General features: G+C 68.3%; 57 protein-coding genes, 3 tRNA genes and 1 pseudogene (1 of these 61 cut by a window edge). 33 read left to right on the plus strand and 28 right to left on the minus strand.

Annotated elements, in window-relative coordinates:
* Positions 1-14: 14 nt before the first annotated feature.
* Positions 15-638 (plus strand): hypothetical protein, encoded by a 624-nt coding sequence (locus tag QE374_RS08995; protein WP_309734115.1) that lies wholly within the window; start codon positions 15-17, stop codon positions 636-638.
* On the opposite strand, the gene QE374_RS09000 is transcribed toward QE374_RS08995, so the two are convergent.
* The 3 genes from QE374_RS09000 to QE374_RS09010 all read right to left on the minus strand — a co-directional run bounded on the left by QE374_RS09000 (position 639) and on the right by QE374_RS09010 (position 4,115).
* Complete coding sequence (locus QE374_RS09000) at positions 639-1,028, minus strand: DUF779 domain-containing protein (RefSeq protein ID WP_309734116.1); 390 nt, start codon at positions 1,026-1,028, stop codon at positions 639-641.
* A gap of 112 nt (positions 1,029-1,140) precedes the next feature.
* Entirely contained in the window at positions 1,141-2,688 is a 1,548-nt protein-coding gene (locus QE374_RS09005; RefSeq protein WP_309734118.1) for an aldehyde dehydrogenase family protein, read from the minus strand.
* A gap of 101 nt (positions 2,689-2,789) precedes the next feature.
* Positions 2,790-4,115 (minus strand): transcriptional regulator, encoded by a 1,326-nt coding sequence (locus tag QE374_RS09010; RefSeq protein WP_309734119.1) that lies wholly within the window; start codon positions 4,113-4,115, stop codon positions 2,790-2,792.
* A gap of 149 nt (positions 4,116-4,264) precedes the next feature.
* Between QE374_RS09010 and QE374_RS09015 the strand changes: the two genes are divergently transcribed.
* From QE374_RS09015 to QE374_RS09025, 3 genes are read left to right on the plus strand one after another with little or no spacing between them, the layout of a single operon-like run.
* Positions 4,265-4,624, plus strand: a complete 360-nt coding sequence (locus QE374_RS09015) for a PadR family transcriptional regulator (protein WP_309734120.1) — start codon at positions 4,265-4,267, stop codon at positions 4,622-4,624.
* Entirely contained in the window at positions 4,621-5,721 is a 1,101-nt protein-coding gene (locus QE374_RS09020; RefSeq protein WP_309734122.1) for a hypothetical protein, read from the plus strand. Before QE374_RS09015 ends, QE374_RS09020 begins: the two co-directional genes overlap by 4 nt.
* Positions 5,718-5,870, plus strand: a complete 153-nt coding sequence (locus QE374_RS09025) for a hypothetical protein (protein ID WP_309734124.1) — start codon at positions 5,718-5,720, stop codon at positions 5,868-5,870. The genes QE374_RS09020 and QE374_RS09025 overlap by 4 nt, the downstream gene beginning before the upstream one ends.
* Positions 5,871-6,029: 159 nt before the next feature.
* On the opposite strand, the gene QE374_RS09030 is transcribed toward QE374_RS09025, so the two are convergent.
* Positions 6,030-6,365, minus strand: coding sequence for a helix-turn-helix domain-containing protein (locus QE374_RS09030; RefSeq protein ID WP_309734125.1), 336 nt, complete (start codon positions 6,363-6,365; stop codon positions 6,030-6,032).
* A gap of 74 nt (positions 6,366-6,439) precedes the next feature.
* On the opposite strand from QE374_RS09030, the gene QE374_RS09035 reads away from it, so the two are divergent.
* The gene (locus QE374_RS09035; protein WP_309734127.1) at positions 6,440-7,093 is read left to right on the plus strand and encodes an NAD(P)H-dependent oxidoreductase; all 654 of its coding nucleotides are present in this window, start codon (positions 6,440-6,442) and stop codon (positions 7,091-7,093) included.
* Between the two features lie 119 nt (positions 7,094-7,212).
* Here the strand turns inward: QE374_RS09035 and QE374_RS09040 are convergent, their stop codons facing one another.
* Positions 7,213-8,640, minus strand: coding sequence for a CCA tRNA nucleotidyltransferase (locus QE374_RS09040; protein ID WP_309734130.1), 1,428 nt, complete (start codon positions 8,638-8,640; stop codon positions 7,213-7,215).
* A 9-nt stretch (positions 8,641-8,649) separates the two neighbouring features.
* A complete protein-coding gene (locus QE374_RS09045; protein WP_309734132.1) occupies positions 8,650-10,143 on the minus strand; it encodes a methyltransferase in 1,494 nt (497 codons plus the stop codon).
* 104 nt (positions 10,144-10,247) lie between these two features.
* On the opposite strand from QE374_RS09045, the gene QE374_RS09050 reads away from it, so the two are divergent.
* From QE374_RS09050 to trxA, 4 genes are all read left to right on the plus strand, one after another.
* Complete coding sequence (locus QE374_RS09050; protein WP_309734133.1) at positions 10,248-12,314, plus strand: DUF6049 family protein; 2,067 nt, start codon at positions 10,248-10,250, stop codon at positions 12,312-12,314.
* Positions 12,311-13,912, plus strand: coding sequence for a murein biosynthesis integral membrane protein MurJ (gene murJ, locus QE374_RS09055; protein WP_309734136.1), 1,602 nt, complete (start codon positions 12,311-12,313; stop codon positions 13,910-13,912). Before QE374_RS09050 ends, murJ begins: the two co-directional genes overlap by 4 nt.
* A 70-nt stretch (positions 13,913-13,982) precedes the next feature.
* Positions 13,983-14,960: a thioredoxin-disulfide reductase gene (trxB, locus tag QE374_RS09060; RefSeq protein ID WP_309734138.1), complete on the plus strand. Its 978-nt coding sequence runs from the start codon at positions 13,983-13,985 to the stop codon at positions 14,958-14,960.
* Positions 14,961-15,020: 60 nt separating this feature from the next.
* Positions 15,021-15,344: a thioredoxin gene (gene trxA / locus QE374_RS09065; RefSeq protein WP_137418515.1), complete on the plus strand. Its 324-nt coding sequence runs from the start codon at positions 15,021-15,023 to the stop codon at positions 15,342-15,344.
* A 61-nt stretch (positions 15,345-15,405) separates the two neighbouring features.
* Here the strand turns inward: trxA and QE374_RS09070 are convergent, their stop codons facing one another.
* The 9 genes and pseudogenes from QE374_RS09070 to rpmH form a co-directional block, all read right to left on the minus strand.
* Complete coding sequence (locus QE374_RS09070; protein WP_309734142.1) at positions 15,406-15,747, minus strand: tryptophan synthase subunit alpha; 342 nt, start codon at positions 15,745-15,747, stop codon at positions 15,406-15,408.
* A 155-nt stretch (positions 15,748-15,902) separates the two neighbouring features.
* Positions 15,903-16,865 carry a ParB/RepB/Spo0J family partition protein gene (locus tag QE374_RS09075; protein ID WP_309734145.1) on the minus strand — a complete coding sequence of 321 codons (963 nt, stop codon included), beginning with the start codon at positions 16,863-16,865 and terminating at the stop codon, positions 15,903-15,905.
* Positions 16,865-17,794: pseudogene (locus QE374_RS09080) on the minus strand (ParA family protein); the annotation flags it as partial. The gene QE374_RS09075 and the pseudogene QE374_RS09080, both read right to left, overlap by 1 nt.
* A gap of 101 nt (positions 17,795-17,895) precedes the next feature.
* Complete coding sequence (gene rsmG / locus QE374_RS09085; RefSeq protein WP_309734146.1) at positions 17,896-18,528, minus strand: 16S rRNA (guanine(527)-N(7))-methyltransferase RsmG; 633 nt, start codon at positions 18,526-18,528, stop codon at positions 17,896-17,898.
* Positions 18,529-18,548: 20 nt separating this feature from the next.
* Positions 18,549-19,043 carry a R3H domain-containing nucleic acid-binding protein gene (locus tag QE374_RS09090; protein WP_309734148.1) on the minus strand — a complete coding sequence of 165 codons (495 nt, stop codon included), beginning with the start codon at positions 19,041-19,043 and terminating at the stop codon, positions 18,549-18,551.
* A gap of 11 nt (positions 19,044-19,054) precedes the next feature.
* Entirely contained in the window at positions 19,055-20,152 is a 1,098-nt protein-coding gene (yidC, locus tag QE374_RS09095; RefSeq protein ID WP_307321385.1) for a membrane protein insertase YidC, read from the minus strand.
* Positions 20,153-20,157: 5 nt separating this feature from the next.
* On the minus strand, positions 20,158-20,493 hold the full coding sequence (gene yidD, locus QE374_RS09100; RefSeq protein WP_309736657.1) for a membrane protein insertion efficiency factor YidD: 336 nt from the start codon (positions 20,491-20,493) through the stop codon (positions 20,158-20,160).
* A 17-nt stretch (positions 20,494-20,510) separates the two neighbouring features.
* A complete protein-coding gene (gene rnpA / locus QE374_RS09105) occupies positions 20,511-20,783 on the minus strand; it encodes a ribonuclease P protein component (protein WP_309736659.1) in 273 nt (90 codons plus the stop codon).
* Between the two features lie 71 nt (positions 20,784-20,854).
* Positions 20,855-20,992, minus strand: coding sequence for a 50S ribosomal protein L34 (gene rpmH / locus QE374_RS09110; RefSeq protein WP_022879826.1), 138 nt, complete (start codon positions 20,990-20,992; stop codon positions 20,855-20,857).
* A 291-nt stretch (positions 20,993-21,283) separates the two neighbouring features.
* Between rpmH and dnaA the strand changes: the two genes are divergently transcribed.
* The 10 genes from dnaA to QE374_RS09160 all read left to right on the plus strand — a co-directional run bounded on the left by dnaA (position 21,284) and on the right by QE374_RS09160 (position 32,499).
* Positions 21,284-22,696, plus strand: coding sequence for a chromosomal replication initiator protein DnaA (dnaA, locus tag QE374_RS09115; protein WP_309734165.1), 1,413 nt, complete (start codon positions 21,284-21,286; stop codon positions 22,694-22,696).
* A 438-nt stretch (positions 22,697-23,134) separates the two neighbouring features.
* Positions 23,135-24,283 carry a DNA polymerase III subunit beta gene (gene dnaN / locus QE374_RS09120; RefSeq protein WP_137418505.1) on the plus strand — a complete coding sequence of 383 codons (1,149 nt, stop codon included), beginning with the start codon at positions 23,135-23,137 and terminating at the stop codon, positions 24,281-24,283.
* A gap of 31 nt (positions 24,284-24,314) precedes the next feature.
* Positions 24,315-25,469, plus strand: a complete 1,155-nt coding sequence (recF, locus tag QE374_RS09125) for a DNA replication/repair protein RecF (RefSeq protein ID WP_309734167.1) — start codon at positions 24,315-24,317, stop codon at positions 25,467-25,469.
* Positions 25,462-25,953 carry a DciA family protein gene (locus QE374_RS09130; protein ID WP_309734169.1) on the plus strand — a complete coding sequence of 164 codons (492 nt, stop codon included), beginning with the start codon at positions 25,462-25,464 and terminating at the stop codon, positions 25,951-25,953. The genes recF and QE374_RS09130 overlap by 8 nt, the downstream gene beginning before the upstream one ends.
* Before the next feature lie 121 nt (positions 25,954-26,074).
* Positions 26,075-28,108: a DNA topoisomerase (ATP-hydrolyzing) subunit B gene (gyrB, locus tag QE374_RS09135; RefSeq protein WP_309734171.1), complete on the plus strand. Its 2,034-nt coding sequence runs from the start codon at positions 26,075-26,077 to the stop codon at positions 28,106-28,108.
* Positions 28,109-28,176: 68 nt separating this feature from the next.
* Positions 28,177-30,735: a DNA gyrase subunit A gene (gene gyrA / locus QE374_RS09140; protein ID WP_309734173.1), complete on the plus strand. Its 2,559-nt coding sequence runs from the start codon at positions 28,177-28,179 to the stop codon at positions 30,733-30,735.
* Complete coding sequence (locus QE374_RS09145) at positions 30,732-31,136, plus strand: DUF3566 domain-containing protein (RefSeq protein ID WP_137418500.1); 405 nt, start codon at positions 30,732-30,734, stop codon at positions 31,134-31,136. The genes gyrA and QE374_RS09145 overlap by 4 nt, the downstream gene beginning before the upstream one ends.
* Positions 31,137-31,202: 66 nt before the next feature.
* A tRNA-Ile gene (locus QE374_RS09150) sits at positions 31,203-31,279 on the plus strand.
* A gap of 10 nt (positions 31,280-31,289) precedes the next feature.
* Positions 31,290-31,362 (plus strand) — tRNA-Ala (locus QE374_RS09155).
* A 93-nt stretch (positions 31,363-31,455) separates the two neighbouring features.
* Positions 31,456-32,499 carry an acyltransferase family protein gene (locus tag QE374_RS09160; RefSeq protein WP_309734177.1) on the plus strand — a complete coding sequence of 348 codons (1,044 nt, stop codon included), beginning with the start codon at positions 31,456-31,458 and terminating at the stop codon, positions 32,497-32,499.
* A 66-nt stretch (positions 32,500-32,565) separates the two neighbouring features.
* Here QE374_RS09160 and QE374_RS09165 read toward each other — a convergent pair whose 3' ends face one another.
* The 3 genes from QE374_RS09165 to QE374_RS09175 are packed head-to-tail and all read right to left on the minus strand — an operon-like array spanning position 32,566 to position 34,573.
* Positions 32,566-33,879 carry a hypothetical protein gene (locus QE374_RS09165; protein ID WP_309734179.1) on the minus strand — a complete coding sequence of 438 codons (1,314 nt, stop codon included), beginning with the start codon at positions 33,877-33,879 and terminating at the stop codon, positions 32,566-32,568.
* Positions 33,876-34,199: a type VII secretion target gene (locus tag QE374_RS09170; RefSeq protein WP_307321414.1), complete on the minus strand. Its 324-nt coding sequence runs from the start codon at positions 34,197-34,199 to the stop codon at positions 33,876-33,878. The genes QE374_RS09165 and QE374_RS09170 overlap by 4 nt, the downstream gene beginning before the upstream one ends.
* A gap of 20 nt (positions 34,200-34,219) precedes the next feature.
* A complete protein-coding gene (locus tag QE374_RS09175; protein ID WP_309734182.1) occupies positions 34,220-34,573 on the minus strand; it encodes a hypothetical protein in 354 nt (117 codons plus the stop codon).
* 66 nt (positions 34,574-34,639) lie between these two features.
* On the opposite strand from QE374_RS09175, the gene QE374_RS09180 reads away from it, so the two are divergent.
* Complete coding sequence (locus tag QE374_RS09180) at positions 34,640-35,080, plus strand: NUDIX hydrolase (protein ID WP_309734184.1); 441 nt, start codon at positions 34,640-34,642, stop codon at positions 35,078-35,080.
* 43 nt (positions 35,081-35,123) lie between these two features.
* Positions 35,124-36,290, plus strand: a complete 1,167-nt coding sequence (locus QE374_RS09185; protein WP_309734186.1) for a PIG-L family deacetylase — start codon at positions 35,124-35,126, stop codon at positions 36,288-36,290.
* A gap of 16 nt (positions 36,291-36,306) precedes the next feature.
* On the opposite strand, the gene QE374_RS09190 is transcribed toward QE374_RS09185, so the two are convergent.
* Both QE374_RS09190 and QE374_RS09195 read right to left on the minus strand, forming a co-directional pair.
* A complete protein-coding gene (locus QE374_RS09190) occupies positions 36,307-36,756 on the minus strand; it encodes an aminoacyl-tRNA deacylase (RefSeq protein ID WP_396653348.1) in 450 nt (149 codons plus the stop codon).
* Positions 36,757-36,776: 20 nt separating this feature from the next.
* Entirely contained in the window at positions 36,777-37,358 is a 582-nt protein-coding gene (locus QE374_RS09195) for a DNA helicase (RefSeq protein ID WP_309734190.1), read from the minus strand.
* A gap of 99 nt (positions 37,359-37,457) precedes the next feature.
* Between QE374_RS09195 and QE374_RS09200 the strand changes: the two genes are divergently transcribed.
* Together QE374_RS09200 and QE374_RS09205 are read left to right on the plus strand one after the other, a co-directional pair.
* Positions 37,458-38,015, plus strand: coding sequence for a peptidylprolyl isomerase (locus QE374_RS09200; RefSeq protein ID WP_137418493.1), 558 nt, complete (start codon positions 37,458-37,460; stop codon positions 38,013-38,015).
* A 13-nt stretch (positions 38,016-38,028) separates the two neighbouring features.
* Positions 38,029-38,901, plus strand: a complete 873-nt coding sequence (locus QE374_RS09205; RefSeq protein WP_309734193.1) for a rhomboid family intramembrane serine protease — start codon at positions 38,029-38,031, stop codon at positions 38,899-38,901.
* A 74-nt stretch (positions 38,902-38,975) separates the two neighbouring features.
* Here the strand turns inward: QE374_RS09205 and QE374_RS09210 are convergent, their stop codons facing one another.
* The gene (locus QE374_RS09210) at positions 38,976-39,212 is read right to left on the minus strand and encodes a cell division protein CrgA (protein WP_137418491.1); all 237 of its coding nucleotides are present in this window, start codon (positions 39,210-39,212) and stop codon (positions 38,976-38,978) included.
* Between the two features lie 143 nt (positions 39,213-39,355).
* On the opposite strand from QE374_RS09210, the gene QE374_RS09215 reads away from it, so the two are divergent.
* The 3 genes from QE374_RS09215 to QE374_RS09225 are packed head-to-tail and all read left to right on the plus strand — an operon-like array spanning position 39,356 to position 40,874.
* Complete coding sequence (locus tag QE374_RS09215) at positions 39,356-40,063, plus strand: class E sortase (RefSeq protein WP_309736661.1); 708 nt, start codon at positions 39,356-39,358, stop codon at positions 40,061-40,063.
* Entirely contained in the window at positions 40,063-40,218 is a 156-nt protein-coding gene (locus QE374_RS09220) for a hypothetical protein (RefSeq protein ID WP_309734196.1), read from the plus strand. Before QE374_RS09215 ends, QE374_RS09220 begins: the two co-directional genes overlap by 1 nt.
* Positions 40,215-40,874: a glutamine amidotransferase-related protein gene (locus tag QE374_RS09225; protein ID WP_309734198.1), complete on the plus strand. Its 660-nt coding sequence runs from the start codon at positions 40,215-40,217 to the stop codon at positions 40,872-40,874. The genes QE374_RS09220 and QE374_RS09225 overlap by 4 nt, the downstream gene beginning before the upstream one ends.
* Here the strand turns inward: QE374_RS09225 and pknB are convergent.
* The 7 genes from pknB to QE374_RS09260 all read right to left on the minus strand — a co-directional run bounded on the left by pknB (position 40,859) and on the right by QE374_RS09260 (position 49,734).
* Positions 40,859-42,568 (minus strand): Stk1 family PASTA domain-containing Ser/Thr kinase, encoded by a 1,710-nt coding sequence (pknB, locus tag QE374_RS09230; protein ID WP_309734200.1) that lies wholly within the window; start codon positions 42,566-42,568, stop codon positions 40,859-40,861. The two genes, QE374_RS09225 and pknB, sit on opposite strands and share 16 nt — an antisense overlap.
* Positions 42,569-42,646: 78 nt before the next feature.
* Positions 42,647-44,389, minus strand: a complete 1,743-nt coding sequence (locus tag QE374_RS09235) for a serine/threonine-protein kinase (protein ID WP_309734202.1) — start codon at positions 44,387-44,389, stop codon at positions 42,647-42,649.
* Positions 44,386-45,846 carry a penicillin-binding transpeptidase domain-containing protein gene (locus QE374_RS09240; RefSeq protein WP_309734204.1) on the minus strand — a complete coding sequence of 487 codons (1,461 nt, stop codon included), beginning with the start codon at positions 45,844-45,846 and terminating at the stop codon, positions 44,386-44,388. The genes QE374_RS09235 and QE374_RS09240 overlap by 4 nt, the downstream gene beginning before the upstream one ends.
* Complete coding sequence (locus QE374_RS09245) at positions 45,843-47,225, minus strand: FtsW/RodA/SpoVE family cell cycle protein (RefSeq protein ID WP_309734206.1); 1,383 nt, start codon at positions 47,223-47,225, stop codon at positions 45,843-45,845. Before QE374_RS09245 ends, QE374_RS09240 begins: the two co-directional genes overlap by 4 nt.
* On the minus strand, positions 47,225-48,457 hold the full coding sequence (locus QE374_RS09250; protein WP_137418484.1) for a PP2C family serine/threonine-protein phosphatase: 1,233 nt from the start codon (positions 48,455-48,457) through the stop codon (positions 47,225-47,227). Before QE374_RS09250 ends, QE374_RS09245 begins: the two co-directional genes overlap by 1 nt.
* 9 nt (positions 48,458-48,466) lie before the next feature.
* Positions 48,467-48,988 (minus strand): FHA domain-containing protein, encoded by a 522-nt coding sequence (locus QE374_RS09255; protein WP_307321471.1) that lies wholly within the window; start codon positions 48,986-48,988, stop codon positions 48,467-48,469.
* The gene (locus QE374_RS09260; protein WP_309734210.1) at positions 48,988-49,734 is read right to left on the minus strand and encodes a DUF3662 and FHA domain-containing protein; all 747 of its coding nucleotides are present in this window, start codon (positions 49,732-49,734) and stop codon (positions 48,988-48,990) included. The genes QE374_RS09255 and QE374_RS09260 overlap by 1 nt, the downstream gene beginning before the upstream one ends.
* 161 nt (positions 49,735-49,895) lie before the next feature.
* Between QE374_RS09260 and QE374_RS09265 the strand changes: the two genes are divergently transcribed.
* From QE374_RS09265 to deoC, 7 genes are all read left to right on the plus strand, one after another.
* Positions 49,896-49,979: transfer RNA gene (locus QE374_RS09265), tRNA-Leu, on the plus strand.
* A gap of 318 nt (positions 49,980-50,297) precedes the next feature.
* Positions 50,298-51,227, plus strand: coding sequence for a ribokinase (locus tag QE374_RS09270; RefSeq protein WP_309734212.1), 930 nt, complete (start codon positions 50,298-50,300; stop codon positions 51,225-51,227).
* The gene (locus QE374_RS09275) at positions 51,224-52,225 is read left to right on the plus strand and encodes an ABC transporter permease (RefSeq protein WP_309734214.1); all 1,002 of its coding nucleotides are present in this window, start codon (positions 51,224-51,226) and stop codon (positions 52,223-52,225) included. Before QE374_RS09270 ends, QE374_RS09275 begins: the two co-directional genes overlap by 4 nt.
* Positions 52,226-52,277: 52 nt before the next feature.
* Complete coding sequence (locus QE374_RS09280) at positions 52,278-53,306, plus strand: substrate-binding domain-containing protein (protein ID WP_309734215.1); 1,029 nt, start codon at positions 52,278-52,280, stop codon at positions 53,304-53,306.
* Positions 53,306-54,826: a sugar ABC transporter ATP-binding protein gene (locus QE374_RS09285; protein WP_309734217.1), complete on the plus strand. Its 1,521-nt coding sequence runs from the start codon at positions 53,306-53,308 to the stop codon at positions 54,824-54,826. The genes QE374_RS09280 and QE374_RS09285 overlap by 1 nt, the downstream gene beginning before the upstream one ends.
* A gap of 38 nt (positions 54,827-54,864) precedes the next feature.
* Entirely contained in the window at positions 54,865-55,320 is a 456-nt protein-coding gene (rbsD, locus tag QE374_RS09290; protein WP_309734219.1) for a D-ribose pyranase, read from the plus strand.
* 41 nt (positions 55,321-55,361) lie between these two features.
* Positions 55,362-55,822, plus strand: the 5' portion of a protein-coding gene (deoC, locus tag QE374_RS09295; protein WP_309734221.1) for a deoxyribose-phosphate aldolase. It continues 250 nt past the right edge of the window; 461 of the gene's 711 nt are visible here — the first part of the coding sequence; the start codon lies at positions 55,362-55,364; the stop codon falls past the right edge of the window.

Below are 55,822 nucleotides of genomic sequence, written 5' to 3' on the forward strand. Positions count from 1 at the left end.
GGAAGGAGTCACGGATGTTCGCAGGAATCCGACGGGGATGGACCCGTTTCGCCGACGCCCGCCCCACGTGGGCGCAGCTGATCGTGTTCTCGCTGCTCAACGTCGGGATGACCGTGCTCCAGCTCGTGCTGATGCCCGTGTTCAAGGCCGTCTTCGCCCTCACGCCGCTCGTCGACACCGGCTTCCAGGCCCTGCCCATCGGCTCGGACTACTTCATCTTCGACTACGCGGCCGGCGCTCTTCCGGCGGGCGGGGGCGGACTCGCCTACTTCCTGGCCGTGCAGCTCACGCTCGCGATCGCGCAGGTCGTGAACTTCTTCGCGCAGCGCAACATCACCTTCAAGTCCAACAGCAACCCGTGGTGGGCGGCGCTCTGGTACACGCTGGCCTACGTCGTGATCACGTTCGGTGCGGCGGCGCTCCAGGGCTTCTACAAGGCACCGGTGTACGACCTGTTCATCACCGTCTGGGCGATGGGGGCGGCCGGCGAGACGCTGGCCGACGTCGTCACGATGCTCATCAACGCCCTCATCTCCTGCGCCGTGTTCTTCCCGATCTTCAAGATCATCTTCCGTCGCGATCCCGACCCGGAGGTCGTCGTCGCCCCGGCGCCCGCGCGCGAGCGAGTCGGGGTCTGATCACCTCGCCGCGAGGCCGAAGGCCTCGAGCTCCGCGGGCTCCAGCATCCGGGAGCGGATGAGGAACCGCATCCCCGTCGGCGCCTCCACGCTGAACCCCGCACCGCGTCCGGGCACCGCGTCGATCGTCAGGTGCGTGTACTTCCAGTACTCGAACTGCGATTCGGACATGAAGACCTCGATGGGCGTGAGATCGGCGACGCGCAGCGCGCCGAGGCGCACGTCGCTCGGACCGGTGAGGAACATGCCGACGGGATAGCACATGGGTGCGGAGCCGTCGCAGCATCCGCCCGACTGATGGAACATGAGCGGTCCGTGCCGGGCGCTGAGCTCCACCAGCAGGGATGCGGCCGCATCCGTCACCGCAACGCGCTCGTAGGTGTCCGTCAAGACTGCTCCTCTCTGTGGGTGCGGCGTTTCGTCTCGCTGCGCTCGCTCAACGACCGGCCCGTCCCGGTCGTTGAGCGAGGAGCGAAGCGACGAGACGAAACGCCGCGGCGACTCAGAAGAAGCCCATCGGCCCGTCGGCGTACGACACGAGCAGGTTCTTCGTCTGCTGGTAGTGATCGAGCATCTTCAGGTGGTTCTCGCGGCCGATGCCCGACTGCTTGTAGCCGCCGAACGCCGCGTGCGCCGGGTACTGGTGGTACGTGTTCGTCCACACGCGCCCGGCTTCGATGCCGCGCCCGGCGCGGTACATCGTGTCGGCCGATCGGCTCCAGACTCCGGCGCCGAGCCCGTAGAGGGTGTCGTTCGCGGTGTGGATGGCGTCGTCGAAGCCCTCGAAGCTCGTGACCGAGACGACCGGGCCGAAGATCTCCTCCTGGAAGATGCGCATGCTGTTCTGGCCCTCGAACACGGTGGGCGCCACGTAGTAGCCCTCCGACAGGTCGCCGCCGAGGTCGACGCGCTCCCCTCCCGCCAGCAGCTTCGCGCCCTCCGCCTTGCCGATCTCGATGTACGACAGGATCTTCTCGAGCTGGTCGTTCGAGGCCTGTGCACCGATCATGGTCGCGGGATCCAGCGGGTTGCCCTGCACGATCTTGCCGACGCGCTCCAGGCCGTCGCCGAGGAACTGGTCGTAGATCGAACGCTGGATGAGGGCGCGGCTCGGACACGTGCAGACCTCGCCCTGGTTCAGCGCGAAGAACGTGAAACCCTCCAGCGCTTTGTCGTAGTAGGCGTCGCGGTCGCGGGCCACATCCTCGAAGAAGATGTTCGCGCTCTTGCCGCCGAGCTCCAGCGTGACCGGGATGAGGTTCTGCGAGGCGTACTGCATGATGAGCCGGCCCGTGGTGGTCTCGCCCGTGAAGGCGACCTTGCGGATGCGCTTGTGCTGCGCCAGCGGCGCCCCCGCCTCGATGCCGAACCCGTTGACGATGTTCACGACGCCGGCCGGCAGCAGATCGCCGATGAGGTCGAAGAGGAAGAGGATGGATGCCGGCGTCTGCTCGGCGGGCTTGAGCACGACGCAGTTGCCGGCGGCGAGCGCCGGCGCGAGCTTCCACGTGGCCATGAGGATCGGGAAGTTCCACGGGATGATCTGGCCCACCACGCCCAGCGGCTCGTGGAAGTGGTAGGCGACGGTGTCCTCGTCGATCTGGCTGAGCGTGCCCTCCTGCGCCCGCAGAACGCCCGCGAAGTAGCGGAAGTGGTCGACGGCGAGGGGGATGTCGGCGGCGAGCGTCTCGCGCACCGGCTTGCCGTTCTCCCACGTCTCGGCGACGGCGATCTTCTCGAGGTTCGCCTCGATGCGGTCGGCGATCTTGTTGAGGATGTTCGCGCGGTCGGCCGGTGTCGTCTTCTTCCAGCTCTCGAACGCCTGCCACGCCACATCCACGGCGCGGTCGATGTCCTCGCTGGTACCGCGGCCGACCTCGCAGAACGGCTTGCCCGTGACGGGGGTGATGTTCTCGAAGTACTGGCCCTTGATCGGCTCGACGAACTCGCCGCCGATGTAGTGGCCGTAGCGGCTGCGGTACTCGGCGACCGATCCGCGGGATCCGGGGGCGGCGTAGACGCTCGAGACGCCGTCTTCAACGATGGTCATGTCATCTCCTTCGACGATCAGGACGGGGCGGCATCAGCGCCGCGCTCGTTGCCCGACACCGTAAGCACCCCCGGGTTGCATCGGGTTGCGCGTCGATGCGTCTAGGCGCCGAGCTGCTCCAGGCGAGCGACGATCGGCGCGCGCCGCGGCGAGCGTGGGGCGAGCATCTCGAGGCAGAGGCGGAGCGCGTCCGCATCCTCGCGTCCCTCGTCCGTGTCGACATAGGCCAGCAGCACGTCGAGCCCCGCCCCGGCGAGGAGGGACTCGCGCAGCGCCGCCTGCACGCTCTGTCGGAGCTCCTCCACCCCCGGCGCGCGGGAGTCCGGCAGGACGGGCCCGCGATACGCCGTGAGGGCGACGCGGTGCGCGCCGCGATCGAGCAGCGACACGACGTGATCGGCGTCGGTCTGAAGGGGGCTCGTCAGTCGATAGGGACGGGATGCGGGAATCAGGGCGGGCGCGACCGCGTCGAGCACCCGGCGCAGGCGCACCATCTCGGGGCGCAGGGTCTCCACCGGCGCGGCCTCGCCGTACACGAGGGCGGCCAGTCGCTCCGCGGAGAGTCCCTGCTGGTGCACCGCCAGCATGAGCAGGATCTCCGCGTGGCGCGCACTCAGCTCGGTCACGGTGGCGCCCCGGTCGTCGACGACGTCGAGCACGGCGAGGTCGCGTCCGAGCACCCGGAGGGTGGCGTGCTCGGTGGCGCCGCGCGGACGCCGCGGGGAGTGGCTCTTCAGGGACGGTTCGGCGCGCGCCCGCAGCCTGGCCACCAGCAGCTCCCCCTCGATCGCCCGTGCCGTCGCGTCGACGAGCAACTGCGCCTGCGGCGTGGTGACCTCGGCTCCCCCGGTCACATCGATGACCCCGAGCACGCGGCGACTCTCGGGATCGCGCACGGGAGCCGCCGTGCACGACCACGGCTGGACGAGCCGGTTGAAGTGCTCGGCCCCGCGGATCTGGACGGAGGTGTCGAGGGCGAGGGCCGTGCCCGGGGCAGAGGTGCCCACCGCCTGCTCCGACCAGTTCGCCCCCGCGACGAATCCCATGTCGCCGGTGAGGTCGCGGATGCGGCGATCGCCCTCGACCCACAGCAGGCGCCCCGCCGCATCCCCCACCGCGACCACGACGCCCGACTCGTCCTCGTCGCCGGGTAGCAGCAGCTGGCGGATCATGTCCATGACGCTCGCGAGGGGATGCGTGCGCCGGTACTCGTCGAGCTCGTCCGAGATGAGATCCAGGGGCGGCACGGCCTCCACGCCCACGAGGCTCCGGGCCGAGCGCTGCCAGCTCTCGCGGACCAGACCCCGCACGGCGGTGACCCGCGGATCCTGCGCGTTGCCGCCGACGAACTCCTCGTGCGCGCGCTCGATCAGCAGGCGCGAGCTCTCGGCCGACGCCTCGCGACGCAGAGACCAGGGCGAGGGCACAACGACTCCGATCGACGGTGATCAGGTGGCTTCAGTGTAGGCACGCGGCACGCGCGACGACAGGGTCGTTGTGCGACACACGGTACTGCACTGCTCGCACTACTGTGCACTGCGTGGTAGCTTGCTTCGCAGAGGAGAGAGGAGCGCGGATGGACACCACGCAGCTGCTGAAGGGGGTGCTGGACGCCGCCGTGCTCGCGGTCGTGCAGCACGAGGACGCCTACGGGTACGACATCGTGCGACGGCTGCGCGACGCCGGCCTCGGCGAGGTGGGCGACGCATCCGTCTACGGGACGCTTCGTCGGCTCTACAGCGCCGGGTCGCTCTCGAGCTACGTGGTGCCCTCCGACGGCGGTCCGCACCGCAAGTACTACGCCATCAACCCCCAGGGGCGCGCGGCACTCGACGCGCAGCGCGAGGACTGGGCCACGTTCTCGCTCGCGCTGAGCACGTTGCTCGACGCCTCTCGCAAACCCGCCGCGCTGCGCACGATCGGAGAAGGACGATGAACGCCACGACTCACCCCCGAGCCGACATCGCGGCCTTCGCCGCCGCCGTCCGCGCGGAACTGGACGACCTGCCCGCCGACGAGGTCGACGACCTGCTCGACGGGCTCGAAGCCGACCTCTCCGAACAGGCCGAAGACAGCGGCGAGGCGTTCTCCCTGCCGGATGCGGCGACCTACGCCGCAGAACTCCGCGCCGCAGCAGGGCTTCCCGAGCGCAACGGGCGGGCGGTCAAGGTACCGGTGCGCGAGCGGCTGGAACGCGCCCGGCACGCGGCGGCCACCCGCATCCGCGCCTCCCGGTTCGGGTCCGGAACGCTGGACCTGCTCGTGTCGCTGCGCCCGGTCTGGTGGATCGCGCGCGGGGTGGCGTTCTACCTCCTGCTGGTGTTCCTGACCGCCCCGTTCATGGGCAGGGCGGACTATGTGCCCACGAATGTCGTGGCGTGGGCGATCCTCGCGGCGCTCGTGCTCCTCAGCATCCAGTGGGGGCGCGGGAAGTGGCTGCCTCACCGCTCGATTCGGGGCCTGCGGAGCGTGCTCAACGTGGCGGCGACGATCGTCGCGGCGATCGCGCTCATCGCGGCCCCGACCGTGCTGCCGCAGTACTTCGCCGCACAGGCGGCTTACGCCTACGCGTACCCGGGCGACACGAGCCAGCCCGGCCTCGTGCTGGACGGCGAGCGCGTGCGCAACATCTACGCCTACGACGCGGAGGGCAACCCGCTCGAGAACGTACAGCTCTACACCGACCAGGGAACCCCGCTGACGACCGTCGGCACCGAGGGTCGCGCGAACGGATGGTGGTGGGACGAGTACTTCCTCGGTGGCGGCGGTCCTGTCACGACGGCTTACGAGGGCACGGGGCGCTCCCCGCTGTGGAACGTGTTCCCGCTGCGCGAGGCCACCGGCGTGAGCACCTGGGACGTGGACACAGCCATCCCGGTCCTGCCCCGGGCACCTTTCGCGCAGGTTCCGGCCGTGCCCGCACAGCCCGACGCCGGCAGCGAACCGACACCGACACCGACGCTCGGGGCCGGCACCGGGACGGATACGGCCCCGCTTCCCGAGCCCGCCCCCGAGACGGAGGTGACGCCGTGAGCATGATCGGCCAGGGACGTCCGGATGCGTCCGCCAACGGCGACGCCCCCGCGGCTCCGCCTCCCGCATCCGCCGGGCCCTCCCGGATCGTGAGCATCGACATCAGTCACCTGGTGCGCGCGGCCCTCGAGTCCGACCCTCGCGACTGAACCGCCCTCAGAGGTCGTCGACGACCATGTCCCACTTCACGCAGTTCTGTGGCCCCTCTCTTGCGCCAAGTGGGACATGCACGGCGGGAAGTGGGACATGCTGACGGCGGGGGCGTGCGCGCACCCGGCAGGCAGGGGCCGCAGGCGCGGGGGGCGGCGTCAGCGGGTGGCGGAGAGGTTGCCGTCGGCCCAGGCGCCGAGCTGGGTGAGGATCGGAACGAGGCGGACGCCCGCATCGGTCAGTGTGTAGGACACCGCGACCGGGGGGCCCGCATCCACATCGCGCACGACCAGGCCGGCGTCGGCGAGCTCGACGAGGCGATCCGAGAGCACGGCGTCGCTGATGCCGGTGACGGCCCGGCGCAGTCCCACGAACGACAACGCCCCCTCCCCGAGCACATCGAGGATCATGCCGTTCCAGCGCTTTCCGAGAACCGAGAAGGCGCGCGACACGGCGGCGTCGCACTGACGCTCGTCATGCTGTTCTGCGGCCACGCGCCCCAGTCTAGTCGTGCTAGCGTTCACCTAGTCACTCTCTTTTTCATAGCCGCTAGGTCGATTGGAGCACCATGTCCCTCTTCCGTCTGGATGCGAGCATCCTTCCCCCCACCTCCGCCAGCCGCGCCCTCGGCGACATCGTCGAGACCGAGTGGCTCGCCACCCACGCCGACCAGACCGTCGTCCGCCGCGACCTCGCGGCCGATCCGGTCCCCGCCACGGCGTGGGCGGCCGCCGTCACCGGGAGGAACCTCCCCGACGCCGACCGCACCGCCGAGCAGCGCGACGCCCTCGCCCTGGCGACCCGCCTCGCCGACGAGCTGATCGACGCCGACGCCCTCCTTCTCACCATCCCCCTCTACAACTACGGCGTCTCGCAGCACGCGAAGACGTGGTTCGACCTCGCCTACACCGACCCGCGCATCGACCCGCAGGGCACGGCGCTGCGGGGCAAGCCCGCCGTGCTGGTCACCGTGCTCGGCGGCAACTACGACGCCGGCACACCCAAGGAGGGCTGGGACCACTCGACCGCGTGGCTGCGTCGCGTGCTGGAGGACGTGTGGGGCCTCGATCTGCGCGTCGTGCAGCGCTCGTTCACCCTCGTGGGCGTGAATCCCGCGCTGGATCAGTTCTCCGAGGTCGCCGCCGACATCAAGTCCGCCGCGGAGGACGCTGCGCGCGACGGCGGTCGCTCCATCGCAGAGGCCGCGTCCGCCACGGTCTGAGCCGGCGCCGCATCCCTCCCGCAGGAGATATCCGCCCCTCAGGACGATTCACATCGGATCGTCCTGAGGGGCGGATTCTTCCTGTTGAGCGGATGCGGCCACGCAGCGGCCGGTGGGGGTCAGCCCCGCGCCGCCCACCAGTCGCGCAGGCGGCGCTCGCTCTCCTCAGGCCCGAGCACACCCTCATCCAGGCGCAGATCGAGCAGGAACCGATACGCCTCGCCCACCTCTCGGCCGGGCGGGATGCCGAGGATCTGCTGGATCTCGTTCCCGTCCAGCTCCGGACGGATGGCGTCCAGCTCCTCCTGCGCGCGCAGCTCGTCGATGCGCCGCTCGATGTCGTCGTAGGCCAGACGCAGCCGCGTCGCCTTGCGCTTGTTGCGCGTGGTCACGTCGGCGCGGGTCAGGATGTGGAGGCGCTCCAGCTCGTCGCCGGCATCCCGCACGTAGCGGCGCACCGCCGCATCCGTCCACGCGCCCTCGGCGTAGCCGAAGAAGCGCAGGTGCAACTCGATCAGCAGCGCGACGGACTCGATCGTCGCCGAGTCGAACCGCAGCTCGCGCAGGCGCTTGCGCGCCATCCGCGACCCCTTCACGTCGTGGTGGTGGAAGGTGACCGCGCCACCCGGCTCCAGCCGGCGCGTGGCGGGCTTGCCGATGTCGTGGAGGAGCGCGGCGAGGCGCAGCGGCACGTCGGGAGCGGCGTCCGGGTGCCGGGTGCGCTCGAGCTCGATCGCCTGACGTAGCACGGTGAGCGAGTGCTCGTAGACGTCCTTGTGGTGATGGTGCTCGTCGACCTCGAGACGCAGCGCCGGCACCTCGGGGAGGAACTGGTCGATCAGCCCCGTCTCGACCAGCAGTCGCAGGCCGCGCACGGGGTCGTCGGTCTGCAGCAGACGCACGAGCTCGCCCTGGATGCGCTCCGGGCTCACGATCCCGAGCGTCTCACGCAGCTCGGTGATCGCCGCGACCGCGTCGGCGTCGACCGTGAAACCGAGCTGAGAGGAGAAGCGAGCCGCCCGGAGCATCCGCAGGGGGTCGTCACCGAAGCTGATCCGCGGATCGGTGGGGGTGCGCAGTACGCCGGCGACGAGGTCCTCGATGCCGCCGTGCGGGTCGACGAGCTGCGGGCCCGGCACACGGAGCGCCATGGCGTTGACGGTGAAGTCGCGGCGGACGAGGTCCGACTCGAGCGAATCGCCGAACGCGACGACGGGCTTGCGGGTCTCGCCGTCGTAGGCGTCGGCGCGATACGTGGTGATCTCGACCTGCTCGCCGCGGATGCGGGCGCCGATCGTGCCGAACGCCCGGCCGATGTCCCACTGCGCGGTCGAGATCGGCGTGACGATGCGCAGGATCTGGTCGGGATCCGCATCCGTCGTGAAGTCAAGGTCGTGCGTGGTCCGCCCCAGCAGCGCGTCGCGCACCGGACCGCCGACGACGGCCAGTTCGTGTCCCGCGTCCGCGAAGGCGTCCGCGAGCACGACGACGACGGGCGAGGAGGCGAGGGTGCCCAGGCGCGCGAGACCGTCGGCCATGTTGAGCATGCAACGAGCCTAATCGGCCGCGCCGCGCGGCACCTCCAGCATCCCGGTCAGCACCAGCTCGCGGACCCGCGGAAGCAGGTCGGTTCGCAGCGCTCCGGCATCGACCTCGAGCAGGTCGGCGATGGCGTCGATGAGCACACCCACGGGCAGCTCACCGTCGCTCGCGCCCACGAGCGCGGCGAGCGCCGGGTCCGCGGACACGGTGCGGGCGAGTCCGCCTCCCTGTCGCAGCTCGATCACGCTGGGCGCCTCCGCACCGGGAAGGTGATGCCGCGCCTCGGTGACATCGGCGGCGACGCGCAGCACGGATGCGGCCAGCACCATGTCATCGGTGCGGTCGAGCCACGCTGCGGCCCGCCACGCCGCAGCGGTGTGCACGGCGAGCACCGCGGGGTCGACCCCCTGCGCCACACGCTCGAAGCGGCGCAGTCCCGAGCCGCGCATGAGCTGAACCCAGCCGAGCCCGACACCCGTGACGCCGCGGCTGTCGAAGTCGTCGAGCCACGCGCCGATCAGCGCCTCGTGCTCGTCGCTGCCGGGCCTCGTGCCGCCGTCGCGCACCCACAGCTCGGCATACCGGGCCGGATCGAGCTGCTCGCGCTCGATCACCCACGCGCCGACGCCCTCCGTCCACGCGCGCACCCGCTCCAGCCCCGCGAGAGACTCACGGTCCTCCCAATTGCCCAGCATCACCGCACGCCCGCCGTCGACGAGGTGGGATGCGGCGCCGGCGACGACCTCGCGCATGAGCTCATCCCCCGACCGACCACCGTCCCGGTACTCGTAGGCGGGCACGCCGGCGACCCGCGGGGTGATCACGAAGGGCGGGTTCGACGCGATCAGCTCGAAGCGCTCGTCGCCGACCGGCTCGTACAGACTGCCCTCGCGGACATCAATGCCCTCCAGGCCGTTGAGCGCCGCGCCCAGTCGCGTGAACCACAGTGCGCGCGGCGAGATGTCGGTCGCGACGACGGCGAACCCTCTCCGGCGCAACTCGAAGGCCACCAGCCCGCAGCCACATCCGAGGTCCAGGGCGCGGCCGTCACCGGTCGCCGGCAGCAGGGAGACGAGCGTCCTGCCGGCTCCGCCGACGCCGAGCACGTGGTCCGCACGCAACGGGAAGACGCCGGCGAGCTCGTCCAGATCGCTGGCGATCCATCCCTCGCCGCCGTCGGCGAACACGTGCGGTCGCACCGCCACCGATGGCGCCACGCTCTCACCGCGGCGTTCGATCACGCCGAGCCGCTCGGCATCCGCAAGTCCCGTGCCGGGCAGTGCCTCGGCTACGGATGCGGCATCGACGACGTCGCCCAACACGAACAGGCGCGCGAGCACGGCGACGGCGTCGTGCGGATGCCGCGCGAGGGCCCGTCGGGCCGGGACGGCGACGGCCCGCGCGAGCGCCGACTCCGCGGCGGCGCCGATGAGCAAGCGGAGAGCCGCGGTCGTGAAGCCCGCAGCGCGCAGATCGTCGGCGAGGCGGTAGGCGATGGCGGTGTGCATGAGTCCATTCAACCCGGGCGCGCGCTCGGTGAATCCCAGGCCGAGGCCCGTAGACTCGCTCCCGACCCTGCGGATTCTCCGCACAGGAGCCTGCTCAGCTACGAATGATTCCGACTTCGGCCCGCACGGGCACCCCCGCATTCCGGCGGCGACGACTTCTTCTCGCGCCGCTCATCGCCGTCGCGATCGTGCTGGGGATCGCCGCCCCGGCGGCGGCCGCCACCCCGACGCCCTCGCCGTCCGCGACGGGAACCGTCGAGGTCGCGGTGGCGCCCTTGTCCGGTGGCGTGCTGGCGACGGGCGAGGCGCTCACTGCGCTCGTCTCCCTCGAGAACGGCACGGCGTCGAACACCCCCGCTTCGACGGCGGAGCTGCTGCTCGCAGATGCACCGCTGGACGGGTCCGCTGCCCTCGACGCGTGGTTGTCGGGGTCGGCCGATGCCCCCGCCGGCCGTGTGATCGGATCCAGCGCGATCGAGGAGACCGCGCCCGGGCAATCGAGTTCGGCGAGCGTGATCGTCGCGGCTGACGACCCCGCGCTCGCGGGCCGCGGCGCGGGTGTCTACCCGCTGTGGGTCAGCGTCGCCGGCGAGACGGCGCGATCCGTTGTCACGATCGGCACCGGCCCCACGGGCACCGTCGCCGTCATCGTGCCCATCACCGCGCCGGCGCTGACGACCGGCATGCTGTCGACCGACCAGCTGGCGTCCCTCACCGCAGCCGACGGCGCTCTGACCGCACAACTCGACGCCGTCGTGGGAACCTCCGCGATCCTCGCCGTCGATCCGGCCATCGTGGCCTCGATCCGGGCGCGGGGCACCTCCGCTCCGGAGTCTGCTCAGGCGTGGCTGGAGCGGTTGATGAACCTGCCCAACCCGCGGTTCGCACTGCAGTACGGCGACGCCGATGTGAGCACGCAGTTCGCGGCGGGGCTGGGGGCGCCGCTCACGCCGACGTCGTTGAACGCGTACGTGGATCTGAAGGCTCAGCCGGCCGCGCCCACGCCGGCTCCGACGGACGCGCAGCAGTCCGACCCCGCACCGCCGACCCTCGACGCGCTCCTCGACGTGGGTGCCGACGCCGCCTCGACGATCTATTGGCCGCCGTCGGGCACCGCCTCGCCCGAGCTCGTCGCATGGCTCACCGCGGCGACGCCGGGCGCGATCACGATCGTCGACAGCACGCAGGTCACCCCCGCATCCACCTCGCACGCGCGTACCGGCGGCGGTGATCTGCTCGTCGCGTCGGCAGGCGCATCCGCGGCGCTGCAGGCCGCATCCACCGCCACCCAGCCCACGACCCGAGCGGCGGATGCGGCGGCCGCGGCAGCGCATCTGACCTTCGCGTCCGCGACAGCGCAGGGCTCCCCGATCCTCGTCACCCTCGGAAGAGCGGCAGTCCGCGACGCACAGGGCCTGCGCGGGGCGATCTCAGCGGCGACCGCGGGCATGACCCCGGTCGGGCTGTCGAGCATGCTCGGCGCCTCCCCGACAGAGGTCCAGGTCTCGGCGGGCTCGGTCGACCCCTCGCGTCCGGCGGCGCTGACGAACATGCTCGCCGGGGCCGCGCAGATCGACAGCTTCGCCACGATCCTCGACGACCCCTCGCTGCTCACCGGACGCGAGCGCGCCGCGATCCTCCAGGTTCTCGGCGGCGCCTGGCTCGGCGATCCGACGGGCTGGCAGGGCGCGGTCGCCGCGCACGCGGAAGCGACGACGACCACACTCGACTCGGTGTCGATCGTTCCCTCGACGGCGCTCAACCTGCTGACAGCGGGAACCAACCTGCGCTTCTGGGTGCGCAACGACCTGCCCTATCCGGTGAACGTCGTGCTCGTCGCCTCCCCGGACGATCTCCGCGTTGACGTCGAGCGCGAGAACGCCGTGGTCGCCGCCGCATCCGCCAACACGCTCGTCGAGGTTCCCGTGAACGCGCGGATCGGCAACGGCGACGTCAAGATCGACCTCAGCCTGCGCAGCCCCGCGTACGTCCCCATCGGGCAGACGCAGACGGTCGATGTCAACGTCCGAGCCGACTGGGAAGGAATCGGCCTCGCCGCGCTCATCGTGGTGGCGGCCGCCTTCCTCACGATCGGCGTCGTGCGCACCATCCGGCGCCGTAAGCGCGACAAGGCGGATGCGGCCCGCACCGACGACGAGGAGAACGCGTGAGCGGATTGGGCCGGGCAAGCGTGCTGCTGGGAGCGGGAACGCTCGTCTCCCGGATCACGGGTCTCCTCCGCACCATCGTGCTGGTGGGGGTCCTGGGCACCATGTCCTCCCGCGCGGGCGATGCCTTCGCGCAGGCCAACCAGCTCCCGAACAATGTCTACGCGATCATCTCGGCGGGCGTGCTCACCGCGGTCATCGTGCCGCAGATCGTGCGCGCGAGCGCGAGGGAGGATCGGGGCCAGCGCTTCATCTCCGCCCTGTTCACCGCGGGGATCGTGGTCCTGCTCGCCGTCACGGCCGTGGCGATGCTGCTGGCGCCGGTGCTGATCACGCTCTACGCGCCCGCCTACAGCCCCGAGCAACACGCCCTGGCGACCGCGTTCGCCTACTGGTGCCTGCCGCAGATCTTCTTCTACGGTCTGTACTCCCTCCTGGGCGAGACGCTCAATGCGCGACGCATCTTCGGGCCGTTCACCTGGGCCCCGGTGCTCAACAACGTCATCTCCATCGCCGGGTTCCTGCTGCTGATGCTCGTCATCGGGGGCGATCGCTCTGCCGTCTCGGACTGGAACGGCGCATCCATCGCCGCGCTGGGCGGCACGGCCACCTTCGGCATCGCGGTGCAAGCGCTGATCCTGCTCGTGTCCTGGCGGCGCACGGGGCTCCGGTTGCGCCCGGACTTCCGCTGGCGGGGCCTGGGCTTTCGCAACATGGGGCGCCTGGCGGGCTGGACCGCCGCGATGGTCGTCGTCGGGCAGATCGCGGGTCTCGTCCAGAGCCGGGTCATCTCTGAGGCGACCGGAGACGGCGCCTCGACGCTCGCGACGCAGACCGCCTGGCTCATCTTCATGCTGCCGTACTCGGTGATCGTTCTCTCGATCGGGACGCCGTACTTCACGCAGATCAGCGAGCACGCCTCGGCGGGCCGCACCGATGAGGTGCGCGGCGACGTGTCGCGCAGCATCCGCATCATCAGCCTGCTGATCGTCGTGGCGACGGCGGCGCTCGTGGTCGCCTCGGTCCCGGCATCGCGCATCATCGTGAACAACGCGGCGGATGCGGCCGAGCTCGCCCCGGTGCTGATCGCCTATCTCGTGAGCCTGCTGCCGCTCTCGGTGCTGTTCGTCCTGCAGCGCACGTTCTACGCCTACGACGACACCCGCACGCCGTTCGTCTTCACGACCGTGCAGGCGGTTCTGGTGATCGCCACCGCTCTGGCCGCCGCCTGGCTCGCGCCGACGCCGTGGCTCGCGGCCGCCGTCGCGCTCGGCCAGTCGATCGCCATCATCGTGCAGGCGGTTCTCGCCGCCATCCTGCTGCGTCGGCGGATCGGTTCCCTCGGCATCCGTTCGTGGTTCGTCGCGATCGCGCGCTACACCGTCGCCGCTCTGCCGGCGGCTGCGGCGGGGTGGGGGGTCTACCTCCTCCTCGGTGGTGACACCGGATGGACCACCTCCGACAAGATGCTCGGTGCCGTCGGGACCTGCATCATCGGCGCGGCCACCCTGGTCGTGTACCTGGGCGTCCTCGCGGCGCTGCGGACCCCCGAACTGGCCCCGGCGCTGCGACCGCTTCGCCGCATCCTTTCCAGACGCTGACAAACGGACCGCGGGAATGTCCCGCGGATACCATATGTTGAGCACTTTGAAACCACGAGGGAGAACGCACGTGCGTCAGCTCATCATCATCGGCTCCGGCCCCGCGGGCTACACCGCCGCCATCTACGCGGCCCGGGCCAACCTCAAGCCGCTGGTCATCGCCAGCTCCGTCGAGGTCGGCGGTGAGCTCATGAACACCACCGAGGTGGAGAACTTCCCCGGCTTCCCCGAGGGGATCCAGGGCCCCGAGCTCATGACGAAGATGGAGGAGCAGGCCCGCAAGTTCGGCGCCGAGATCCTCTACCAGGACGTCACCGAGCTCGACCTCTCCGGCCCCGTCAAGCGTGTGCAGCTGGGTTCCGGCGCGGTCGAGGAGGCCGCCGCCGTGATCTTCGCGACCGGCTCCGCGTACCGCAAGATCGGCCTGCCCAAGGAGGAGCACCTCTCCGGCCGCGGCGTGTCGTGGTGCGCGACCTGTGACGGCTTCTTCTTCCGCGAGCGCACGATCGCCGTCGTCGGCGGCGGCGACTCCGCCATGGAGGAGGCCACCTTCCTGACGCGCTTCGCCACGAAGGTCTACGTCATCCACCGCCGTGACGAGCTGCGCGCCTCCAAGATCATGCAGGAACGCGCGATCGCGAACGAGAAGATCGAGTTCGTGTGGAACAGCGAGGTCGTCGACATCCTCGGTGACGAGGCGGTGACCGGCGTCGTCCTGAAAGACACGGTCGATGGTTCGACGCGCGAGCTCGAGTTGCAGGGCGTGTTCGTCGCGATCGGCAACGACCCGCGCACGAAGCTCGTCCACGGTCAGCTCGACCTGACCCCCGAGGGCACGATCTGGGTCGACGGCCGCTCGTCGCGCACGTCGATGCCCGGCGTCTTCGCGGCGGGCGACGTGATCGATCCGACCTACCGTCAGGCCGTCACCGCAGCTGCTTCCGGAACGATCGCCGCGCTGGACGCGGAGCACTTCCTCGCTGCGCTGGAAGAGGCGGGCGCACCGCAGCCCGACGCCGACCAGATCGAGGGTCTGCCGGTCGTCTGAGGGAACATCCGGACCCCGTCGGGTGTTCGGTACGAGTAAGGCTTACGAAGGGAAATGACAATGAGCGCGAAGGCGACCAGCTCGAGCACCTGGAACCAGGATGTCCTCGAGGCGGATGGTCCTGTCCTGGTGGACTTCTGGGCAGAGTGGTGCGGCCCGTGTCGCATGGTTGCCCCGGTTCTCGATGAGATCCAGGCGGAGAACCCCGAGAAGATCACGGTGCTCAAGCTCAACGTGGACGAGAACCCCGATCTCGCGATGAAGTACCAGATCACTTCCATCCCGGCGATGAAGGTGTTCCAGGGTGGCGAGGTCAAGACGACGATCATCGGCGCGAAGCCGAAGTTCGCGCTCGAGCAGGATCTGGCCGCGTTCATCGGCTGATCCGCTTCCCGACACGCAAGAGCCCCCCGGAGATCCTCCGGGGGGCTCTTCCGTGTCCTGTTCAGGACGCCTCAGGGCGCACGGTCGCGTCCCACCGACGCGACGTGTTCGTCTCGCCGAGCAGACGCCAGACGGCGCGGGTCAGCGGCGGATAGTCCAAGGCGATCTGACGGAGCACGCGGTAGTGGCGCGCCTCGGACGGCTTGCTGCCGCCGGCTTCGGCGATGTTCTCTGCGCGCAAGAGGAACACGACGAGCTCATCGACGGTGGGGAGGTCTTCCATGAAGTCCCACGGATCCTCCCCCTCACGGAGTCGTTCGTGGATGAGGGCGGCCAGTTCGTCCGCGGCTTCCGCCCGCAGCAGTTCGAGGCTCGCTCGACGGCGTGGGGATTCGGAGGTCATGATTCCAGCCTACGTTTCGTCTGATCGCTGTGCTCCTCGCTCAACGATCACACAGCCCCTGCCGGTCGTTGAGCGAGCGAAGCGAGTCGAAACGGAGAGTCGTAACGCAATGAACCGACCGGACTCGGTTTGTCAGGAGCGATTCTCCGCTTCGATCAGCGAGAAGCGCCGAGCTCTTCCTCGCCGAGCTCGCTGAGGATGCGGTTCAGGTCCTGGATGGTTGCGAAATCAATCGCGATCTGGCCTTTTCGTGCGGAGATGGAGATCTTCACGCGCGTGTTGAGGCGATCCCCCAGCCGTTCTGCGATCTCGTCGAGATGCGCGCGGCGCGCGCCCGCCTTCGGCGCCGGCCGCTTCACGGTGACAGCGCCCTTGGCGGCGGCTTCCGCCGCCCGGACCGAGAGGTCCTCGTTCACGATCTTGTCTGCGAGACGCTGCATGCTCTCGCCGTCTTCGACGGAGAGGATCGCACGGGCGTGGCCCGCCGAGAGGACGCCGGCCGCGACACGCTGTTGCACCGGGACCGGCAGGCGCAGCAGGCGAATGGTGTTGGAGATCTGGGGACGCGAACGACCGATGCGCGTCGCGAGCTGTTCCTGGGTGATGCCGAAGTCCTCGAGCAGCTGCTGATAGGCCGACGCCTCTTCGAGCGGATTCAGCTGCGACCGGTGCAGGTTCTCGAGAAGAGCGTCGCGGAGCAGGTCTTCATCCGCGGTCTCACGGAGAATGGCGGGGATCGTCTCCAGTCCCGCCTCGCGTGCCGCACGCGTGCGGCGCTCTCCCATGATCAGTTCGTAGGTACCCTCACCGGTGTCGCGCACGACGACCGGCTGCAACACACCGAACTCGCGCACGGAGTGCACCAGCTCCGCAAGGTCTTCCGGGTCGAAGTTCGTCCGGGGCTGACGGGGGTTGGGAACGATCGCGTGCGGATCCACCTGGATCAAGCGCGCGCCGGGAACAGCGAGCAGCTCCTCGTGCGGAGCCTCTTCGTTCATCGCATCCGTCTTCGGCGCCGGAGCGCCGGGGAAGAACACGTCGACAGGACGCGCCTCGGAACCCTCCGATGTCGGGATGAGAGCGCCGATCCCCCGACCGAGTCCCGTTCGCTTGGCCATCAGTGTTCTCCTTCGTTCATGGTCGACGTAGCCTCATCGGCCTCGCGAGCCAGCAGTTCTACGGCAGCTTCACGGTAGGCCACCGCGCCTGCCGACTGGCCGTCGTAGGCGATGACGGTCTGTCCGAAGCTCGGCGCCTCGGAGACCCGCACCGAGCGCGGGATCACCGTGTTCAAGACTTCCTTCGGGAAGTGCGTGCGTACTTCCTCAGCGACCTGCTGCGCAAGTCGCGTACGCCCGTCGTACATCGTCAGCAGGATCGACGATACGTGGAGCGGCGGATTCAAGTGCTTCTGGATCATCTGCACACTGCCGAGAAGTTGGCTCAGGCCCTCGAGCGCGTAGTACTCACATTGAATGGGAATGAGAACCTCGTCGGCGGCGGTGAACGCGTTGATGGTCAACAATCCCAGCGAGGGCGGGCAGTCGATGAGAACGACGTGCGGCGGCTCCTCGGCGGCGGCCAGATACTCCTCGAGTGCGCGGCGAAGCCGGTGCTCGCGCGCGACCTGTGACACCAGCTCGATCTCCGCGCCGGCGAGGTGGATCGTGCTCGGCGCACAGGTGAGCAACGGGGACTCCGGGCTCGTCTGCACGATGTCGGCGAGTGGAAACTCGTCGATCAGCACGTCGTAGACGCTCGGGATGTCGGCGGTGTGCGGCACACCCAGAGCAGTGGATGCGTTCCCCTGCGGATCGAGGTCGATCACCAGCACGCGCGCGCCGACACTCGCCAGCGCAGCCGCAAGGTTCACGGTGGTCGTCGTCTTACCGACGCCACCCTTCTGGTTCGAGACGGTGAGCGTGCGAGTGCCGGTCGGCAGCGTCACGGTGGAGTCCTCGAGGGCGCGTCTCCGAGCGCGGAGGTCCGCGAGCTCGCGGGCAAGGGGGGTGTCGTCACCGAAGTCCGTCGCGGGTGTCGTCGGATTGTTTCACGTGAAACACTTCGCCTTTCGCCAGCATCGAACCCTGTCCACTCTAATCGTCGCCATCGACAGCCATGACGTGATGTTTCACGTGAAACATCACGTCAGGACCGCTGTACTCGACCTCGAACAACCCGAGTCGGCACGTCGAGAACACCCTCCCCCACGACCTGCACGCGCAGATCGACGACACGGTGCGTGCGAGCCTGCTTCGCGGCCTTCTCGATCTCCGCATCGGCGGCAGCGCCCTTGAGAAGAATCAGCTCTCCCCCGTCACGTACGAGAGGTGCGGTGATCGGGAGAAGCGTGCGCAGAGCGCTCACTGCGCGGGCAGTCACCGCATCCAGGCTGGCGCCACGAGTCCAGTCCTGTGACCGACCACGGAAGACCTCGACATTGTCCAGAGCGAGTTCGTCGACCTGTTCCTGCAACCACTGAGTGCGTCGCTCCATCGGCTCGATCAGCACCCACTGGACGTCAGGGCGTGCGATCGCCCCGACGATGCCCGGCAGACCCGCGCCGGAGCCGACGTCACCGATGAGGCCGACCGGAACGAGCGGTGCCATCACCGCGCTGTTCAGGATGTGACGCGTCCACAGCCGGGGCAGCTCCAGTGGACCGATCAGTCCGCGCAGCTCGCCTTCCCTGGCGAGATTGCGCGTGAAGGTGCGGGCGCGATCGATGCCGTCTCCGAAGATCGTCGACGCCGCATCCGGTTCCTGCTCGAGTTCGTCCATCAATGTTTCACGTGAAACATTCACGCGCGACGGAGCACGGTGTGACGCTGAGCGCCCTCGCCATAGGACTCCGACACGAGCCCACGCTCGGCCGCGATGTCATGAACGACCTTGCGCTCGTAGCTGGACATCGCCGGCAATGACGCCTGCGATGCGCCGTCCTCCAGACGCGAGGCAGCGCGGTCGACCAGAGCCTCCAGCTCGCGGCGACGCGCATCACGCGACCCGCTGACATCGAGGATGAGGCGGGAGAATCGACCGGTGCGGTTCTGCACCGCGAGGCGGGTCAGGTCCTGGAGCGCGCTCACCGTGTCAGGGTCGGACAGCACGCGAAGCGAGTCGTCGCCATCCGATTCGATCGACACGTACGCACGATCGTTGCGGACATCCAGCGCCAGGTCGCCGCCGATATCGGCGATGTCGAGGAGACCCTCGAGGAAGTCGGCCGCAACGTCGCCCTCCTGCTCGAGCTGCTCGACGCTGTCGGTCGTGGTGGGAGAGAGTTCAGAGGTCATGGCGGGTCTCCTCAGCTGGAGGGTTCGGAGTCGGAGGCGCCGCTCTTCGCGGCGGGCGGCTGCTTGCCCGACTGCTTCTTGGCGCGCTGCTTGCCGACGGGCTGCTGGCGCTTCGGGGCTGCGGCCCGCTTACGCTCGGCCTCCTCGAGAAGACGCTGCTGCTCGGCCTGGTACTTCTCGATCGGAACGACCTTGCCGCTGCTGTCGATGGCCTTGCCACGCCGAGCGAGACGCTCCTCGCGGGCCTTCGCCGCCTCAGAGCCCGGGGTCGGCAGGTTCCGGATGACGAGGAACTGCTGCACCATCGTCCAGATGTTGCTGATGAACCAGTAGACGACGACGCCGAGCGGGAAGAAGATACCGGAGAAGACGAAGGCCAGCGGCAGGATGTAGAGCATGATGCGCTGCATCTGGTACGCCTGACCGGTCTTGGCCTCGGGGGACAGGTTCTTCGAGATGATCTGCAGCTGGGTGAAGAACTGCGAAGCGATCATCAGAACGACGAGGACGAGCAGGATGATGACCGTCACCGTGCCGTCGGGTCGTCCCCAGGCGCCGACGAGGGTGTCATGCAGGGACGCGCCGAACAGGTTGGCGTTGTAGAACTCTGACGTCAGGTTCGCATCGAGGAACCCCACACCACCGATCCCGGCCGCCGCGTGCTTGGCGACGTCGTTCAGCACGCTGTACAGCGAGAAGAAGATCGGCATCTGCACGAGCAGCGGCAGACATCCCGAGATGGGCGTCGTGCCGTGCTTCTTGTACAGCGCCATGGTCTCGCGGCTCATGGCCTCGCGAGAGAGCTGGTCGCGCTTGCCGCGGTACTTCTCCTGAACCTTGCGCAGTTCCGGAGCGATCTCCATCATCTTGCGCTGGCTCTTGATCTGCTTGACGAACAGCGGGATGAGCGCCGCGCGCACGACGATCACGAGACCGACGATCGACAGCACCCAGGCGAGGCCCGAATCGCCGGGCAGACCAAGGAACGTCCAGATCGCGTGCCAGGCGACGAGCACCATCTCGACAACCCACTTGAGCGGCCACAGGATCGTCCCGATCAGGTCGAAGCCGCCCGATGATTGCGTCGCGGTCGCAAGTACCAGATCCACGGGGATCAGTCCTTTCTCAGTGGCACGACGAATCCGTGCCGGGTCAGTGCGTGGGAGAAGTCCTTATGGGCAGGCGGATCATCGATCCCGCCCTCGGCCCAGGGGTGGCACCGAGCGATCCGGGCGGCGGTCAATGCCGCGCCCTTCACCGCACCGTGCTGCTGAACCGCCCCCACCGCATAGGCGGAGCAGGACGGGTAGTACTTGCAGACATCGCCGTATGTATGCGAGATCGTCGCACGGTAACCATGGAGAAGACCGAGCATGATGTTGCGCGGCAACAGCGGAATCGCGCGGAGCCAGCCGTGCTCCGGCATCGTCGCCTGGCCGATCGACGCCATCGGCAGCGTCGACGTGCTCACGATGCCCTCCGGGCCAGGCATCGCTTCACTTCGGCGTCGAGATCGTCGAACGAAGCGTCCGCACCACCGGGCAGTACGCGCACGACAACGTCCGCGCCCCTGACCACGGTCGGGAGCGCGGACGCGCAGATAGCTTTGAGTCGCCGGCGGATGCGATTGCGAACGACCGCCGTGCCGACCTTCTTGCTCACGATGAATCCGAATCGTGCGGCACGATCGTCACCGGATGCCACCACGTACGTGACGGTGTGGGGACCGGAACATCGCACGCCGCGACGGACGACAGCCTTGTACTCGGCGCCGTCGGTCAGTCGGTTCGGCCGCGAGAGCAACGGAAGGGTCAGGCCGAGAGCTCGGTGCGGCCCTTGGCGCGGCGTGCCGAAAGGATGGCGCGGCCGGCGCGGGTGCGCATGCGAGCGCGGAAGCCGTGCTTCTTGGCGCGACGGCGGTTGTTGGGCTGGAACGTACGCTTGCTCATGGGATCTCTCCGGGAAACGGTTGCCACCCGAAGGCGAAGCCTTCAGACGTGGTCGGGGACTGCCTCGAGGGCATAAGTCAACCGACTAAGACTAAGGCGCGAACCCCGAGAACTCAAACCGCGTAGGTCAACCCGCCATTATCCACAGCACTGTCCCCGACCCCTCGAATCGACACACCCCCGGAACGACGCCGGAGTTTGCTCTCTGGAGCCTCGCTGACTAGCGTGGCTCGCGCAGTTATCCACAGGTGTCGCGCACCGGCGCGTTCTCGCCGGGCCAAGAAGGGGACCATGACCGCGCAAGACACTCCCGACGTCCCGGTGTGGTCGGCGGCTCTCGAGATCCTCGGCACGGACGCCCGGGTCTCGCCGCAGATGCACGGGTTCCTCAACCTGGCGGTCGCCCAGGGCGTGATGTCGGGGTTCCTGTACCTCGATGTGCCCAACGACCTCACGGCCGCGCAGCTCAACAAGCGGCTTCGTCCCATGATCCTGGAAGCCCTCGCGCAGGCCTCGACGAACGATGTCACGGGATTCAGAGTCGTCGTCAATCCGGAGCTGATCGACGCGCACCTCACGGCAGAGGTCCCGGTGCAGACCATGGTGATCGAGCAGCCCGTCGCCCCACCCGCGCCGGCCGCGGAGACCGCGGATCCCGCATCCGCCCGTGCAGACACCCGGCTGAACCCGAAGTACACCTTCGATCGGTTCGTCATCGGCCAGTCCAACCGCTTCGCCCACGCGGCAGCCGTCGCCGTCGCCGAAGCACCCGCCAAGGCCTACAACCCGCTCTTCATCTACGGGGACTCCGGTCTGGGCAAGACACACCTGCTGCACGCCATCGGCGACTACGCCCTGAGCCTGTATCCCGGCATCCGCGTGCGCTACGTCTCGAGCGAAGAGTTCACGAACGACTTCATCAACTCGATCGCCAACAACCGGGGCTCGGCCTTCCAGGCGCGCTATCGCGACGTCGACATCCTCCTGATCGACGACATCCAGTTCCTCCAGGGACGAGCCGAGACCCAGGAAGCCTTCTTCCACACCTTCAACACGCTCCACGACCACGACAAGCAGGTCGTGATCACCAGCGACGTCCCGCCGAAGCACCTGACCGGTTTCGAGGATCGGATGCGCAGCCGCTTCGAGTGGGGTCTCATCACCGACGTCCAGGCGCCGGACCTCGAGACCCGCATCGCCATCCTCCGCAAGAAAGCGCAGAACGAGCGGCTCCAGATCCCGCCGGAGGTCATGGAATACATCGCCACCGTCGTCTCCAGCAACATCCGCGAGCTCGAGGGCGCCCTCATCCGCGTGTCGGCGTTCGCCAGCCTGAACCGATCGACGCTCGACATGTCACTGGCACAGCAGGTGCTGCGGGACATCGTCGACCAGGACGACACCAACGTCATCTCACCGACCGACATCATCACGGCCACTGCGCAGTACTTCAAGCTGTCGGTCGACGACCTCTACGGATCGAGCCGTTCACAGGCCATCGCGACGGCACGTCAGATCGCGATGTATCTGTGCCGGGAGCGCACCAACCTCTCGTTGCCGAAGATCGGTCAGCTGTTCGGCAACCGTGACCACACGACCGTGATGTACGCGTACAAGAAGATCAGCGACCTCATGAAGGAGCGACGTTCGATCTACAACCAGGTCTCCGAGATCACCACCCAGCTCGGCAGAGCAGGTCGCTGAGCCCCCGACGAACCCCACGGCGCACGCCGTGGGGTTCGTCGTTTCCGGTGGCCGAAGACTCTCATTTGACAATCGCCGCGCGCGGCCTCATCCTCCGCTTTCACACATGTGGACAAGTTGTGGATAACTGTGCGAAACGCCGACGGGCGATGTGAACGACACGGCGATCACGTGTGGAGAACGTTCGAACCCGGCGAACGACGCGATCCGCGTTCGACAGCTCCGTCCGCAGCGCGTCCACATCTCACACGGTTGTAGTTCCCATGAGCCGAGAGTCATCCACCGACTTATCCACAGTTTGCACAGCTGTTAACAAGATGACTCTCACATCACTCTTCATCAACGTGCGATCACCTCTGGGGGCGGGAAGCGTGTTCTTCGTCTGGACCATTCGCAGCACTAGCATGGGTAAGCCCAGCCCGCCGGAGAGGGAGCACTGTGAAGTTCCAGGTCAATCGCGACGTTTTCAGCGAAGCCGTATCGTTCGTCGTCAAGCTCCTGCCCCAGCGCAACCCGCAGCCGATCCTCGCGGGCGTGCTCATCGAAGCCGGTTCCGAGGGACTCTCCCTGTCGGCCTTCGACTACGAGGCCTCCGCGCGCACCACGATCGAGGCGTCGGTGGAGGCTCCCGGCACGATCCTCGTCCACGGTCGTCTGCTCTCGGACATCGCCAGCCGCCTGCCCAACGCCCCCATTCAGATCGAGGTGGACGACGACGGCATCCTGCTCACCTGCGGATCGGCCCGATTCACGCTGGCGTCCATGCCGGTGCAGGAGTATCCGGCGATCCCGGAGGTGACCGGCGAGTCCGGTCTCGTTCCTGCAGAGGAGTTCGCGACCGCCATCGCCCAGGTCGCCTTCGCCGCGTCACGCGACGACGTCACGCCCGTGCTCACGGGTGTCCAGCTCGAAGTGAGCGGAACGCAGCTGAGCCTCGTCGCGACGGACCGGTACCGCGTCGCGCTGCGCGAGATCCCCTGGGACGGCCCCGCCACCACCGACGGCGAGAGCACGACGGCCCTCGTCCCGGCGCGCACCCTGCAGGAGGTCGGCAAGACCTTCTCGCACGGCGAGAACATCTCCATCGCGTTCTCCGGTTCGGGCGACCGAGAGATCATCGCCTTCACCTCCGGCAACAAGACGGTGACGTCGTTGCTGATCAAGGGCAACTTCCCTCCCGTGCGTCGCCTGTTCCCCGAGCAGACCGCACATCACGCCGTCGTGAACACCGCGGAGCTCGCCGAGGCGGTGCGTCGTGTCGCGCTCGTGCTCGACCGCTCCGCGCCGCTGCGTTTCACGTTCACCGCAGAGGGCGTCGCCATGGAGGCATCGGGAACAGAACAGGCGCGCGCCTCCGAGTCCGTCGATGCGACGTTGACAGGCGACGACGTGACCCTCGGGCTCAACCCGCAGTACCTCCTCGAGTCGCTCTCGGCCGTGCGCAGCGAGTTCTCCCGGATCACGTTCACCTCCAGCGACAACGCGAACAAGCTCAGCCCGATCCTCGTGACACCGCAGACATCGGTGGAGCGCGCCGGCGAGGGCGAGTTCAAGTACCTGCTGCAGCCGAACCTGTTGCTGCGCTGATCGCGTCGCACCGTCACCGTAGGGTTGTCCGGTGATCGTGGAACGCCTGAGTCTCGTCGACTTCCGTAACTACGAACACGCCGATCTGGAGTTCACTCGCGGGGCGAACCTGCTCGTCGGGCGCAACGGCCAGGGCAAGACCAACCTCGCCGAAGCCGTCACCTATCTCGCGACCCTCGGCTCGCATCGGGTGTCTGCCGACGCACCCCTGGTGCGTTCGGGAGCGGATGCGGCCTTCGTCCGCGCACGCCTCGGTCACGGCGAGCGCCACATCCAGCTTGAGATACAGATCAACAAGCAGGGATCCAACAAGGCGCGCGTCGGTGGCGCTCCGGTGCGTTCGGCGGAACTGCCGCGCTATGCGCAGGTCGTGCTCTTCGCTCCCGAGGATCTGCAGATCGTGCGGGGAGACCCCTCCGCACGCCGCCGGTTCGCCGACCAGCTGCTCGTCCAGCTCTCCCCCCGCCTTGCCGGCGTCATCGCGGACTACGACCGCGTTCTCAAGCAGCGCACCGCACTGCTCAAGTCCGCGCGCGCCCGAGGTCTGCGCGGCGACGCGCTCCCGACCCTGGATGTCTGGGATGACAAGCTCGTCGCGCTCGGTACCGAGATCATCGAGGCACGTGCACGCCTCGCCGCCGACCTGCATCCGCACCTCGTCGCCGCCTATGCCGCGATCGCCGGCGCCGATCACTCGCCCGAGCTCGAGTGGGCCAACTCCATCGCCGGTTTCGATCCGGAGGACGACGACGACCAGCGCGTCGCCTCCGGAGCCGTGACAGCGGAGGCCTTCCGTGCCGCCCTCGCGGCGAAGCGCGCGACAGAGTTCGATCGCGGGGTGACGCTGGTCGGTCCGCACCGTGACGACCTCATTCTCCGCATCCGCTCGCTTCCGGTGAAGGGGTATGCGTCGCACGGCGAGTCCTGGTCGGTGGCGCTCGCGCTGCGGCTCGCCTCCGCGCAGCTGCTGCGCGCGGATTCGCTGCTGGGAGATCCCATCGTGATCCTCGACGACGTCTTCGCCGAGCTCGACGCCGACAGGCGGATGCGGCTGGCATCCCTCGTCGCGGACTTCGAGCAGGTCGTGGTGACCGCTGCGGTCGAGGCGGACGTTCCCGAAGAGCTTCGCGGGCGCACGGTGCGCGTCGAGGCCGGTCGCATCCTCGAGGTGAGCGACGATGAGTGATGAGGACGAGGTCCCCGAGACGCTCGGCACCTATCTGCGTCTGCGCGGACTCGAACCGACGTCGCGTCGCGGTGCGAAGAGGCGCACGCGTCGAGGCGCCGAAGACGAAGGCGTCCCGTTCACGCCCGGTCGCGACCCGCACGGCGTCGGCGACGTGCTCGCACACTGGACGAAGCAGGCCGGATGGGACCCGCTCCTCGCTCGTGCCGACCTCGTGCGGCAGTGGGAGGTCGTCGCCGGCGAGGAGACCGCCAGGCACACGCGCCCCGTGGGACTGGATGCGGGAGTGCTCACCGTGCAGTGCGACTCGACCGCCTGGGCGAAGCAACTGCGCCTGATGCGTACGCACATCGTGACGACGATCGCGCAGCGCTTCCCGGATGCGGGCGTGCAGAACGTCCGCTTCGTCGGCCCGGACGTCCCCTCCTGGAAATGGGGTCCCAGAGCCGTTCCAGGGCGCGGTCCCCGGGATACCTACGGATAAGGCATGTACGGACGTATCTCGCGTCCGTTTACGACGCCACACGGGCGTACACGCCCCGTGGCGAGCCTCCGCTTGATAGACTGGGACGGTCCGTCTACTAGAACCGGAGCGCTCGAAACCTATGACGTCCCCCACCCCCTCCAGCGTTCCCCACGACGGACAGAGCACCCCCGAACCGGTCCGGAACGAGTACGGGGCAGACGAGATCCAGGTTCTCGAGGGACTCGAGGCCGTTCGCAAGCGCCCCGGCATGTACATCGGTTCCACCGGCCCACGGGGACTCCACCACTTGGTGTACGAGATCGTCGACAATTCCGTCGATGAGGCGCTCGCGGGATACTGCGACCGCATCGAGGTGACGATCCTGCCCGACGGCGGCGTGCGTGTCGTCGACAACGGTCGCGGCATCCCCGTCGACATCCACAAGACCGAGGGCAAGTCCACGGTCGAGGTCGTTCTCACCGTCCTTCACGCCGGCGGAAAGTTCGGCGGCGGCGGCTACGCGGTCTCCGGTGGTCTGCACGGCGTGGGCTCCTCCGTCGTGAACGCGCTGTCGACGCGCCTCGAGGTCGCCGTCAAGCGCCAGGGCTACGAGTGGAACCAGTCGTACGCCAACGGCGGCGTTCCCCAGGCCCCGCTCGCTCAGGGCGTGCCGACCGAAGAGACCGGAACGACCATCACCTTCTGGCCGGACCCTGCCATCTTCGAGACGGTGGACTTCGACTACGACACCCTGCGCACCCGTTTCCAGCAGATGGCGTTCCTCAACAAGGGACTCGCGATCACGGTGCGCGACGAGCGGCCCGACCACACGGTCGACGAAGAGGTCGACGGCAAGGTCACCGCCGTCCAGCCGCACGACGAGTTCCTGTACGAGCGCGGCCTCGTCGACTACGTCGAGTACCTGAACCGGGTGCGCAAGGCCGACGTCGTCAACGACGAGATCATCGATTTCGAGTCGGAGGACACCGACCGCCACATCGCGCTCGAGCTCGCCATGCAGTGGACGACCTCCTACACCGAGAACGTCTTCACCTACGCGAACACGATCAACACGCACGAGGGAGGAACCCACGAGGAGGGCTTCCGGGCCGCGCTCACGACCCTCGTGAACAAGTACGCCCGCGCGCAGAACCTGCTCAAGGAGAAGGACGACAACCTCTCCGGCGACGACGTGCGCGAGGGACTCACCGCGGTGATCTCCGTCAAGCTCTCCGAGCCCCAGTTCGAGGGTCAGACCAAGACGAAGCTCGGCAACACGGAGGCGAAGGCGTTCGTGCAGAAGGTCGTCGGAGATCAGCTCGGCGACTGGTTCGACCGCAACCCGCAGCAGGCGAAGAACATCGTCCGCAAGGCCATCGACGCCGCGACCGCTCGGATGGCGGCCCGCAAGGCTCGCGAGACCGCGCGGCGCAAGAGCGTGTTCGAGTCGGCCTCGATGCCCGACAAGCTCAAGGACTGCACGAGCAAAGACCCCTCGATCAGCGAGATCTTCCTCGTCGAGGGTGACTCGGCCGGCGGCTCCGCCGTGCAGGGTCGCGACCCGCACACGCAGGCGATCCTGGCCCTGCGCGGCAAGATCCTCAACGTCGAGCGTGCTCGGCTCGACCGCGCCCTCGGCAACAACGAGGTGCAGGCGATGATCCAGGCGTTCGGCACGGGAATCGGCGAAGACTTCTCGATCGAGAAGGCGCGCTACCACAAGATCGTCCTCATGGCCGATGCCGACGTCGACGGCCAGCACATCACCACGCTGCTGCTCACCCTGCTGTTCCGCTACATGCGCGGGCTCATCGAGGCCGGCTACGTGTATCTCGCCCAGCCGCCGCTGTACCGTCTGAAGTGGTCCAACTCGCCGCACGAGTACGTCTACAGCGACGTCGAGCGCGATGCGCTGCTGGCCGAGGGACTCGCGGCAGGACGCCGCATCCCGAAGGACAACGGCATCCAGCGCTACAAGGGTCTCGGCGAGATGAACGCCAAGGAGCTGTGGGAGACCACGATGGATCCGTCGACCCGCACCCTGCTGCAGGTGACGATCGACGACGCCGCCGCGGCCGACGAGATCTTCTCCACGCTCATGGGCGAGGACGTCGAATCCCGCCGCCACTTCATCCAGCGCAACGCCAAGGACGTCCGGTTCCTCGACATCTGATCGCACCGGATGCGGCGCGAGCCGCATCCGTCAGATGACACGACACCGACGCAGAGAAGAAGAGACGAATGACTGACGAAGAGCGTCCGACGACGGAGCCCGCCGAGCACGACCACGGTCGCATCGACCAGGTCGACCTGCAGTCCGAGATGCAGCGCAGCTACCTCGACTACGCCATGAGCGTGATCGTCGGCCGCGCGCTGCCGCGCGTGGAGGACGGCCTCAAGCCCGTGCACCGTCGCGTGATCTACGGCATGTACGACGGCGGATTCCGCCCCGACAAGTCGTTCTCGAAGTGCGCCCGCGTCGTCGGCGAGGTCATGGGTCAGTACCACCCGCACGGCGATTCCCCCATCTACGAGGCGCTCGTCCGCCTCGTCCAGCCGTGGTCGCTGCGCTATCCGTTGGCCCTCGGCCAGGGCAACTTCGGCTCCCCCGGCAACCAGGGTGCGGCGGCGCCCCGGTACACCGAGACCAAGATGGCCCCGCTCGCGCTCGAGATGGTGCGAGACATCGAGGAAGACACCGTCGACTTCGTCGACAACTACGACGGGCAGACGCAGGAGCCGGTCGTGCTCCCGGCGCGTTTCCCGAACCTGCTCGTCAACGGTTCCGTCGGCATCGCGGTCGGTATGGCCACCAACATCCCGCCGCACAACCTGCGCGAGGTCGCCGATGGTGTGCTGTGGGCGCTGGATCACCCGGAGGCGACGCAGGAGGAGCTGCTCGAGGCCCTCATCCAGCGCATCAAGGGTCCTGACTTCCCGACCTCCGCGCAGATCCTCGGCACGCGCGGCATCATCGAGGCGTACCGCACCGGTCGTGGGTCGATCACGATGCGCGCCGTCGTCAACATCGAGGAGATCCAGGGCCGCACGTGCCTCGTGATCACCGAGCTGCCGTACCAGGTCAACCCCGACAACGTGGCCGTCAAGATCCGCGACCTCGCCCGCGACGGCAAGATCACCGGCATCGCCGACATCCGCGACGAGTCGAGCGACCGCACCGGTCAGCGACTGGTGGTCGTGCTCAAGCGGGATGCGGTCGCCAAGGTCGTCCTCAACAACCTGTACAAGCACACGCAGCTGCAGGACAACTTCGGCGCGAACATGCTGGCGATCGTCGACGGCGTGCCGCGCACCCTCTCGCTCGACGGTTTCGTCTCGTACTGGATCACGCACCAGATCGACGTGATCGTCCGCCGCACGGCGTTCCGCCTGCGCAAGGCGGAAGAGCGCATGCACATCCTGCGCGGCTACCTGAAGGCGCTCGACGCGCTCGACGAGGTCATCGCCCTCATCCGCGCGTCCGCGACGGTCGACGATGCACGCGGCGGACTGAAGAAGCTGCTCGACATTGACGACATCCAGGCCGATGCCATCCTCCAGATGCAGCTGCGTCGCCTCGCTGCGCTCGAGCGGCAGAAGATCATCGACGAGGCCGAAGAGCTGCAGGCGCAGATCACGGACTACCAGGACATCCTGGCCACGCCCGCGCGCCAGCGCACCATCGTGCGCGAGGAGCTGACGGAGATCGTCGCGAAGTACGGCGACGAGCGACGCACACAGATCCTCTACGGGTTCGACGGCGACATGTCGGTGGAGGATCTCATCCCGGAAGAGGAGATGGTGCTCACCATCACCCGCGCCGGCTACATCAAGCGCACGCGCAGCGACAACTACCGGGCGCAGCACCGCGGCGGCAAGGGCGTGAAGGGTGCGCAGCTGCGCGCCGACGACGTTGTCGAGCACTTCTTCGTCACGACGACCCACCACTGGCTCCTGTTCTTCACGAACAAGGGCCGTGTCTACCGCGCCAAGGCCTACGAGGTCCCCGAGGCCGGCCGTGACGCGAAGGGTCAGCACGTCGCCAATCTGCTCGCGCTCCAGCCGGATGAGGAGATCGCACAGATCCTCGACATCCGCGACTACGCGGTCGCGACGTACCTCGTGCTCGCCACCCGCGGTGGACTCGTGAAGAAGACGCGCCTGACGGAGTACGACACGAATCGCCAGGGCGGTGTCATCGCGATCCGTCTGCGCGAGGAGGACGAGCTCGTCGGAGCGCTGCTGGTCGACGAGAGCGACGACATCCTGCTCGTCAGCCGTCACGGGATGTCGCTGCGGTTCACGGCGACGGATGCGTCGCTGCGGCCGATGGGGCGTTCCACGGAGGGCGTCAAGGGAATGTCGTTCCGCGGCACCGACAGCCTGCTGTCGGCATCCGTCGCCTCCGTCGACGGCGACGTGTTCGTGGTCACCGAGGGCGGGTATGCGAAGCGTACGGATGTGGATCAGTACCGTGTCCAGAGCCGCGGCGGACTGGGCATCAAGGTGGCCAAACTGCACGAGGATCGGGGCAATTTGGCGGGCGCTCTGATCGTCGGAGACGACGACGAGGTCCTTGTGGTTCTTGCCAGTGGCAAGGTGGTACGCTCTGCCGTGGCCGAGGTCCCTGCGAAGGGTCGCGACACCATGGGCGTCGTTTTCGCCCGACCGGATGATGACGACCGGATCATCGCGATCGCCCGCAACAGCGAGCGACGCCTTGCGGATGCGGCAGATGCCGATGCATCCCAGGAGACCGAGCCGGCCGCCACCGTTCCCGAGGAGAGTACTGACGCATGAGCACGGTAGCCGACAAGCTCGCCAAGAAGTCGAGCAGCAAGACGAGCGCCAAGCAGGTTCGTCTCCGCCTCGTCTACGTCGACTTCTGGTCGGCGGTGAAGCTGTCGTTCCTGGCGGCCGTCGCACTGGCGATCGTGACGGTCGTGTCGTTCCTGCTGGTCTACCTCGTCGTACAGACGACCGGTCTGATCGGTCAGGCTGACGAGTTCTTCAAGTCGTTCTCGGACGGCTCGCTCTCGCTCAGCCAGTTCGTGGGGCTCCCGCAGGTCATGGCGTTCGCCGCCGTCGTCGCCATCCTGAATCTCATCGTCGTGACGGTTCTCGGGGCGGTCATCGCGGGCATCTACAACCTCGCGGTCAAGGTCACCGGCGGTCTGCTGGTGGGCTTCACCTCCAACTGACCGCGATTGGTCAAACCGGTCCGCATCCGGTAAAGTCTTGGAGGTTGGCGCCGCGAGGTGCCGAACGGGGCTATAGCTCAGGCGGTTAGAGCGCTTCACTGATAATGAAGAGGTCCCAGGTTCAAGTCCTGGTAGCCCCACCACCCTTCTCACGGGGCCTTAGCTCAGTTGGTAGAGCGCCTGCTTTGCAAGCAGGATGTCAGGAGTTCGAATCTCCTAGGCTCCACACTTTCCCTTTCACGCGGCTCTTCGGATCGCGACCGACGCCGAACGGCGGCTCGGTTCGCGGCTCGTCCGACGACGCAGTAGCGTCGATCCCATGCCCGACGCACGCCCTCCCGTCCGCGCAGAACGCTTGGCGTGGCCGGACGCCGCACGCGGTCTGAGTGTGACGCTCATCGTCATCCTGCACATGTGGGCCTCGCACCTGATCTTCTGGATCGGCAATCACAGCGTGATGGGCTTCATCGAGCAGCTCGTCGACTGGACGTCGCCGCTGCGCATCCCGTTGTTCTTCTTCGTGTCCGGCTATCTCGCGTCGCGGTCGCTGCAGAAGCCGTGGCAGGCGGCCTGGCGCGGCCGGGTCTTCGCGATCTCCTACCTCTACGTGCTGTGGGTCGCCCTCATCGCTGGTTTCATCTGGATCGACAACACGGCGAACGGCTTCGACGCGGAGAGTCCTCTCGGGATGATGCTGCGCAACGTGGGATCGCCGGAGACGCACATGTGGTACCTCTGGGCGCTCGTCGTGCTCTTCATCGCCGTCTGGCTCACCCGGCGGGTCCCGGCGTGGATCGTCGTCTCGGTGGGCGCGGTCATCAGCGTCGCCGCACCGTTCATCCTCGAGCAGCCGTACCGTCAGGTGGCCGCTGCAGCCCTGTTCTTCTCTCTCGGTGCGCGTCTTCCGGTCGTCACCGAGTGGCTGACGTCGCGCCGCGGAACCTGGATCTTCCTCGCGGGGTCCGCGGTCTACGTCGGTTCCGTGCTCCTGGGTCCGACCGGTCCCTACGGGCTCGCCGATCCGCTCACCTCGACCGTGGGCGTGGCAGCGATGGTGGCCATCATCAGCACCGTCGCCCACCAGCGGTGGATGGCGGTGTTCCGTCGGATCGGGAGGAACACACTGCCGATCTTCATCCTCAATCCGCTCGTGTTCCTGCTGCTGAACGATCTCCTCAGGTCGCTGCCGAACGTCTCGGACTGGCTCGCCCGCCACACCGAGGTCGGTGCGCTGTACTCGATCGCCGTGATTCTGGCGACGTTCGGCATCAGTCTCGGGCTGAAGGCCGCCGCGGACAGGATCGGGATGCGGTGGCTGTTCAGCATGCCCGCGCGGTGGTTCCCCGTTCCCGTGCGCAGCTGAACGCGACGCCTGTCGTACATGTGAGAAGCCCCGCACCTGTTGGCGCGGGGCTCCTCATGTCACACGTCAGTCGCGCTCCGCGGTCGCGAGCTCTTCCTCGCCCGCATCCGCCTCGATGACGATCTCGCGGACCACCTGACGGATACCGAGACCGCTGCGCTGCCCACCCTCGCGGCTGGCGCCGCCCATCATCCCGCCGGGAGTCATCATGCGTGAGCCGGCGGATGCGGCGTGGGTGCTGCCGACGCTCGCCGCCGTCGCGGCGGATGCTGCGGCACCTGTGCCCATGATCGAGGACGGGCTGCCCGTACCGCCGCCTGCGCCGGAGACGGAGCCGCCGGTCCCGTAGGCGCCGCCCGCACCGATGCCGCCACCGTCCACGGAACCGTGCACGGCACCGCCGGAGACGGTGCCGACGCCCGCGGAGCCGAGCGTCGATCCGTCTGCGGTGAGGGTTCCTTCTGCTCCGACACCCGTGGAGACCACCGCGGTCGGCGTGAAGTGCCAGTTGTCGGCCTTCTGTCCGGCGCTCACGAGATTCGCCTGTGCGGTGTTGCCGACCCGAGTGGCGCCGGAGGCGTCGACGACGGCACCCGCGGTGATCGTCGCGGACTTCGCCCCGCCGCCCAGGATGGTCGAGCTCAGTCGCTCGGTGCTCTTGAACAGCGAACCGAGCTGCTGCACGAAGCCCACGAGGGACTTCACCGAGCGCACGACCTGCGTGAGGGGGCGCACGACCTTGTTGACCAGCTGGTTGACCTTGGTGACGACTCGGGCGATCGCGTAGCCGATCCCGAGACCGAAGGATGCGGCGACGACCGCCATCGCTTCGATCGCCGTCGCGACGACCTGCGAGATGGCGTTCTTCACGACCCCCTGCATCTTCGCGACGAGCGACGATGCGCTGCGCAGCCCGCCGGCCGCGGCATCGGCCCAGTCGCCGGATGCGGCGATGTGCTGGGCGGTGTCCTGCGCGAAGCGCACGTAGGTGCGGACCGTGTCACCGCTGAGGCCGTCGAGATCCGACAGCCGCGTCACGAGCGTGTTGCCGGTCTCGCGCAGCGCGCTGCCCGCATTGGTCCACTGCTGCGCGACGGCGGCGACGTTGGCCTCGCTGCCGGCCAGCTGGTCGAGCCAGGTGCTCAGCGGCTTGAGGTACTTCATCACCCAGCCGAGACCGATGCTCGCCAGCGTCCCGATGGGATCCGCGAGCGCGGCCGCGGCGTTGCCCAGTGTGTCGAGGAAGGCGAGTCCTCCCTCGAGCCAATCGCCGTTGCGCACGGCCTGCGAGAGGGCGTGGCCGGAATCGAGGAGCTTGCTGCCGGAGTACGGCGAGGCGAAGGAGGAGCCGGATGCGGCGAGGGCGGCGGGAGTGGTCATGACAGGCCCAGCGCATTTTCGAGGTCGCGGAGGGTGGTGACCGTGTCGTCCTCGAACTGTTCCCATTGTGCGGCGGTGCTGCGCAGCTCGCCCGCCGTGCGAAGGAGCAGCGACTGATCCGCGCCGAAGAGGCCGGTCGCCGCGGCGGACATCGCCATCGAGGGGGGAACGAGGAAGGCGCACAGGATGCCGAACGCGTTGGAGGCCAGGTCACCTCCCTTCAGCATGGAGATGGCGCCGGTGACGTCATCGGCGAGCGAGGTGACCAGCGCGGCATGCTGCCGGAGCCGATCGAAATCAAGCGTGATGTTCTCGGTCATTCGAGGCTCTTTCGGACGTATCAGGGGGTGTCGGTGGAGCGGAGCTGTTCGGTGACGGGGTCGTCGTCTCCCAGGAGTTCGGCGACGGCGTCGATGGTGGCCGCGTGAGCGTTCTTCTCTGCGGACACGATGGTGGCGAGGATGTCGGAGGCCAGTCGTTGCGCGCCTCGCGCCAGTGCCGTCTCGCCCAGGCGGAGCGTCTGCACGCGGCCTGCCGAGTCGACCTGCACGTAGACGTCGCGCGCGGTGGACCAGGCGGCGCCGCGGATCGCGGACACGGTCGCTTCGAAGGCGGGCATCTTGGCGGCGCGCTCGGCGCTCTGACGGACGTCGCGCTCGATCTGCGCGAGGGATTCTTCGGGGTCCAGAGGCACGCGGTCACGCTAGCGAAGCGCCGTGAACGGCAGCGCGAGTTATCCACACCCCGGTAAAGTCACGCCATGGATATGCGTGTCGCCGCCTACGCGATCATCACCGACGACGCCGGGCGCATCCTGCTGGCTCACTGGAACGAGGGCCGCCGGAGTGCGTGGACGCTGCCGGGCGGAGGCCTCGAGGAGGGGGAGGACCCCGAGCGCGCCGTCCGACGCGAGGTGCGTGAAGAGACCGGTTACCGCGTCGCCGTCGACGAACTACTCGGCATCGATTCGAGGGTGATCCCCGCCACGAAGCGCCTGTCCGAGACCGCATCCGCGCTGCACACGCTGCGCATCGTGTATCGCGCTCACATCACGGGCGGACGCCTGCGCAATGAGGTGGGCGGATCCACCGACCGCGCCGAGTGGTTCACGCCGGAGGAAGCCGCAGACCTGCGCCGCGTTCGGTTGGTCGACATCGGACGCCGGATGGCCGGAGCGGACGCGACGCCGCCGCAGCCGTGACCTTCGGCACGTATGATCGCCGGACGTGCAGTGAGGATGATCAGTGGTGCGATGGCGTGTTCTGTCCGCGGCGACCGTGATGGTCGCAGCTCTCGGAATCGGCGGGTGCACGGCGAGCGAGCCGCTGCCGCCTGCCCCGAACAGTGAGACCGCGCTTCCCACAGCCCCACCCAACAGCCTCGCTGCCGAGGATGTCCGGACCGTCGTCGACCGCTGCGCCACGGGGCTCGGGCTCGACGCCGCTTCTCTCGGCGCGCAGCTCTCAGCGGCGAGCCAGCCGGCGGCCGAGGCTGCGCTCTTCTTCGCGACGTCGAACCAGTGCGCCGACATCCCGGCGTCTCTGTCGCGGACGGACGTGTCCTCGTTCATCTCGCCGCTGAGCTTCGTCGAGCAGCCGTGCGAGGGCCGCAGCGTCGTCTCCTTCTGGGCCCACTACGACGACGACCTGATCTTCGGGAACCCGGTGATCGATGACGAACTGGCCGGCGGTGCCTGCGTTCGCACCTTCTTCTTCACGTACTCGGATGCGGGAGAGGGCGAATCCACGTACGCCAGCGAACGCGAGAAGGGCATCCGTGCCGCGTACGACGCCATGCTCGGGCGGAGCGGAGCATGGGTCGACCGGTCGGTCACGCTGGTCAGCGGCATGACGGTCACGATGACCAAGCCGAGCGACGACGACCGCGTCTCCCTCCTCTTCCTGCGTCTTCCCGATGGCGGGCTCAGCGGCACGACGTTCATCTACACCGGGCAGCAGACGCTCGAGAAGCTCCTCAGCGGAGAGCTCCCCTCTCTGCGAACGATCGACGCGGGGCGATCCGTGTCGGTCTCGACGCTGGAGAAGTCGATCGCCGAGATTCTCGCCGGCTACGCGCCGGAGCGTGTGCTCACGCACCTGCCCAAGGAAGCGCCGGACTCGGCCGGCGACCACCCCGATCACTCCTCGGTCGGCACACTCGTCGCCAGCGCCGTGGATGCGGGCGCCGCAGGCGGCGCGCAGGTCGAATACGCCGTCGGCTATCCGTCGGCCGAGCGACCCGCGAACATCGCCGCGACGGAACTGGAGCGCAAAGCCTCGCTGTTCGCGGTGTACGCCGCCCACGATCCCGTGATCGGTTGCTCCTCGGCCCAGACATGCCTCGCCCGGGCGCACTTCGGCGACTGGCTGCAGCGCGAGTATCTGATCGCACAGGCGGATCTGCCCCGGTGAGGCAGGCTGCGCGCGCTCAGAGGGGCTGAGAGATGTCCGCCACGGTCGCGTCGAGCGCCTGGAGAAGAGCGTCGGCATCCACGAACAGACTGAACCCGTGCGCGCCGGCGCCCAGCGCGATGCGGCGTCCGCGGATCGATTCGTCGGCGAAGACCGGCCAGGCGGTCGTGCTGCCGAGGGGCACGATGGTGCCGCGCTCGTAGCCGGTCGCGGCGAGAGCGACATCGGCGTCCGGGAGCTTCAGCTTGTTGACGCCCACGAGCTGGCGCAGCTTGGGCCACGCGATGGCCCGATCGCCGGGGATCAGGGCGAAGAGGAACGTGTCGTCACTGCGCTTGACGACGAGCGTCTTGACGATGTCGACCGGTGCGATCCCCAGGAGCTCAGCCGCCTCGGGGAGGCTTGCTGCCTCGGGGCGCTCGCGCACCTCCACCGAAAGACCGAGGGCGGATGCGGCTTCCCGCACCCGCCTCGTCGGATCCTCGTTCACGCGTCAGGTGCGCTCAGCGGGTCGTCCGCGACCCACAGCTCGTCGTCGGCCCGCAGCGTCTGCCAGGCGGCGTAGAGCACGCCGGCGGCCGCGGCGACACCGAAGATGAGCGCGATGACGCCGCCCGCGCCCATGCCCCGCTTCTTCGGGGAATCGACGGCGAGGCGCTTGGCCAGCTTCTTCGAAGCCTTGGCGCCGTACTTGGCGGCCTTCTTCTTGTACGTGGCGGGGTCGAGGTCGATGCCGCGACCGGCAGCGATGCGCGCGCGGGTGTCGCCCGCCGCATCCCATACCGAAAGGGCGCCGCCCACGAGAGCACCCGCGGCCGGAACGACCTTGTCGCTCAGCACGTGCTTCGAGATGTTGACGCCGCGGTCCACGTACGGGGCCGCATAGCGGTCGTACCCTTCGCGCACCGCGGGCACCAGGTGCTCGCGGTTGTAGTTGCCGAGCTGGCGGCCGGCTTCGCGGGCGATGTCCGCCGCTTCGCCGACGAGCACCTGCTGCGATTCCCACACCTTGTTGGCGTGGCCCTGGAGCTTCCGGAGCTCCTTCTTACGCTTGCGGCTGAGGCTCATGCGAGATCCCCCTAATCCGTGGGTAGTCGTGAGCCCATCTTGCCAGAGGGATCGGCTGCGTACGGCAGGGCTTGCAGCGAACTCTGAGACAATGACAACATGCCTCAGCACACCGCCGTCGCCACCATTCACACCAACCACGGCGACATCGTCGTCAACCTGTTCGGGGACCACGCGCCCCGCACCGTTCAGAACTTCGTCGGCCTGGCCGACGGCACCGGAGAGTGGACCGACCCGTCCACGGGTCAGCCCGGTTCCGGACCTCTCTACAACGGGGTCATCTTCCACCGCATCATCCCGGGCTTCATGATCCAGGGCGGCGACCCGCTCGGTCAGGGCGTGGGCGGCCCGGGCTACACGTTCAACGACGAGATCAACCCGGAACTCACCTTCCAGAAGCCCTACCTGCTGGCCATGGCCAACGCCGGCCAGCGCCGCAACGCCATCACCGGCGCCGTCGAGGGCACGAACGGATCGCAGTTCTTCATCACGACCGACCCCACCCCGTGGCTCCAGGGCAAGCACTCGATCTTCGGCGAGGTCGCTGACGACGCGTCGCGCCAGGTCGTCGACGCCATCGCGCAGGTCCCCACCGGCGCCGGCGACCGTCCTGTCGAGCCCGTCGTGATCGAGTCGATCGACATCGCGCAGGTCTGACCACCCGCATCCCGTGACGAGCGAGAGCTTCGCGAGCAACCGCGAGAACTTCTGCTACCGGCATCCCGACCGACAGAGCTTCGTGCTCTGTCAACGGTGCCTGCGAACCATCTGTCCCGAGTGTCAGACGCAGGCACCGGTCGGGGTGATCTGTCCGGAGTGCATGGCCGAGCAGCGGCGTGCGGCCACGCCCGCACAGAAGAAGGCGCAGCGCCGGTGGGGCCGGTCGGCCCCCGTGGCGCTCGCTGCGGGCGGCGGCCGGCCGATCGTGACGTACACGATCATCGCCCTGTGCGCCGCGGTCTTCGTCCTCTCGCTCGGACTCCCGCTCACCCAGTGGCTCGGTTTCAGCGCCGGCTACCTCTATCCGCAGTTCACGGGTGAGTTCCAGCCGTGGCGACTGCTCACGGCGAGTCTCGTGCACTCGGGCATCTGGCATGTGGGTCTGAACATGCTCACGTTGTGGATGATCGGACGCATCCTCGAGCCCGTGCTCGGCAGCGCCCGATTCCTGACGTTGTATCTGATCAGCGCGCTCGGCGGGTCCGTCCTCGTGGACCTCATCGCGCGCGACTCGTTCGTGGTGGGCGCATCGGGGGCGATCTTCGGGCTCTTCGGCGCCCTCATGGTCATCGCGCGCCGACTGGGCAACGACATCACGGGCATCATCATCGTGCTGGCGATCAACCTCGTGATCGGGTTCGTCCCCGGCTTCAACATCTCGTGGCAGGCGCACGTCGGCGGCCTGGTCGCCGGAGCGGTCGTCGGGCTGATCTTCGTCATGACCCGCGAGCGTCGACGTCGCGCTCTTCAGATCGCGCTGCTGAGCGGATGGAGCGTCGTGCTCATCGGACTCCTCGCTGTGGCACCCGCGATCTGGGTGTGAGCGAGAGAGTTATCCACAGATTCATCCACACGTGGGGACGAATCACACAGATGTAATTCTTCGGCGCTGAGCCGTCAACGCCACCGTGTGGTCATGAGGAAGCCGACGAAGGCGATCCCGAAGCCGATGACGAGGTTCCAGGCTTCGATGCCCGGAATCGGGAACTGCATCCCGCTGAGGTAGAACACGAGAACCCAGACGAGTCCCACGAGCATGAGACCGATCATGATGGGCTTGAACCACACGGGGTTGGGAGCGGGCTCACCGGCGCCAGCGGGGGTGAGGTCCTCGTCGTTGTCGGAGCGTGCCATGTGCACATTCTAGGGGTCAGGCTTTTGCGTCACCTGCGACAGTTAGACTCCCTTTGTGACCGACACCCCCGCCCGCCGCCACGCGGCGTTCGCGCCGGAGCGCCGCCACGCCGCCGCGCCGGCGGATCAGTGCGCTCGGGGTCATCGGGGAGATCTTCATCACGGTCGGTGTGCTGGCCTTCCTCTACGTCGGCTGGCAGCTGTGGATCGGCGACTGGATCCAGGGACAGCAGAACAACGCGGCGGGTCAGGCGATCGCCGAGCAATGGGCGCAGAACTACGATTCGTCGTCGACACCGTCTCCGTCGGCCAGTGAGTCGAGCGCCCCCGAGGTGAGCACCGCCGAGCCGATCGTCCTCCCGGGTGCCGCCAGCGGTGAAGTCTTCGGCATCATGCACATCCCGCGGTTCGGGCCCGACTACGCCGTTCAGATCGCGGGCGGGACCGGCCGCTCGGAGAGCCTGGATCTCGGCGCCATCGGCCATTACTCCAGCACGCAGATGCCGGGCGCCGTCGGCAACTTCGCCGTCGCCGCCCACCGCGGCAGCCACGGCGCTCCCTTCATGAACCTGCCGGACCTCCACGTCGGCGACGCCGTCGTGATCCAGACGCAGGACGGCTGGTACACCTACCGCTACCGCAGCATGGAGTACGTGACCCCTGACTCCGTCGACGTGCTGCTGCCCGTGCCGCGCGAACAGGGCATCGAGGCGAATGGACGATATCTGACGATGACGACCTGCAGCCCGCGCTACGGATTCTCGGAGCGCCTCGTGGCGTACGCCGTCTTCGAGTCCTTCACCCCCGGAGCCGAGGGCGCGCCGGCATCCCTGAGCGAGGCGGTGACCTGATGTACGCGGCGTTCTGGCGCATCCTTCCCGGGCCCTGGTGGGTGCGACTGCTCATCGTCCTGATCGTTGCGGCGGCCGTTCTCTACGGGCTGTTCTGGTACGCCTTCCCGTGGATCTCATCGATCGTCGACCCGCAGGAGTCGACTGTCCAGTGACGGCAGCACGCGTGCTGGTCGTCGACAACCACGACAGTTTCGTCCACACCCTCGTGGGGTACCTGCGGGAGCTGGGGGCCGACACCGTCATGCGTGAGGCGGACGAGATCGACGCGGATGCGGCGACGGCCGCTCTCGTGGGTTTCGACGGAGTCCTGGTCTCACCCGGTCCCGGCACGCCCGAGCGAGCCGGATCGTCGCTCGCGGTGGTGGCGGCCGCGGCCGCGACCCGAACACCGCTGCTGGGCGTCTGTCTCGGGCATCAGGCGCTGGCGGTGGCGTTCGGCGCGCGCGTCGCGCAAGCGCCGGAGCTCATGCACGGGATGACGTCGCCGATCATCCACGACGGGACCGGCATCCTCCGGGGTCTGCCTTCTCCCTTCTCCGCCGCGCGATACCACTCCCTCGCCGTGGCGGCCGAGACGATCCCGGACGCGCTCCGCGTCACCGCTCGCACCCCGGAGGGCACGGTGATGGCGCTGGAGCACCGGCATCTGCCGCTCAGCGGCGTGCAGTTCCATCCGGAGAGCGTGCTGACCGAGCACGGCTATCGGATGCTCGCCACCTGGCTGGCCGGGATCGGTGCCGCGGATGCGATGGGACGTGCGCTGACGCTCACGCCCCATCGCGGGGCGAGCGCTCAGCCCGCGCAGTAAGTGAGTGTGATCTCCGAGCGGATCGGAACTTCCCCCGGCGCGAGCGACATCACGCGGACGGTCGGGGTGGTGCCCGTCGCCTTGCAGCCGGGATCTGCGCTCGGCACGACGGTCAGGCCCAGGGCCTCGAGATCCCGTGTCGCGGCCTCGACCGTGTAACCGGTCACGTCGTTGAGGACGACGCGACCGCTCGCGACGCGCAGGTTGACGGTCGTTCCGACCGGGATCTGTGCTCCCGCCGTCACATCGCCGGATGCGGTGCTCGCGCTGAGCACTTCGCCGGCGGGCGCCTTCGCGTCGTTCACCGGCGTGATCGTCCCCACGGCGAGGCCCGCCGCGGTGAGTGCCTGGCGGGCGTCGGTCTCGTTCAGCCCCACGATCGTGGGAGCGGCGACGCTCTCCTTGCCGGTCGAGACGTAGAGCTTGACGGTCTGACCGACCTGCACGGAGTCGCCCGCCGCGGGTTCGCTGCGCACGACGCTGCCCTCGGCGATCCGATCGTCGGCCACGGGGACACGATCCGACAGGAGGTCCTGTTCCTCGAGCACGTCGACCGCCTGGTCGTAGGTCATCGTCGTCAGATCCGGCACGATGCGCGCACTGTCGGGCACGGCATCCCCGGGGCGGATGGTGACGACCCAGAACAGCACGGAGACCAGGAGCACGGCGAGCACGGCGACGCCGGACCAGATCCAGGCGACCGGCGGCCCGGCTTGAGTCCGACGCATCGTCGTATCGGTCGACAGCTGCCGGAGCGAGCGCGCGGTCTCCGCGGCCTGGCGCGGATTCGCGCCGTACAGCTCGCTGGTCAGCGCGCCGAGCTGGCGCTTGCTGGGTGCCTTGCCGCCCACGGCCTCCGAAAGCGCCGCGCGGAACGAGGCCGCATCCTGGAACCGCTGGAAAGGGTCCTTCGCCAGGGCGCGCATGACGAGGGCGTCGAGTCCGCGGGGGATGCTCTCGGTGTGCTCGCTGGGGGGAACCGGTGTCTCGCTGACGTGCTGGTAGGCGACGGCGACGGGGGTCTCGCCCCGGAAGGGAGGCCGACCGGTGAGCAGCTCGTACAGGACGACGCCGGTCGAGTAGAGGTCCGCGCGGGCATCCACCGGCTCGCCCTTGGCCTGCTCGGGAGAGAAGTAGGCGGCCGTGCCGATGATGGCGGTCGTCTCTGCCACCGTCGAGGACGAGTCGGAGACGGCGCGCGCGATGCCGAAGTCCATGACCTTCACCTGGCCGGCGGAGGTGACCATGACGTTGCCCGGCTTGATGTCGCGGTGCACGACGCCGGCGCGATGCGAGTATTCGAGCGCCTCGAGGATGCCGTCGACGTAGCGCACCGCGTCCGTCACGGGTACGTCGCCCGCGGCGATGATGTCCTTCAGGAGCTCACCGTTGACGAGCTCCATGACGATGAACGGGACGGGGTGAACGACCCCGTCGGGGGTCGTCTCGGTGTCCTCGCCGGCGTCGAAGACCCGCACGATGGTCGGGTGAGACATCCGGGACGCGGCCTGCGCCTCCAGGCGGAAGCGCGTACGGAAGGCGGCATCGTCGGCAAGTTCGCGGCGCAGGATCTTGAGCGCGACCTCGCGGTCGAGGGTCAGGTCGTAGCCTCGGTACACACTCGCCATGCCCCCACGACCGATGAGCTCATCGATGCGGTAGCGACCGGCGAGTACGCGTGGATCATCTGACACGGCGACTCCCTGGGTGCAACAGATGAAAGCCTAACCGACCCGCCCTGGCAGAACCCGGGGCGAGTCGGCGGCTCTCGCTCAGTTCCCGCCCAGGACGGGGTTAGTGGCCGACGGCGACGGCGACGGCGACTGCACGTTGGCCTGGGCCTGCGGCGACGTCTCGGAGTTGCGCGTCGTGCCGTCGCCCGACCCGGAGCAGGTCACGGTGTAGCTCACGATGAGCGCCTGCCCGGTGTTGGTACCGACCTCGAGGGGAATCGGCCGCTGGTTGGGGCCGGCCGCGGCCGTGGACTGACCGGTCGAGGTGAAGATGCCGTTGACCGCGGTGAAGTTGTAGCTGACCACGGATCCGGTGCCCGACGGGCAGGTGAAGCCGTCCCAGTTGATCTGCACGGTGGAGCCGGCGGTCACGGTGCCCGCCTTCGCGCCGTTGACCTCGATGCGAGGCTCGGCGGGCGCGCCGATCGGAGTCTGGTCGGCGTACACGGTCAGGGTCAGCTGCGAGCCCTCGGGCGCGTTGCCGGTCGGGCTCACGCTGTACACGACACCGACCTGCTCGGGGCTGGGGGCCGGGTTGCCGGGCGTGCAGGAGGCCAGGAGCCCGGCCTGCTGCGCGATCTCGGTCGCCTGGTCACACGTCTTTCCGACCAGATCCAGCGCGGCGACATCAACGGTGCTCGTGGTCTGCGTCGGGGTGGACGACGGCGTGGACGCGGTCGTGCGCGTGTTCGACCCGGTCGGGCCGGGATCGGAGCTCTGGTTGCCGAAGATCGCCCAGAGGGTGCCGCCCAGCACGATCAGCAGCAGGACGATGAGGGCGACGAGCGGCCACGTCCAGGGGCTGCGCTTGCGCCCGGTCGGCTCGGCCACCGGGGATGCCGCGGTCGAGGCGCTCAGCAGCTGCGTGGCGGCCTGCGTCTCTCCGACGCCCAGCAACTGCGTCGCATCGTCCGCGCCCACGGCGCCGCCGATGGCAGGCACCGCGACGGTCGCGGCCGTCACATCGCCGCGACGCAGCGCGCTGGCGGCGCGGGCGACGGCGGCGGCAGACGCCGGACGCTCCTCGGGCTTCTTCGCGATCATCGCCATGACGAGGTTCTGCACCGGAACCGCCACGGTGGGAGGCAGCGGCGGCGGCTGCTCGTTGATCTGCGCCATCGCGATCGCCACCTGCGACTCGCCCGTGAAGGGGCGCTTGCCGGCGAGGCACTCGTACGCCACGATGCCGAGCGAGTAGATGTCGGTCGCGGGGGATGCGGGATGCCCCGACGCCTGCTCGGGCGAAAGGTACTGCACGGTACCCATGACCTGACCGGTCGCCGTCAGCGGAACCTGGTCGGCGATGCGCGCGATCCCGAAATCGGTGATCTTGACGCGGCCGTCGGGCGTGATGAGGAGGTTGCCCGGCTTGATGTCGCGGTGCACGAGGCCGGCAGCATGCGCGGCCTGCAGTGCGGATGCGGTCTGCGCCACGATGTCGAGGGTCTTGTCCGTGGACAGCGAGCCCTCGCGCTCGAGGATCGTGGAGAGGGCCTCGCCGGGAACGAGCTCCATGACGAGGAACGCGGACCCGTTCTCCTCGCCGTAATCGAAGACGCTGGCGATCCCCTCGTGGTTCACGAGTGCGGCGTGGCGCGCCTCGGCGCGGAACCGCTCGAGGAACCCGGGGTCCCCCATGTACTCGTCCTTGAGGATCTTGATCGCCACCGTGCGCCCGATGACGTGGTCAGTGGCTTCCCAGACCTCGCCCATACCGCCGATGGCGATGCGCGAATCCAGCTCGTAACGCCCACCGAACGTCGCTCCCTGTGTCGGCCTCATCGTCCCAGCACCGCCTCCATGACCTTCTTTGCAATGGGCGCTGCGATGGAGTTACCGCTGCCCGACTGACCTTGCCCGCCGCCGTTCTCGACGACCACTGCGACCGCGACCTCGGGGTCTTCTGCGGGCGCGAATCCGGTGAACCAGAGCGTGTACGGGTTGGACCCGCCGTTCTCCGCCGTACCTGTCTTACCGCCCACGTCGACTCCGTCTATTCTTGCATTCGACGCCACGCCGTCACTGACATTGGCGACCATCGCGCTCGCCAGTTGGTTGGCGAGATCCTCATCCAGCGCCCGCCCGAACTCCGTCGGCTCGAACTGCTGCTGAACCGACAGGTCCGGTCCGATGACCTGGTCCACCATCTGAGGGTTCATCACCATTCCGCCGTTCACGATCCCGGCAGACACCATGGCCATCTGCAGCGGCGTGGCACGCACGTCGCCCTGACCGAAACCGGTGAGGGCGGTCCTGTCGTCGCTGAGTGCAGCGGTGGGATAGACCGACGGTGCCGAGTCCACAGGCGTCGCGAACGAGGTGTTGAAGCCGTACTTCTGCGCCTCGGAGCGGATCGCGTCGTCGCCGAGCTGCACGGCGAGCTCCGCCATGGGGATGTTGCAGCTCAGGCGCAGGGCGTCGGCGAGCGTCACCGTCTCGCCCGGGCCGCACGCACCGCCGCCGGCGTTGCTGATCGAGGTCGAGGTGCCGGGAAGCGTGTAGCTGGCGACGTTCGGCAGTGTCGACTGGAGGGTCCAGTCGCCCGAGGCGAGAGCGGCGGAGGCGACGACCAGCTTGAACGTGGATCCGGGCGGGTTCATCTTGCCGGCGATGGCGCGATTGGACATCGGCTGCAGGGCGTTGTTGATGAGGTCGTTGTACGACGCCTGCACCGCGGCGAGGTCGTGCGAGGCGAGCAGATTGGTGTCGTAGCCGGGCTTGGAGACCATGGCGAGGATGCGGCCGGTCTTCGGCTCGATGGCCACGACGGCGCCCTGCAGGTCGCCGAGCGCGTCGTAGGCGACCTTCTGCACGTTCGCGTCGACGGAGAGCACCACGTTGGAGCCCTGCGGCGGCTGCCCGGTGAAGATCTGCTCGACGCGGGAGAAGAACTGCCCGCCGCCGGTTCCGGAGAGCTCCCGGTTCATGGCCTGCTCGATGCCGGTCGCCGATCCCAGCGCCGCGTTGATGTATCCCGTCACGGGCGACCACATGTCGGCATCCGTGTAGCTGCGCTGCCAGCTGTACACGTCATCGCTCGGGCTCGAGGAGGCGATCGCCGCACCGCTGGCGATGATCGAGCCGCGCTGGATCTCGTAGGAGTCGTAGAGCGCGCGCCGGTTCTCGCCGTTCTCGGCGAGCGTCGACGCCTGGAACACCTGGATGACGCTGGTCGAACCGAACAGCACCAGGAACATGGCCAGCATCACGAAGCTGAGCCGGCGGACCTCGCGGGTCATCCGATCACCACCCGGGGCTGATTGCGCACCGCATCCGAGATGCGCAGGATGAGCGCGACGATGATCCAGTTCGCCACGAGCGAGGAACCGCCGGCGGCGAGGAAGGGCGTCGTCAGGCCGGTGAGCGGGATGACGCGCGTCACACCGCCGACCATGATGAACACCTGCAGGGCGATCGTGAACGACAGCCCCGTCGCGAGGAGCTTGCCGAAGTCGTCCTGCCCGGCGACGCCGACGCGGAGCCCGCGGCTCGTGAAGACCATGTAGAGACAGAGGATCGCGAAGACGCCGATGAGTCCGATCTCTTCGCCGAGGCTCGGGAAGATGTAGTCGCTCTGCGCGAGCGGCGTGATCGAGGGGCGGCCCTGCCCGAGGCCCGTGCCGAGAAGACCGCCGTGCGCCAGACCGAAGATCCCCTGCACGAGCTGGTAGCTGCCGCCCGTGCGGTCGATGATGTCGGGGTTGAAGGCGTCGAGCCAGTTGGCGAAGCGCCACCCCACGTAGGTCAGCACCTGGGATGCGGCGACGGCGCCCGCGACGGCGAGCCCCACCCCCAGCAGCACCCACCCGGTCTTTCCGGTGGCGACGTAGAGCATCGCGACGAACATGCCGAAGATCAGCAGGCCCGTGCCGAGGTCGCGCTGGAGCACGATGATGCCGAGCGAGATCAGCCAGACCACCAGGATCGGCCCCAGGTCGCGGGCGCGCGGCCAGGTGATGCCGAGGAACTTCTTGCCTACCGACGTGAGGCTCTCGCGCGTGCGGACCAGATACCCGGCGAAGAAGATGGCCAGCGCGAGCTTGGCCAGCTCACCCGGCTGGAACGAGAAGAATCCGAGTCGGACCCAGACATCGGCGTTCTGGTTGGTGCCCAGGCCCGGAACGAAGGGCAGGAGCAGGAGAGCGACGCCGATGAAGCCGGAGACGTAGGTGTAGCGGAACAGCACACGGTAGTTCCGCAGGAAGAGCACGACGGCGATGGCCGCGGCGATCGCGATCGCCGCCCACACGATCTGACGGGTGGAGGCGGCGGCCCATCCTTCGCTGTCGATCTCGATGTCGATGCGGTAGATCATCGCGAGGCCGAGTCCGGTCAGCACGGTGGCGATCGGAACCACGAACGGATCGGCGTCGTGAGCGACGAATCGCAGCACGATGTGCAGCGCGAGGGCGAGTACGCCGAGCCCGCCGGAGTAGTAGAGGAAACTCGGGTCGATCGCCCCCTTCGCGCCCAGCTGCACGAGTGCGACGGCGGCGCCGTTGATCGCCAGGGCGAACAGAAGCAGTCCGAGCTCGCGGTTGCGCTGCTTCTGCGGCATCCGGATGCGGCGGAGAGCCCGCATGACGGACGTGTCGGTGGTGGGGGCCTCGGCGGTCATCACTGCCCCTCTGCCGGTCGGAGTCGGTCGACGATCAACTGGGCGTCTGCGAGGGACCGCGCCGAGATGGTGGATTCCACGCTCTGCCGGTCGAACGGGCTGAGATCCGCCAGAGCGATGTCGGTGTCCTCGTAGACGCTGGACAGCGAGATCGGTCCGATGCCCTGCTGAACGCCCTGGTAGATCACGACGGAGTCGTCGTCGGCGCCGACGTAGTAGCGCGTCTGCGTCCAGCTGTAGCCCGCGAACGCGGCACCGGCGAGGGCGGCGAGCACGAGCAGCAGCCCGACGAGCCAGCCGATGCGGCGGCGACGTGCGCGGCGGCGGTCCTCCTCGATGAGCTCCTCGAGGAACTCCGGAGCCGGCTCGAAGTGGGTGGGCTCGTTGGCCGCCTGCCGTCCAGGGTGCAGCCACGACGAGCGGCCCGGGCGGGCGGCGGGCACGACGACGCCGGTGGGGTTGGAGGCCGAGCCGACGATGGTGGGCGTTCCGGAGAACACCGGATGGTGGCCCCCGATGTCGACGATGACGACCGTCACGTTATCGGGAGCGCCCGCATCCAGCGCCTGCTTCAGCAGCAGATCCGCCGTGCGTGCGGGGGCCTGTCCCGCGGCGAGGGCTTTCTGCGTGTGGGCGTCGTCGACGACGCCCGACAGGCCGTCCGAGCACAGCAGCCACCGATCACCCGGACGCGTCGGCATGATGAACGTGTCGATCTCGGGGTCGGGGTCCATGTCACCGAGCACGCGCATGAGCACCGAGCGTCGGGGGTGGTATCGAGCCTCTTCCGGCGTGATGCGGCCGGAGTCCACGAGGCGCTGGACGAACGTGTGGTCCGTCGTGATCTGCGTCATCGCGCCGTCGCGGAACAGATAGATGCGGGAGTCGCCGATGTGGGCGATGACGGCGTAGTCGTCGACCATCAGCAGCGCGCTGACCGTGGTGCCCATGCCGGCGAGGGCCGGGCGCACGCGCACGGTGTCGATGATGTCGCCGGCGGTGTCGGTCACTGCCTGCTGCAGGGCCCGCTCGGCATCGACGGTCGAGGCGAAGGGGCGATCGAGCTGGGCGATGCGCGCGATGGCGAGACTGGAGGCGACGTCACCGCCGGCGTGCCCGCCCATGCCGTCCGCCACCACGAACAGGTTGGACCCCGAGTACCCGGAGTCCTGATTGTTCGAGCGAACCTTTCCGGTGTGCGAGAGAGCGGCGCTCGAGCCCTGGAAGACCATCTCGACGGATCAGCCCTGGAGCTCGAAGGTCGTGGCGCCGACCTTGATCGGGGCGCCCACCAGAACCGGGACGGGGCTCGCGACGCGCTCGCCGTCATGCCAGGTGCCGTTCGTGGAGTCGAGGTCCTGGATCATCCACTGGTCGCCCCAGAGCATGAGACGCGCGTGGTGGCTCGAGGTGTAGTCGTCGCGGATGACGAGGCCCGACTCGCTCGAGCGGCCGATCGTCAGGGGTTCGGTGCCGAGCGGCAGCTCGAGGCCGGCCTTCGGTCCGCTGGTGATGACGATGCGAGAGACCGCATCCGTCGTCGCCTTCTGGCCCTTGGACGACTTGCGCGGCGACGCCTTCGGGGCGACCGGCGCGGTGGCGACCGCAGCGGGCGCGGGAGCCGCGGCGGCGGCCTGCTCGGGCATCTTGCGCACGCGCACGCCGAAGAGGTCGGCGCGCAGCGAGTACACGACCGCGAAGACGAAGAACCACAGCAGCAGCAGGAAACCGATCTGCAGCAGCAGAAGCGGGAGCTCGTTCATCAGGCCTTCCCCCAGCGGTCGATGTCGTCGAGCGAGAAGGCGCGCGTCGCGTCGTCGTCGACGGGTGCCGCACGGCCGCCCGTCGCCTGGGCGACGATGCGGAAGACGATGTCGGTGCGTCCGATGGAGACGGTCGCATCCGGAGGCAGCGGCGCCTCGTCGACCTTCCGGCCGTTGAGCTTCGTGCCGTTCGTCGAGCCGAGGTCGCGCACCATCGCCCGCTCGCCGTCCCAGAGGATCTCGACGTGCTTGCGGCTCGTGCCCGAGTCGGCGATCGTGATGTCGGCGTCGCTGCCGCGACCGATGACGGTGCGGGATGCGGTGAGCGGATGCCGCTTGCCTGCGATATCGAGCACGGCGCTCCACGCGACCCGGCCGGCGGCGGTCGAGGACTCGACGCGCACTTGACCGGTCGACAGACTCGCGCTGCTCGACAGGGAGATGGTGAGGGGGCCGGCGAAGGTGTAGCCCTGCGCCCGGGCGTGCTTGTTCACGAGCGCGTCGAGCTCGTCGGTCAGCGAGGTGCCGAGCGCCCGCATCCGCTCATAGTCCGCCGGCGCCAGCTGCACCGTGAGGGTGTTGGGTGCCAGGATGCGCTCGCGCGAGACGACGGCGGCCTTGGTGTCGAGTTCGCTGCGCAGGGCGGAGGCGATGTCGACCGGCTGGACGCCGCTGCGGAAGGTCTTGGCGAACGCGCCGTTCACGGCGCGCTCGAGACCTCTCTCGAAGCTGTCAAGTAGTCCCACGCGACTCCTCAGGCGGCTGGACGGGTGGCACCATCGTAGTTGTACCCGCTGAACAGGCCATGCAGGACTTCCGCAGGAGGCCTGCGCGGCCGACTTCTCGGGTCGTGATGGGGCGTGATACGATCGGCAGGTTGAGTTCGCACATCTCTGGTGAGCGACTCGCGCGAGTGGCGGAATAGGCAGACGCGCTGGCTTCAGGTGCCAGTGCCCGAAAGGGCGTGGGGGTTCAACTCCCCCCTCGCGCACAGACAGAACCGGCCGGGATTCATCCCGGCCGGTTCTTGCGTTCACGGGCGCATTCTGTCGTAGCCCTGCGCACGCTGCCGTTCGTGGGGGTTCCGCCGATCCGCGGAGATCCGAGAGTGCCGAATCGTGCGCTGAAGCGGCTCGAGGCCCGCGTCACCGCCGCCCGCCGGATCCTGCGGGGCCGCCGCTCACTCCCGTCGGTGCGATCTGGCGGTGGGTGCTCCGCAGGCTCGTCGAGGTTCCGTTTGACAAGCGGTGTCGGACCCTTTAACTTTCTCCATGTACAGGGTTGTTCATAGACAAAGGAGTCGACAGCGATGAAGATCGCAGTCGTCGGCAGCTACGGCGCCGGCTTGACCATGCGGGTCCCGAAGGCTCCCGGACCGGGCGAGACACTGTCCGGCGGCGAGTACGACGAGGGACCCGGCGGTAAGGGGTCCAACCAGGCGATCGGTGCCGCGCGCCTGGGCGCGGAGGTCGCCCTGCTCACGGCCGTCGGCCGAGACGCATTCGGCGACGCGGCCCGCCGACTGTGGGCTGCGGAGGGCGTTGACGATGCCCACGTCGTGACCGGGACGCGTCCGACGATGGTCGGATTCATCCTCGTCGAGCCTTCGGGGGAGAACCGCATCACGATCGCGCCCGGCGCGCTCGACGAGCTCGACGAGGTCGCGGTGCGCGGCTTCGCGGAAGAGATCGCCGCGGCAGACGTGCTCGTGGTCTCCATGGAGATCCCCGAGCCGGCGGTGCTCGAGGCGTTGCGTGTCGGCCGCGCACGGGGCACACGCACGCTCCTGAATCCGGCGCCTGCCCGAGCGCTCCCCGAAGACATCTGGTCGATGATCGACGTCATCACCCCGAACCAGACGGAGGCGCCCGTTCTCCTCGGGCTTGCGCCCGGTCATGGTCTCAGCGACGAGGAACTCGTCTCGCGGCTGCGAGAGCGCACCGGCGGTGCCGTGATCCTCACGCGCGGCGGGCAGGGCGCGCTGCTCGCAGACGAGCACGGACTCGAGGAGATCGCGCCGGTCGATGCCGCGAAGATCGTCGACACGACGGGCGCCGGCGACGCCTTCACCGCGGCTCTCGCCATGGGGCTCGCGGAAGGCGCGTCGCTCGCCGATGCGGCGCGCTTCGCAGCGCACGCGGGCGCCCACGCCGTCACGATCGCGGGGGTCATCCCGGCCCTGCCGACACGTGAGCGACTCCCGAAGCTGACCACCGTCCCGATTGGAAACCCGTCATGACCGCCATCGCTGCACCGACGCAGTCCACCCGGTTCAATCCCCGAAAGCTCCTGCACGCTCGAGAGGCCGGCGTGTTCGCGGCGCTCGTGCTCCTGTTCATCCTCGGCGTCGTCCTGCAGCCGAACTTCGCGCAGAGCGGCAATCTGCTCTCGGTCGGCCAGCAGATCTCGCAGATCGGCATCATGGCGATCGGTGCCACATTCGTCATCATCAACGGAGAGATCGACCTCTCCGTCGGCTCCATCTACGCGCTCTCCGCGATCACCACAGGCATGGCCATCACGGCGGGCACGGCCTGGCCCCTCGCCATCGTCATCGGGCTCGCCGTCGCCATCGTGGCCGGCCTGCTCAACGGACTCGCCGTGGTGCTGCTGGGCGTGCCCAGCTTCATCGTCACCCTCGGCAGCCTGAGCATCTTCCGCGGGGTGACACTGCTCATCTCGGATGGCGCGCCGATCTCACTCTCCAGCGACCAGCCGGGTGTCGCCGAGTTCACGCTGATCGGCCAGGGCCGACTGTTCGGCGTGGTCCCGATGCAGCTGATCATCTTCGCCGTGATCGCCGCTGCGGGCATCGTCCTGCTCTCACGGTCGCGTCTCGGCTTCAACACGTACGCGGTCGGCGGCAACCAGGAGGCCGCCCGCCTCGTGGGCATCAACGTGAAGCGGGTCAAGCTGACGGCCTTCGTCCTTTCGGGACTCACCGCCGGCGTGTCCGGCGTGCTGGGTCTGTCCTTCCTGTCCTACGTGCAGGGAGTCACCGGGACCGGCCTCGAGCTGACCGTCATCTCCGCCGTCATCATCGGTGGCGCAGCCCTCTTCGGCGGCTCCGGCACCATGTGGGGCACCATCATCGGCGTCGTCTTCATCGGCCTGCTGCAGAACATCCTGAACATCAACGGGATCTCGTCGTTCTGGCAGACCGTCGTCACCGGTCTGGTCATCGTCGCCGCCGTCGCCGCCGACACGTGGCAGCGGCGCCGCAAGACGAAGGCCTGAGCCCGACCCCTCTTTCCCCACCCCACCCGCGGACACCAACAAAGGAGTATCGATGTCCCTCTCACGTATCGCCCGGCGCCTGCTCGCCACTGCGGCCGTCGCCGCGTCGGCGGCTCTCGCCCTCAGCGGTTGCGGCGCCATCACGACCGGAACCGAGTCCTCGTCGTCGTCGGGCGGCTTCCAGCTGGCCGACTACATCCAGAAGCGCATCGACGACGGCGAGCCGTTGCGCATCAAGCTGAGCTACCACGACCCGTCTCTGGCCTTCGCCACCCCCATCTCGGCCGGGATGGAGCGGGCGGGCGAAGAATTCGGCGCTGACGTCCAGCTCATCGGGCCGACCGGAGGCGACGCCGCGAAGCAGGTCTCCGAACTGCAGACCCTCATCCAGCAGCAGTCCGTCGATGCGCTCGCGGTCTCGAGCTCGTCGAGCGACGCGCTGAAGCCCGTGATCGCGCAGGCCTATGACGCGGGCATCCCGATCATCTCGTTCAACACGGACAACCCGGGCTCCAAGCAGATGGGCTTCGTCGGACAGGATCTGGCCGCATCCGGCCAGTCCGAGTCCGAAGAGCTCCTCTCGGTTCTCGGCGACGGCGCCACGGGCAAGGTCGTGGTCTTCTCGCTCGACACCGGCGCCGGCTGGTCCAACGACCGCTTCAGCGGGTTCGAGAAGGGGCTGGAAGGGTCGGGACTGGAGATCGTCGGGCCGGTGAACGTGGGCAACGAGCCCAACGCGGCCTACAACACGGTCGAGTCGACGATGGCCGGTCAGTCCGACGCGGTCGCGATCGCGGGCCTCGACTGCTGCAGCACCACCGCCGCCGCGAAGTGGGTCCAGCAGACGGGCAACACCGGGAAGATCACGATGGTCGGATTCGACCTGCTGCCGCAGACGGCCGACTTCGTGAAGAACGGTGTCGTCTCGTTCACGATCAGCCAGAACCCGCAGGAACAGGGATATCAGGCCGTCAAGGTTCTGTACGACTTCCTCACGAAGGGTACCGAGATCACCGGCGTCGACACGGGCGCGCAGTTCATCACGCTCGAGAACCTCGACGAAGCCACGGTGGAGGGCTGATGAGCACGCTTCCTCCGCTCGCCGTCCGCATCGAGCACCTCACCCGGAGATTCGGTCCGGTCGTGGCGCTTCAGGACGTGAGCTTCGACATCACCGAGGGCGAGGTGACGGCCCTGCTCGGCGAGAACGGCGCGGGCAAGTCCACCCTCCTCAAGATCCTCGCCGGGCTGCAGCCGCCGAGCGGGGGAAGCATCACCGTCTTCGGTGAGACCGTCACGTCGTTCGAACCCGCCGACATGCTCACCGCGCACGGCATCGCGATCGTTCCCCAGGAACTGTCTCTGCTGCCCGACCGTTCGGTGGCCGAGAACATCCTCGCGGGCATCGAACCGGGCAACCGCCTCTTCCCGTCCCGACGACGGATGCTCGCCCGTGCGACGGAGCTGCTGGCGGAACTCGAACTCCGGCTCGATCCGTCGACTCCCGTGCGGTCGTTGGATCTCGCCACCCAGCAACTCGTCGTCGTCGCCCGATCGATCGCGCGCGAGTGCCGCGTGCTCATCCTGGACGAGCCGACGGCGATGCTCACACCGGCCGAGTCCGACCGACTGTTCGCACTGATGCAGACGTTGAAGGCACAGGGCACCACGATGGTCTATGTCTCGCATCGGATGCCGGAGGTCTTCCGACTCGCCGACCGCATCGAGGTCCTCCGCGACGGCTGCCACGTCGCCTCATGGCGCCGGGACGAGGTCACTCCCGACCAAGCGGTGGCGGCCATGGTCGGGCGCGAGCTCGGTCAGTTCGCGTCTCGTGCGCAGCAACGACCGGCTCTGGCCGCAGCGGCCGCACCGGCTCTCTCGGTGCGCTCGCTGACCGGCAAGCGACACACGGGGGTCGACCTCGACGTGCGACCGGGCGAGATCGTCGGTGTCGCGGGACTGCCGGACAGCGGGCGCGTCGAGATGCTGCACCATCTGTTCGGCAGCGACAAGGGCGATGCCGGGAGCGTCGAACTGCTCGGCGAGCCGTACGCGAAGCGCGATCCCATCACCAGCGTGCAACGCCGGTTGGGGTTCGTGCCCGGAGAGCGCAGGGCACAGGGACTGCTGACGACGATGAGCGTCGCCGAGAACATCGCGGTGCTCACCGTGAAGGCGCTGAGCCGGGCGGGCCTTGTGCGTCGAGGCGCGCTCGACCGAGGCGCGCGCACGCTCGCCGAGGGGCTTCGCGTGAAGACCGCCACGATGGATCAGCCCATCACGAACCTCTCCGGCGGCAACCAGCAGAAGGCGATGCTCGCGCGATGGATCGCGATCGATCCCGCCGTTCTCATCCTCGACGAGCCGACTCGCGGAGTCGACGTCGGAGCCAAAGCCGAGATCTACGAGCAGCTCTTCGCCCTCGCCGACCGTGGCGTGGCCATCCTCTGCTCCTCGTCCGATCTGCCGGAGCTGCTCACCGTGACGGATCGCATCGTGGTGATGGCCGAGGGTCGCGTCGTCGACGTCGTCGACTCCGCCACGGCGACCGAGGAGTCGATCATGACCGCCGCGACCGGAGCAGGCGCCGCCGCCTGAGCCGCACCACGCCCACCCCCTCACAGACAGGAGACATCATGAAGCGACACGGCATCCTCAACGCCGAGCTCAGCGGTGCACTGGCCACGCTCGGTCACACCGATCTCGTCCTCGTCGTCGACGCCGGCTTTCCGATCCCGCGCGACGCCCACCGTATCGACCTCGCCATCGCCGAGAACCTGCCGGATCTGCGCACCGTCCTCGACCTCATCTCCCGCGAGATCGTCGTCGAAGGCGTGGTGCGCGCGCAGGACGTGACGACGAACAACCCCCGACTCGACGAGTGGCTGCGTGGCAGGTTCGCCGACGCGGAGTTCACCACCCGCTCGCACGCCGACATGCTCGGCGAGCTCGCCCACAAGGCCAAGGTCATCGTGCGCACGGGAGCGTTCGAACCCTGGGGCAACATCGGTCTCTTCTGCGGAGTCGATGTCCCCCGTTGGTTCGGCGGCGACGGCGTCATCGCCCCGGACTACTACGCGTCCAAGCTCTGAGCATCAGCTCGTCCCGAACCGCCAACAGAAAGAAGAAGAAAGTGTCCGACACCGTGACGTCCCCGTCCACCCCGCTGAAGCCCGCTGAGCTCGCCCCCTACATCCAGCACACCAAGATCGAGCTCGGCACCACACGCGACGAGATGATCGCTCACGCGCGGGAGACCGTCGAGTACGGCTTCAACGCGGCGATGGTGCCGGCATCCTGGGTGCCGGTGGTCGCCGCGGAGCTCGCCGGAACGGGCATCGGCATCGCGTCCGCGCTCGACTTTCCCACCGTCGGGGTGATGACCAGCGCCGGAAAGGCGGCCGAGGCGGCCGAGATCGCCCGTCTCGGGGCGACGCAGCTCGACATCGGTGTGCAGATCGGCTGGCTCAAGAGCGGCATGTACGACGCGTTCCGAGAGGACATCGCGGGCGTCGTGCGCGCCGCGGGCATCCCCGTCAAGGTCATGCTCGAGCTTCCGCTGCTGACCGACGCGGAGAAGGAGGCCGCGGTCGA

The organism is Microbacterium sp. SORGH_AS_0428 (genome assembly GCF_031453615.1).
Classification (GTDB): Bacteria; Actinomycetota; Actinomycetes; order Actinomycetales; family Microbacteriaceae; genus Microbacterium.

Excerpts from the sequence above, each read along its gene's own strand:
- QE374_RS08995 (WP_309734115.1), top strand. The coding sequence starts at position 15 with ATGTTCGCAGGAATCCGACGGGGATGGACCCGTTTCGCCGACGCCCGC.
- QE374_RS09005 (WP_309734118.1), bottom strand. The coding sequence starts at position 2,688 with ATGACCATCGTTGAAGACGGCGTCTCGAGCGTCTACGCCGCCCCCGGA.
- QE374_RS09015 (WP_309734120.1), top strand. The coding sequence starts at position 4,265 with ATGGACACCACGCAGCTGCTGAAGGGGGTGCTGGACGCCGCCGTGCTC.
- QE374_RS09020 (WP_309734122.1), top strand. The coding sequence starts at position 4,621 with ATGAACGCCACGACTCACCCCCGAGCCGACATCGCGGCCTTCGCCGCC.
- QE374_RS09035 (WP_309734127.1), top strand. The coding sequence starts at position 6,440 with ATGTCCCTCTTCCGTCTGGATGCGAGCATCCTTCCCCCCACCTCCGCC.
- QE374_RS09040 (WP_309734130.1), bottom strand. The coding sequence starts at position 8,640 with ATGCTCAACATGGCCGACGGTCTCGCGCGCCTGGGCACCCTCGCCTCC.
- QE374_RS09045 (WP_309734132.1), bottom strand. The coding sequence starts at position 10,143 with ATGCACACCGCCATCGCCTACCGCCTCGCCGACGATCTGCGCGCTGCG.
- QE374_RS09050 (WP_309734133.1), top strand. The coding sequence starts at position 10,248 with ATGATTCCGACTTCGGCCCGCACGGGCACCCCCGCATTCCGGCGGCGA.
- trxA (WP_137418515.1), top strand. The coding sequence starts at position 15,021 with ATGAGCGCGAAGGCGACCAGCTCGAGCACCTGGAACCAGGATGTCCTC.
- QE374_RS09070 (WP_309734142.1), bottom strand. The coding sequence starts at position 15,747 with ATGACCTCCGAATCCCCACGCCGTCGAGCGAGCCTCGAACTGCTGCGG.
- QE374_RS09075 (WP_309734145.1), bottom strand. The coding sequence starts at position 16,865 with ATGGCCAAGCGAACGGGACTCGGTCGGGGGATCGGCGCTCTCATCCCG.
- rsmG (WP_309734146.1), bottom strand. The coding sequence starts at position 18,528 with ATGGACGAACTCGAGCAGGAACCGGATGCGGCGTCGACGATCTTCGGA.
- QE374_RS09090 (WP_309734148.1), bottom strand. The coding sequence starts at position 19,043 with ATGACCTCTGAACTCTCTCCCACCACGACCGACAGCGTCGAGCAGCTC.
- yidD (WP_309736657.1), bottom strand. The coding sequence starts at position 20,493 with ATGGCGTCGATCGGCCAGGCGACGATGCCGGAGCACGGCTGGCTCCGC.
- rpmH (WP_022879826.1), bottom strand. The coding sequence starts at position 20,992 with ATGAGCAAGCGTACGTTCCAGCCCAACAACCGCCGTCGCGCCAAGAAG.
- dnaA (WP_309734165.1), top strand. The coding sequence starts at position 21,284 with ATGACCGCGCAAGACACTCCCGACGTCCCGGTGTGGTCGGCGGCTCTC.
- QE374_RS09130 (WP_309734169.1), top strand. The coding sequence starts at position 25,462 with ATGAGTGATGAGGACGAGGTCCCCGAGACGCTCGGCACCTATCTGCGT.
- gyrB (WP_309734171.1), top strand. The coding sequence starts at position 26,075 with ATGACGTCCCCCACCCCCTCCAGCGTTCCCCACGACGGACAGAGCACC.
- gyrA (WP_309734173.1), top strand. The coding sequence starts at position 28,177 with ATGACTGACGAAGAGCGTCCGACGACGGAGCCCGCCGAGCACGACCAC.
- QE374_RS09145 (WP_137418500.1), top strand. The coding sequence starts at position 30,732 with ATGAGCACGGTAGCCGACAAGCTCGCCAAGAAGTCGAGCAGCAAGACG.
- QE374_RS09160 (WP_309734177.1), top strand. The coding sequence starts at position 31,456 with ATGCCCGACGCACGCCCTCCCGTCCGCGCAGAACGCTTGGCGTGGCCG.
- QE374_RS09165 (WP_309734179.1), bottom strand. The coding sequence starts at position 33,879 with ATGACCACTCCCGCCGCCCTCGCCGCATCCGGCTCCTCCTTCGCCTCG.
- QE374_RS09170 (WP_307321414.1), bottom strand. The coding sequence starts at position 34,199 with ATGACCGAGAACATCACGCTTGATTTCGATCGGCTCCGGCAGCATGCC.
- QE374_RS09180 (WP_309734184.1), top strand. The coding sequence starts at position 34,640 with ATGGATATGCGTGTCGCCGCCTACGCGATCATCACCGACGACGCCGGG.
- QE374_RS09195 (WP_309734190.1), bottom strand. The coding sequence starts at position 37,358 with ATGAGCCTCAGCCGCAAGCGTAAGAAGGAGCTCCGGAAGCTCCAGGGC.
- QE374_RS09200 (WP_137418493.1), top strand. The coding sequence starts at position 37,458 with ATGCCTCAGCACACCGCCGTCGCCACCATTCACACCAACCACGGCGAC.
- QE374_RS09210 (WP_137418491.1), bottom strand. The coding sequence starts at position 39,212 with ATGGCACGCTCCGACAACGACGAGGACCTCACCCCCGCTGGCGCCGGT.
- QE374_RS09220 (WP_309734196.1), top strand. The coding sequence starts at position 40,063 with ATGTACGCGGCGTTCTGGCGCATCCTTCCCGGGCCCTGGTGGGTGCGA.
- QE374_RS09235 (WP_309734202.1), bottom strand. The coding sequence starts at position 44,389 with ATGAGGCCGACACAGGGAGCGACGTTCGGTGGGCGTTACGAGCTGGAT.
- QE374_RS09240 (WP_309734204.1), bottom strand. The coding sequence starts at position 45,846 with ATGACCCGCGAGGTCCGCCGGCTCAGCTTCGTGATGCTGGCCATGTTC.
- QE374_RS09245 (WP_309734206.1), bottom strand. The coding sequence starts at position 47,225 with ATGACCGCCGAGGCCCCCACCACCGACACGTCCGTCATGCGGGCTCTC.
- QE374_RS09250 (WP_137418484.1), bottom strand. The coding sequence starts at position 48,457 with ATGGTCTTCCAGGGCTCGAGCGCCGCTCTCTCGCACACCGGAAAGGTT.
- QE374_RS09255 (WP_307321471.1), bottom strand. The coding sequence starts at position 48,988 with ATGAACGAGCTCCCGCTTCTGCTGCTGCAGATCGGTTTCCTGCTGCTG.
- QE374_RS09270 (WP_309734212.1), top strand. The coding sequence starts at position 50,298 with ATGAAGATCGCAGTCGTCGGCAGCTACGGCGCCGGCTTGACCATGCGG.
- QE374_RS09275 (WP_309734214.1), top strand. The coding sequence starts at position 51,224 with ATGACCGCCATCGCTGCACCGACGCAGTCCACCCGGTTCAATCCCCGA.
- QE374_RS09280 (WP_309734215.1), top strand. The coding sequence starts at position 52,278 with ATGTCCCTCTCACGTATCGCCCGGCGCCTGCTCGCCACTGCGGCCGTC.
- QE374_RS09285 (WP_309734217.1), top strand. The coding sequence starts at position 53,306 with ATGAGCACGCTTCCTCCGCTCGCCGTCCGCATCGAGCACCTCACCCGG.
- rbsD (WP_309734219.1), top strand. The coding sequence starts at position 54,865 with ATGAAGCGACACGGCATCCTCAACGCCGAGCTCAGCGGTGCACTGGCC.